This window comes from Paraburkholderia rhynchosiae (assembly GCF_002879865.1).
Classification (GTDB): domain Bacteria; phylum Pseudomonadota; class Gammaproteobacteria; order Burkholderiales; family Burkholderiaceae; genus Paraburkholderia; species Paraburkholderia rhynchosiae.
Genome location: NZ_PNXY01000006.1, coordinates 55618 through 111015, shown reverse-complemented (window position 1 = coordinate 111015; position 55398 = coordinate 55618). Strand labels below are relative to the sequence as shown.

The following is a 55398-nucleotide window of genomic DNA, read 5'->3' as shown; positions in this document are numbered from 1 at the left end:
GACAAGACCAGTGAATCGTGGCGAGTATGCGGCACTTTCAACGCGCTTGCCACTTCGTCGGCCGCGCCGCCGCCCACCACCAGACGTATGGACACCTGCCATTCATCCTGCAAGTCGCGCCATGTCCGCTCGACTAGACCGGCTTGCGCCAATGTGCAACCAGCGGATAGCGAACGGGGCGTGTCCGTCGCGAAGAATGGGCCGTGGCGGGCCGCGTCCTGCGTGCCAGCGGTGCCGAGAAGGCCCCGCGCGGCGTTGGCGTCGAGAGTGGGTAATTGCGCCGTATGCTCGCCGAGCGAGCGCATCATCAAGGTCCAGCCTGGCGCGATAAGTCCGCCGACAAAGCAGCCATCGGCGCGCAATGCCTCGAGCGTGGTCGCGGTCCCGAAAGTCGCAATCAGCAGATGCTCGCCGGGAAACGCGGCGTGCGCGCCGATCATGCCGGCCCAGCGATCGCTGCCGAGCGCATGTGGCGTCGTGTAGCTATTGGTCACGCCGCATTGCCGCTCGCGCGCGCGGATGGTGATGAGCGGCAGCTTTGGCCAATGCGCGTCGAGGAGCGCGGCGATCCGCGCCGCGACCGTATCGCCGGCGACATTCGATAACCAGGCGCCGCCCGGCGCCGGCAAGTTTGCCCACTGCGTCGCCCGCTGAGCCTGATCCGTGCCGCCGTGCGCAAGCGCGCCGGCTGCGATCTGCACACCGTTCGCCGTCACCATCGCCCACTTGATTCGGCTATTGCCCGCGTCGATCAGAAGTTGAGGCGCGCCGCTTGTCATGCAGCACCGTCGGCGAGACGCAGGGACACGTCGCCGGTCGCGATGCTCTGCCGGCCCGCAGCCGTATCGAGCAACAACTGGCCGCGCTCATCGGCGCCTGCAGCCACGCCGCGCGCGACTTCCTGCCCCTGTTCGAGCAGGACGACCTCGCGGCCCGCGTACGCATGCATTGCGTTCCAGCGCGGCTGGAACGGCGCGAAGCCTTCCGCGCCGAAGCGCTGCAACGCGGGCTCGAGCGCACTGAGTTCGGCCGAGAGCGTATCGGTGAGATTGGCGTTGGGCAGCGCGCGTTGCAACGCGGTCGGCACTGTGCCGCGCGCCTGCGGCGGCACGTCGGCGTTCAATGCACCGATCTTCGCGGCGAGTTCGTCGGCGCCCTTCACGTTGGTGCCGATGCCGATCACCACCGCGCTCGCGTCGTCGGTGCTCCACGCGGTTTCGATCAGGATGCCCGCGAGCTTGTCGCCTTCGAGCAAGATGTCGTTCGGCCACTTCAGCGCGATCTGGCCGGGCCCGCTAACAGGCAGCGAGCGCAGTCCGTCAACGAGCGCGACACCCACCGCGAGACTCAATCCCGCCAGTCCTTCGAGCGGACGCGGCAGCACGCAGGCCACCGAAAACAGCAGCGCATTGCCCGGCTCCGCGTACCACGGCCGGCCGCGGCGGCCGCGTCCGGCGGTTTGCAGGTAGGCAACCCGCACGATCGGCTGAGGCAGCGCGCCTGCCTTGCGCGGCAGTGCCTTCACGCGCGACATGAGGTCGGCGTTGGTCGAGCCGGTTTCCTCGACGATTTCGATCGGCCAGTCATGCGCATGCGCGCCGAAAAGAGCGACGGCGCGTTCACGGTCGATGCGCCAGTCAGCTGCGTTCGCGGCAGCGGCCGGGCCTTGGGGCGGAGTCCTGGAAGCGTTCATGTCGCATATTGTAGCGACAGCGAACCGCGTAAGTCCGCCAGCACGGTTGATCCGCCGCGCCTTCGTTACAATGGCCGCTAATCCGATAACCAGATTGCAGCGATCCTTGAACTACGACACTCCGCCCGGCCTTGAAGTCGCGGCCGGCAGCCAAGGCAAGATCGTCCGGCTCTCGGGCCAGTGGACGGCGCTCGCGCTCGCGCGCGACCGCGCAACCGGACACGTGATCCCGCAATTGCGCTCGCTGGAGGGCGCCGAAGGCATCGGCCGATGGGATCTTTCGCGCATCGACCGGATGGACCACGTCGGCGGCCAGGCGCTGTGGCGCGTGTGGGGGCACAGAATGCCGCCGGACACCGAACTCAACGACACACAGCGCGATATTTTCGAGCGCATCGCGTTGCTCGACACCGTCCGCGAGACGGCCGAGCCGGTGGTCAGATTCGATCCCTTCACGCGGCTCGGCCTCGGGCTCTTCTCGTTCTTCGAGCATCTGTACGGCGGCGTGGCGATGCTTGGGCGCGTGGTGCTGGATCTGCTGGCCATTGCGCGCAAGCCGGCCATCACGCCGTGGACCGAAATCTCCGCGAACGTCTACAACGCGGGCACCAGGGCGTTGCCGATCACCGCGCTGGTCGCGTTTCTGATCGGCATTGTGCTGAGCTATCTGTCCGCGCAGCAATTGCGGCTCTTCGGCGCGAATCAGTACATCGTCAATATTCTCGGGCTGTCGGTGATTCGCGAACTCGGACCGGTGCTCTCGGCGATTCTCGTGGCGGGCCGCTCCGGTTCGGCGATCACCGCGCAGATCGGCGTGATGCGCGTGACCGAGGAACTCGACGCCATGCGCGTGATGGGGATTCCGCACGGCTTGCGGCTGATCCTGCCACGCGTGATTGCGCTCGGCGTGGCGATGCCGCTGCTCGTGATGTGGACCAACATCATCGCGCTGAGCGGTGGAGCGCTCGCCGCCAAGATCGTGCTCGGCATCGACATGAGCTACTTTGCACGCGCGTTGCCCGGCGTGGTGCCGGCTGCGAATCTGTGGATCGGTCTTGGCAAGGGCGTTGTCTTTGGCATGCTGATCGCGATCGTCGGCTGTCACTTCGGGTTCCGTATCAAGGCGAATTCGCAGAGTCTCGGGGAAGGCACGACGACTTCGGTGGTCACGTCGATCACGATCGTGATTCTTGCCGACGCCGTGTTCGCCATCCTGTTCCAGAACGTGGGGCTCGGATGATCGCGCCGCTCACCCAGGCCGTGCGCGGCCAGCCGATGCCTTCGATTGCCGAGCCGGTGATCGAAGTGATCGACGTGACCAAGCGCTATGGCCGCAACATCGTGCATCAGCATGTGAATCTGGACGTGCGGCGCGGCGAGATCGTGTCGATCGTCGGCGGCTCCGGTTCCGGAAAGACCACGCTGGTGCGGCAGATTCTCGGGTTGGAGCGGCCGTCGTCGGGAACCATCAAGCTGTTCGGCGAGGATCTCGCGACCATTTCGCCGGAAACCGCGCTGCTGATGCGCAGCCGTTCCGGCATGCTCTTTCAGCGCGGCGCGCTATTCTCGTCGCTGTCGGTGTTCGACAACGTCGCGCAGCCGGTGCGTGAGCTCGGCAAGGTGCCCGAAGATCTCCTGCGCGACATCGTGATGCTGAAACTGGAGATGGTCGGCCTGCCGTGCAAGCACGCGTCGAAAATGCCGTCGGCGCTGTCGGGCGGGATGATCAAGCGCGTGGGCATTGCGCGCGCGATCGCGCTGGAACCCGAACTGCTGTTTCTCGACGAACCGACGGCCGGCCTCGATCCGCAGGCCTCCGATGAATTCGTGGAACTGATTTCGGCGCTGCATCGCGCGCTGGGTTTGACTGTGGTGATGGTCACGCACGATCTCGACACGATGGTCGCGCTCTCGACGCGCGTGGCCGTGCTGGCCGATCGCAAGGTGCTGGTCGCCGCGCCGGTCGAAGAGGCGGCGGCGGTCGATCATCCTTTTATCCGCGAGTATTTTCTCGGCTTGCGTGGGCGCCGCGCGTTGCAGGCGCTGCCGCCCGAGCGCCGCGCAAAGCTGCCGCGCGCGGCGCTCGAGCCGGCATCGTCCGAATTGCCGCTGTGAATCAGGGAAACTAGGGAACCTGGTAATGGAAAACAGATCACATGCGTTCTGGGCTGGACTCTTCACGGTCGTCCTGCTGGCTGCAATCGCCATGGCGGCTTTTTTGTTCAATGTCGACCGCGCCGTGCGCGTGCCGTACGATCTGATTGCGCGCACCAACGTAACGGGCCTTTTTACCGACGCCGCCGTGCGCTATCGCGGGCTCGACGTCGGCAAGGTGCAGTCGATCAAATTCGACCGCGATCATCCGGGGCAAATCCTGATCCGCATTCTCGTCGACACGCACGCGCCGATCACGCATTCCACGTTCGGCAGTCTCGGCTTCCAGGGCGTGACGGGCATTGCGTTCATCCAGCTCGATGACACGGGACGCGATCCGTCGCCGCTGCCTTCGTCGGCGAAACAGGTCGCGCAGTTGCCGATGCGTCCAGGCTTGCTCGATCAGTTGCAGCAACGCGGCGACGTGCTGCTGCGAAAACTCGAAAAGGTCACGGACGACGTCGACAATCTGTTGTCGCAGGAAATGGTCGACCAGTTGCAGGGCACGGCGGCCAGCATCGAGAAAGCCGCGGACGGCGTTGCGACGCTCACGCAACAGATGGCGCCGGTGGCCGGCAAGCTGCCCGCCACCATGGACAAGCTGGATAACACGCTCGCGTCGACCAATCAGTTGATCACGAGCCTGAACCGCGCGAACGGTCCGTTCGAGACCAATCTGAACAAGGTCGGCACGGCGGCGCAGCAAGCCGGCGACGCGCTCACCGCAATGAACGGTTCATTGCAGGAGCTATCGGCGCGAGTCGGTTACGACACGCTTCCGCGCGTCAATTCGCTCGCCGAAGACGTGCGCTCCGCCGCGCGCTCGGTGGACCGTGCCGCCGATACGTTCAGCACCAGTCCGCGCAGCGTGTTCTTTGGCGCGCCGGCCGCGGCGCCGGGGCCGGGCGAGACCGGTTTCACGTGGCCTGCCGCGCGCGCCGCAAAATGAACCTGAAGGTTTGAAGAAAGGAAGATTGTCATGTCACGCTCCATCCCCCGGTTGTTGTCCTCGCGAGTCACGCGCACGGGCGCGGCGTGCACGGCGCTGCTCGCGTTCGGTCTGCTGGCGGCGGGCTGCACCAGCACGCCGGCCGCGCTCGCGGACATCCGCTACGACTTCGGGCCGCCGACGCCCGCAGCGTCCGCGGGCACGCAAGCGGCTGTGAAAGTGCTCGATGTGAGCGCGCCCGAAGTGCTCCAGTCCGACAAGCTCGTGTACCGGCTCAGTTATGCCGACGCGCAGCAGATGGCCACATACGCGAACAGCCATTGGACGATGCCGCCTTCGCAGCTGCTCACTCAGCGTCTGCGCGGCGCGCTCAGTTCGCGCGGCACGGTCCTGACGGGCGCCGACGGTGTCGCCGCGCCGGTGCTGAAGGTCGATCTGAGCGAGTTCGAGCAGATCTTCGACAGTCAGGCGCAAAGCCATGCGGCGGTGACCGCGCGCGCCACGCTGACCCAGAACGGCAAGGTGATCGGCCAGCGCACCTTCATCTCGCGCGCGCCGTCGAGTTCCGCCGACGCCGCCGGCGGCGCGCAAGCGCTCGCCACCGCCAGCGACGACCTCGTCGCGCAAATCGGCGCCTGGCTCGGCGTGCAGGCGCTGGTCGCCGCGCAATGACGGGCGCGCAGCGCACGCAACGGAGCGCTGCATGAGCGAAAGATCGTGGCTGCGCCGTCCATCGGTGCTTTCGCGGCAAGCCCTGCTGCTGTACACCGCGCTGATCGTCTACGGTTCGTGGTATCCGTTTTCGGGCTGGCGCTCGCTCGGCCTGGGGCCATTCGCCTTTCTGTCCGATCCGATGCCGCAGTACCTGACGGCGTTCGACGTCGTCACCAATGTGCTCGGCTACATGCCGTTCGGCGCGCTGATGGTGCTCTCGCTTTATCCGCGCTGGCGTGGGCCGCTGGCGGTGGCGCTCGCTTTCGTGCTCGGCGGGCTGCTGTCGGGCGCAATGGAAGCGGTGCAAACGTACCTGCCGACGCGCGTCGCGTCCAATCTCGATCTCGCGGCCAATGCGCTCGGCGCGCTGCTCGGCGCGGCGATCATGTCGCCCGCCATCGGCGCGCTGCTCGACCGCGGTTTGCTGCGGCGCTTGCGGCTCATGTGGTTCGAGCGCGATAGCGGGGCGCTCGCGTGTCTCGTCGCGACCTGGCCGTTTGCGACGATGTATCCGTCGCCGCGTCTGTTCGGGCTCGGCAACTGGCCGCGCGCGTTATGGGCGCGTTTCGACTGGGCGACGCAAGATGCGCTGTTCGCGTGGACACCGCCCGCCTGGCACGTCGGCGCATGGTCCGCCTCGGTCGCCAACTGGCTGCCCGACGACGCCTGGGAAGCGCTGATCACCACGCTCAATCTGTTCGCGGCGCTGGCGCTGGCGTCGTTGTCGGTGCGCCGTCACGCGCCGCGTGTGCGGCTTTTGCTGCTGTTTATTGTCGTGGCCCTGAGCGTGAAGGCTGGCGCGACGTTCCTGCAATCGCAATCCGGCCTCGCATTCGACTGGGCGACGCCTGGCGCGCTCGCGGGTCTGGGATGCGGCGCTGCCCTCGGTTTGATTGCGCTGCCTCTGCGGCGCAGGTCGCGCGCGGCGCTGGCGGCGGGGGCGCTCGTCGTTACGCTGGTGTTCGTCAACCTGCTGCCGGTGAACCCGTATTTCGATGTCGTGCTGGCCGACTGGCGGCAAGGGCGCTATCTGCACTTCAACGGTCTCGCGCGCTGGCTCGCGTGGGTCTGGCCGTATGCGGCGCTCGTGTGGCTGGCGTTTGTCGTCGAACGGGTGTGGCTGAGGCGGCGCACCGGGCGCGCTTGAAGCTTTAATCCGAGGTGCGGCGATGAAAGAACGAAGCACGGCGGCCAACGCGCAGTAGACGCGCTTGCTGCGGCAGCGGCCCCGGTTGCCGCTCGCTATAATCGTCGGCTACTGGCCGCGCGCTATGGGCGCGTCGCTCTGGCTGTGTCAAATATTGGCGCGCCTCAACCGGCCGTCAGCTATCGCCCCGTGCGCCAAAGCCGCGCGCCGCTGCGCGTAAGCGCGTTCTGCTGCACTATTGCCCTTCTGACAGTCTCCCTTCCCGCACATCATGGACTCCTTCTACAAGTACCACGTCTTCTTCTGCCTCAATCAGCGTGACCCGGGCGCGGAGCGTCCAAGCTGCGCGAACTGCAACGCGCAGGCAATGCAGGAGCACGCGAAAAAGCGCGTCAAGAAGCTCGGCTTGGCCGGCCCCGGCCAGGTGCGTATCAACAAGGCGGGTTGTCTCGATCGCTGCGAGCTCGGTCCGGCGCTGGTCGTCTATCCGGAAGGCGTCTGGTACACGTATGTCGACGAGAGCGACATCGACGAAATCGTCGACTCGCATCTTATGAACGGCAAGGTTGTCGAGCGTCTGAAAATCGATCAATAAGCGCCGCCATGAACGTACATACGAAGAAGTATCTGATCGACGGCCCGGTCGGCAAGATCGAGGTCGCACTGGATCTGCCCGACGAAGCGCGCGAAAACGGCGCGGCGCCGCGCGGCATTGCGCTCGTCGCGCATCCGCATCCGCTCTTCGGCGGCTCCATGGACAACAAGGTCGCGCAGACGCTCGCGCGCACACTCGTGCAGTTGAACTACGTGACGTATCGCTCGAATTTTCGCGGCGTCGGCGAAACGCAAGGTGAGCATGACGCGGGCATCGGCGAGCGCGACGACTTGCGCGCGGTGCTCGATCATATGCGCGAGCAAGCAGGGCAGGGCGAGTTGCCGCTCGTGCTGGCAGGCTTTTCGTTCGGCACCTTTGTGCTGTCGCACGTGGCCGCGAAGCTGCGCGAAGAAGGTCAGGAGATCGAGCGAATGGTGTTCGTCGGCACGGCGGCGAGCCGTTGGGAAGTCGCGCCCGTGCCGGAAAACACGCTGGTGATTCACGGCGAGACCGACGACACCGTTCCCATTCAGTCTGTTTACGATTGGGCGCGGCCGCAGGAATTGCCGGTTGTCGTGATTCCGGGCGCCGAGCATTTCCTGCATCGCAAGCTGCACATTCTTAAGCGGATCATCATCGAAGCGTGGCGGTGATTTTTACCGCGGCGCGCGTTTTCCGGGGTACAGGTACGCGCAAACGCATCATTAATCGGCCGCCATTGCGCGAAGTTCCGGGAATTGCACGCGTATAATGGGCGCTCTTTTTTGGGCGCAGCACGGCCTGTCCGGCAGTTCGCGCGACGCGTAGTTTCTTTCACGCGCGCAGCGGTGCCGGCTACGAGTGTGCTGCGCAAACCGATCGCGTGGCCGGAGGTCCAATGGGCGCCGAAGCCGTTGTTACGCAAGCCGTTATTGCGGTTAGACGCTCGCCGACCGGCTCTTCCAAACTCTGCGCTCTGCGCGCGTTGTATTTTTCTGCACGAATCGACCCTATGCGTTTTTCCAACTCCGGCCGCACGTCTTCCCCTTGCGTTGCTTCCTTTGTTTCCCCCGCGCTGAGCCGCGCATTGACGCTTGGCGTCGTGTTGCCCGCCACGCTCGTGACCAGCACGGCGTTCGCGCAAGTGCCGCCTCCGGCGGTAAACGCGCGCTCGTGGGTGCTCGTCGACGCGACCAGCAATCAGGTCCTCGCCTCGGGCAATCCCGACGAACGCGTGGAACCGGCTTCGCTCACCAAGCTGATGACGGCATACCTCGTCTTCGAAGCCCTGCAGACGAAGAAGATCACGATGGACCAGACGGTCACGCCGGGCGAAGCGGTGCGCCGCGTGCGCACCGACGAATCGCGCATGTTCGTCGAGGCTAACAAGCCCGTGACGGTGCACGATCTGGTGTACGGCATGATCGTCCAGTCGGGCAACGACGCGGCAATCGCGCTGGCCGAACTGGTGGGCGGCAGCGAAGCGCAGTTCGTCAACATGATGAACACCGAAGCGCAGCGCCTCGGCATGAAGCACACGCATTTCGCCGACGTGAACGGCATGCCCGACCCGCAGCACTACACGACCGCGGGCGACCTCGCGGTGCTGTCGGCGCGTTTGATCCGTGACTTCCCCGACTACTACAACATCTTCTCGGTCAAGGACTTCACGTACAACAAGATCAAGCAGCCGAACCGCAACCGTCTGCTGTGGATCGACCCGACCGTCGACGGCCTCAAGACCGGTCATACCCAAGCCGCCGGCTACTGCCTGATCGCGAGCGCGAAGCGTTCGCTGCCGGGCACGCCGGAAGCATCGCGCCGCCTCGTCTCGGTGATGATGGGCGAGACCAAGGAACACGACCGCGTGCAGGACAGCCTGAAGATGCTGAACTACGGCTACTCCGCATACGACACGGTGCGTCTCTATAAGGCGAGCCAGGTGGTCGGCACGCCGCGCGTCTACAAGGGTGCGCAGGACACGGTGCAGATCGGCGTGAAGAGCGATCAGTACATCACCGTGCCGAAGGGCATGGCCGACAAGGTCAAGCCGCAGATCGAGCAGATCGATCCGCTGATCGCACCGATCGCGAACGGTCAGCAGGTCGGCACCGCGAAGCTGGTCGCAGATGGCAAGGTGCTGGCGCAATTCCCGGTGGTCGCGTTGCAGGCCGTGCCGCAAGCGGGCGTGGTCGGCCGCGTGTGGGATTCGCTGATGCTCATGTTCAACAAGAAAAAGTAACGACCTGATCGCGATGACCGCTCTTCCCGATGTTTCGCCGGAACCGATCGTTTATCTGAACGGCGAAGTGGTGCCTTTGTCCGAAGCGCGCGTGCCGGTTCTCGACCGCGGCTTTATTTTCGGCGACGGTATCTACGAAGTCGCGCCGCTGTACGCGCATGCGGGTGGCCGCACGGCTTTCCGCTTCGAACAGCACCTGGCGCGCCTCGCGCGCTCGCTCGCGAAAGTCGGCATCGCCAATCCGTTCGACAATGCCGGCTGGCGCGCGCTGATCGAGCGCGTGGTCGCGGCCAACGAGGCCGAGGCCGGACTCGCCGCAGGTCAGGACGCGATTGCGTACATCCAGGTCACGCGCGGCGTCGCGAAGCGCGGCCACGCGTTTCCGGCCGGCATCCAGCCGACCGTTTTCCTGATGGTCACGCCGCTCAATCTGCCCGACGCCGCGCTGCGTGCAGAGGGCGTGCGTTGCGTGAGTGCCGAGGATCGCCGCTGGCTCAATTGCGACATCAAGTCGGTCTCGCTGCTCGGTAATGTGCTGATGGCGCAATACGCGGCGGAAAACGACGCATTCGAGACGATCCAGTTTCGTGACGGCATGCTGACCGAAGGGTCGTCGTCGAATGTGTGGGTGGTGAAGGACGGCGTGTTGTCAGCACCGCCGCGCAGCCAGAAGATCCTCGAAGGCATTCGCTACGGGCTCATCGAAGAGCTGTCGGCCGAATGCGGCATCCGTTTCGAAGTGCGCGAGATGAACGAAGCCGAAGTGCGCGCGGCCGATGAGATCATTCTCAGTTCTGCCACCAAGGAAGTGCTGCCCGTCACGCAGCTCGACAGCCAGCCGGTCGGCGAGGGCAAGCCGGGCGCGGTGTTTGCGGCGCTGTATGACGCGTATCAGCGAGCCAAGGCAAACGAGGCGCAAGAGGCGCAGCAAGGAGCAAAGAATGACCCCCGCGAACGAATCACTGTTTGATTTTCCCTGCGATTTCCCGATCAAGATCATGGGCAAATCGCATCCGGAGTTCGCCGAGACGATCATCACGGTGGTCCGGCAGTTCGATAGCGAAGTCGATGCCTCGCGCGTCGAAACGCGCCCGTCCAGCGGCGGCAATTACACCGGCCTGACGGTGACGGTGCGCGCCACGAGCCGCGAACATCTCGACGATATTTATCGCGCGCTCACCGGGCACCCGATGGTCAAAGTGGTGCTGTAAGCGTCACGTCGCATCACGTCACATTACGGCGCGACGCGCAACGCGTCCGCCGCCCCAGCCGCGCTTGCGGCCGGCCCAGCCTCGCAAGCCCGGTCGAAAAGCAGCTTGAACCGTCCCACTTCCCCGAATACCCAGTCCCGGAACGCCTTCACCCGCGCTGTTTCCAGTGCCTGCGGCGGGCAGATGAAGTAGTACTGCCACGGGCTCGGGCCGTCCACATTGAATAGCCGCACGAGGCGCCCCGCGGCGATCTCGTGCATCGCGAGTGAGCGGCGTGTGAGCGCGATCCCCTGACCGTCGATGGCCGCCTGCAACAGGTTCGACGAATCCTGATACAGCACACCGCGCTTCGGCTCGGGCCAATCCGTGAGGCCGGCGGCGTCGAACCACGGGCGCCACAGTTCGTCGTCGGAACGCAGCAGCGGAAGTTTGGCCAGGTCGGCCGGCGTTGTCGGCAGCTTGCCGCCGTTGAAATTCGGCGCGCACGCCGGAAAAAAGATTTCTTCGAGCAGAAGCTCCGAGTGCAGGCCCGGATACTTGCCGAAGCCGAAACGGATTGCCACGTCCACGTCGTCGCGCGCGAAGTCCGTCAGCGCGTTGGTGGACAGCAATTCGAGGTCCCATTGCGGATGTGCCTCGATAAAGCTGCCGACGCGCGGCGTCACCCAGCGCGCCGCGAACGACGACAACATGGACACCACCAGCCGCCGCTCGCGGTCGCCGGCGCGGAGTTCGCGCGTGGCGTCGGAGAGCGCGGTCAGCGCGGAGCGCACGTGATTGGCGTAGCGCCGGCCGGTTTCTGTTAGCCGCACGCGCTTGCCGTCGCGGGCGAACAGCGACACGCCGAGTTCGGCCTCCAGCGCGCGGATCTGATGGCTGACGGCGCCATGAGTGACGAAGAGTTCGTCGGCGGCGCGCGAAAAGCTCTCGTGGCGTGCGGCGGCTTCGAAGGCCTTGATCGCATTCAACGGCGGGAGATGGCGCAGCTCCATCGTAGTATTTCTCACATAGAGGTGAAAATTGATCGTTTTGCGTAAACCCTTGTCACGCCTACGATTGTAGCCATCAAACGACTTTTGGCGAGGGCATTATGCGAGAAGTTTCCTCTAGCATCGCGTATGAAATCCGTAGTGGCGAAACGCTTCCCCTGAGAGTGGCGCGCAGCACCAAGCTGGTCGTGCGTGGCGGCGCGGTCTGGGTGACGCGTAGCGACGATACCGAAGACTACTGGCTGCAGCCGGGCCACACGCTGAGATTGCGGCGTGGCGAACGGCTCTGGATCAGCGCAGAGGGCACGCCGCACGCGACGGTCGCGTTTTCGGTGCCGACGCGTTGCGACGAGCGCGCGTTGAACTGGTTCGCGCGGGTCGGCGAGCGTTTTGCAGCGCGAGTGCGCGGCGGCTGGCGCACAGTTTAGAGGCGCGCCCGACGGCGCTTCGCCCGCAGCCACTTCCGGCGGGGATTCCCAGATTTCGGTAAACTGCCGGGATCATGTCCGCCCCTCCGGTTCCTTCATCCCCATTGCCCCCAACGGCGCCGCTCACGCTGCGCTGGCGCGGCAGCGAACTCTACGAAGCCAGTTTCGAAGCAATGCGCGCGTTCACCGACGCGCGCACCGCCGATACGCCCGACGAAATCTGGCTCGTCGAACATCCGCCCGTCTTTACGCTTGGCCAAGCCGGCGATCCGGCACATCTGCTGGCTGCCGATAGCGCCATTCCCTTGGTCAAGGTCGATCGCGGCGGGCAGATCACGTATCACGGCCCGGGGCAGGTGGTTGCATACCTGCTGCTCGACTTGAAGCGCCGCAAGCTGATGGTGCGCGAGCTGGTCACGCGGATCGAGCAGGCCGTGATCGACACCCTCGCGGCGTATAATCTCGCCGGAGAACGCAAGGCGGGCGCGCCCGGCATCTATGTCGCGCCCGGGCCTGGCGCCGGATCGCATGCCGGCGCGAAGATTGCCGCGCTGGGCCTCAAGATCCGTAACGGCTGCAGCTATCACGGCGTCAGCCTGAACGTGAAAATGGATTTACGGCCGTTTCTGGCCATTAACCCTTGCGGCTACGCCGGGCTTGAAACAGTCGACATGGCAACGCTCGGCGTTGTGGCCGGCTGGGACGATGTGGCCCGCGCCCTTGCAGAACGCCTGACCGCAAACCTCGACGGCAGTCCCGCGGCCGTCGCCCAACCACAGGCCGGTGCCCTCACCGCCTGACTGGACCGAACGAATGACTGACGTTACCGCGAACCTCGCAGCTTCTCCCGCGCCGGAAGGCGTGCCGGCATCCGCTGCTGCTTACGACGCCACGGCGAAGCAGAAGGCGCAAGCCAAAACCGCCCGTATTCCGATCAAGATCGTCCCGATTGAAAAGCTGAAGAAGCCGGACTGGATCCGCGTCAAAGCGGCGACCGGCAACTCGCGCTTCTACGAAATCAAGCAGATTCTGCGTGAGCACAATCTGCATACGGTTTGTGAAGAAGCGAGCTGCCCGAACATCGGCGAATGTTTCGGCAAGGGCACGGCGACCTTCATGATCATGGGCGACAAGTGCACGCGGCGCTGCCCGTTCTGCGACGTCGGCCACGGCCGCCCGGACCCGCTCGACGCGGATGAGCCGGCGAATCTCGCCCGCACCATTGCCGCGCTGAAGCTGAAGTACGTGGTGATTACGAGCGTGGACCGCGATGATCTGCGCGACGGCGGCGCGGCGCACTTCGTGGAATGTATCCGTCAGACGCGCGAGCTGTCGCCGGACACGCGCATCGAAATTTTGACGCCGGACTTCCGCGGCCGTCTGGATCGTGCGCTCGGCATTCTGAACGCCGCACCGCCCGACGTGATGAACCACAATCTCGAAACGGTGCCGCGTCTGTATAAGGAAGCGCGTCCTGGTTCAGACTACGCGCATTCGCTGAAACTGCTCAAGGACTTCAAGGCGCTGCATCCGGACGTCGCGACCAAGTCCGGTCTCATGGTGGGCCTCGGCGAAACGGAAGAAGAGATTCTGCAAGTCATGCGCGACCTGCGCGAGCACGACGTGGACATGTTGACGATCGGGCAGTATCTGCAGCCGTCGGAACACCATCTGCCGGTACGCTCGTACGTGCATCCCGACACGTTCAAGATGTACGAGGAAGAGGCCTACAAGATGGGCTTCACGCACGCCGCAGTGGGTGCAATGGTTCGTTCGAGCTATCACGCCGATTTGCAGGCGCACGGAGCCGGCGTGGTCTGAGTATCTGATCCGCCAGCTTGAAGGAAGCCCGCATTTGCGGGCTTTTTTATGTCACGGTGACCAAGCGCCTGAGCGTTAGCGCAGCGCGTTGGCGACGCGCTTACCCCGCTACCGGTAGTACCGTGCGAGCAGCATGCAGAGGGATGCAAGCGTTAATTAGATGCGGCGAACGAGGCGGCCACCATCGCAGTCGTGACCGCTGACGGCCACATCAGCATTCCTTCCCGTCGTCCGGCGAGCGCCAGTCCATCGGCAATCGGCCGAATGGCCAGCTTCTTCTACCCCGCGCCGCGCGTTACGCAAAAAGCTCGATGACCGGCCAGCCGCGCTCATTCGCTATCGCACGTAACCGCGCATCCGGATTTGTCGCGACCGGATGCGTGACGCGTTCGAGCAAGGGAACGTCGTTGATCGAATCGCTATAAAACCAGCTCTGCGGAAAGTCCTGCAAACGGTGACCAAGTGAGCTCAGCCAGGTCTCCGTGCGCGTGATCTTGCCTTCGCGGAACGTCGGAACACCCATCGACGTGCCCGTAAAACGCGCCAGCGGATCACCGCCTTCAGTGTCGAGTTCAATTCCAAGAAGATGCTCGAAGCCGAGCGCCCTGCCGATCGGCGCTGTCACGAACACGTTCGTGGCCGTGACAATGCAGCACAGGTCGCCCGCTTCGACGTGACGCTGCACGAGCTCACGCGCTGCTGGCAGGATTGCCGGCGCGATCACTTCCTGCATGAACTGCGCGTGCCATGCGTCGAGTTGCTCGCGTGAGTGACGCGCGAGCGGCGCCAGCGTGTAATCGAGGTAGGAGGCCATGTCGAGCGTGCCGGCCACGTATTGCCGGTAATACTCGTCGATGTCTTGCGCATGGCGCGCCGCGCCTTCTATGCCGAGGCCGGCGATAAAGTGAGCCCACGCCTGGTCGCTGTCGAGCGGCAGCAACGTGTGGTCCAGGTCGAACAGCGCGAGATTGCGGCTCATCCGTCGTCCTTGTGATCAGGTGGTCGAAACGCCCTATGACCGGCATAAACGGGCACGTGGCGATTCACATCGTTGCGCGAGCGTATATTTAAAAGCACAAAATTACAATAAGGCAAAAATGTGCAACACTACTGTCATATACGCCCCGGGTGTCGGACGCGCGGCATGCGGTTCGGGTCATGGCAGCAGAGAATAAATGAGCAGTGCCTTATGTTGATCCTCCTTAACCTTCTGGCCGGCGTGGCACTGCTCGTGTGGGGCTCGCATATCGTGCGCACCGGCATCCTCCGCGTGCTCGGCGCCGATCTGCGCAGCGTGCTCGGGCACAGCACCCGCAGCCGCGGGCGTGCGTTCCTGTCGGGAGTCGGCGTCACCAGTCTCGTGCAAAGCAGTAACGCCACCGCGGTGATCGTCACATCGTTCGCGGCGCAAGGGCTCCTGCCGCTTACCAGTGGTCTCGCGATCATGCTGGGTGCCGACGTCGGCACGGCGTTGATGGCGCGGGTTCTCACACTCGATCTGTCCTGGCTGTCGCCAATTCTTATTCTGTTCGGCGTGCCGCTCTTTCTGTCGCGCAAGCAAACGCGTCTCGGTCAGGTCGGGCGCACTTTGATCGGGCTCGGCCTGATCCTGCTCGCGCTTCATCTGATCGTCCAGGCCGCCCAGCCGATGATGCAAGGCGCCGGCGTGCGCGTGATGTTCGGCGCATTGACCGGCGACACGATGCTCGATGCACTGGTCGGCGCTGCCTTCGCAATGCTGTCGTATTCGAGCCTCGCAGCGGTGCTGCTGACGGCCACGCTTGCATCGTCGGGCGTGATTTCGTTGAAGGTGGCACTGTGTCTCGTGATCGGCGCAAATCTCGGCAGCGGCTTGCTGGCGCTGCTGGGCGCGGCCGCGCAGAATGGAGGGGCGCGACGGCTCGCGTTGGGCAGCTTCGCCTTCAAACTGGCCGGCGCATTGTTGATTCTGCCGTTCGCGCCCCTGCTCGCGCGGGGACTGCCAGTGCTGATCGCGAATCCGCGCGAAGCCACGGTTGGCTTTCACCTGATCTACAACACGCTGCGTTGCTGCGCGTGCCTGTCGCTGATCGATCCGGTGGCGCGCATCTGCGTGCGGGTGTTGCCGGACAGGCCCATGCCGAACGGCGAATTGCGGCCGCTGCATCTCGACGCCGCCGCGCTGTCAACGCCGACGCTCGCGCTTGCAAATGCCGCGCGCGAGGTGCTGCGGATCGGCGATATCGTGCGCGCCATGCTCGACAACGTCGCCGAGCTGATTCATCATAACCATCTGGACACGGCGCGCGAAACGGTCCGCATGGACGACGACATCGACGAGCTCTACGCCGCTGTCAAGAATTACCTCACGCTGATCTCGCGCGAGCAGCTCGACGAAGCAGATAGCCGCCGTTGGACCGACATTATTTCGCTGACCATCAACCTGGAACACGCGGGCGACATCATCGAGCGGATAGTTGGAGATATCGAGGAAAAGAAGATCGCTCACCGTCTCTCGTTTTCGGAAGAAGGGCTGGGCGAACTGGACGACCTGCAAACGCGGCTCGTCAGCAATCTGCAACTCGGCCTGTCCGTTTTCCTGAACAACGATCTGCGTTGCGCCGAACGCCTGCTCGCCGAGAAAGAGCGTTTCCGCGATCTTGAGCGGGCGTATTCGTACCGGCATCTGGACCGGCTCGCCGGGCAGACGCTGCGCAGCATCGAGACCAGCGCATTGCATCTGGATCTGATCAGCGACATGAAGCGGCTCAACTCGCTGTTCTGTTCGACGGCTTATCCGGTGCTCGATGCCGCCGGCGCGCTGCACGACACGCGCTTGCGCAAGCGGGCGCTCGACACGATGCATGTGAAGGAATGAGCGGCAGGCGCCAGACGTCGAGCACGACGCAGGAAGCCGAAAACCTGACGCTTCACGCCAGAACCACTTCTTCCAGCTTCTTTTTCAACGCGGCGAAATCGGCGGCGTCGACGGCCTTCTTGTTGGTCACGAGCACGTCGATCCGCTCGACCGGGCAGTAGGAAATCCGGCTGCGCTGGCCAATCTTGCTGTAGTCGGCGAGGATCACCACGCGGTCCGCATTCGCGACCATCGCGCGCGCCACTTCCGTTTCGGCGTGGTCGTAATTGGTCGCGCCATGCCGGTAGTCGATGCCGACCGGCGACAGCAGCGCCAGGTCCCCACGATAGCGCTGAATATCGAGCACGGTGGTCGCGCCGGTGGTTGCCATCGCGCGGTCGCTGATCGTGCCGCCGAGCAGAATGACTTCGTTGCCCGCGTCGGCTTGCTCGGTCGCGCCGCGCAACTTCAACGCGACGTCGATTGAATTCGTCACGATGGTCAGGTTCGCAAGTTTCGCCAACTCCTCGGCGAGCGCGGCGGTCGTGGTGCCCGCGTCGATAAACAGCGTTTGTCCGCTCGCGATCAAGCCGGTCGCTGCCTTCGCGATGGCCGTTTTCGATTTCACGCGCATGTGCGCGCGCTCGGCGATCGGTGCTTCGTCGGCGGGTTTTATCGCGCCGCCATGCACGCGCCGCAATTCACCGAGCGCTTCGAGGTCGAGCAGATCGCGCCGCACCGTTTCGCGCGACACGCCAAGGTCCGCCATGATCCGTTCGGTCGACACCCGATGCAACGTCGACAACAACGCGCGTATTCTCTGATGACGGTCTTCCTGCCACATGCATTTTCCCTTGATGCGAATGCGCTCGCAGAACGTGTAAGAAACGTGTATTAACGGACGATTAACCGACGACATCGTGGACACGAATGTGTGTCCAGCCGATGTCAAGCGTACTACTTTAGTCCGATTGTGTTGTATTTTTTTGGCAGCTTGCAACTTTGTGTATTTGACTTTAGCCTTCGCAAATTGAAGTACCGCGCCTGTTCCGAACATCGAATGTTCGAATGGAAAGTTTAATGTCCGCTTCCGCGCATTTGCGCGGCGTTTTCTGGCAAGACCGCATACGTCGGCGCATATCAACCTGCTCTATCTGAATGAAAGGTTACGAGACGTGGGAAACGGGATCGATCGCGCATCATCTGCAGAGTGGCCGTATCCGCCGCTCGTTGCGCACCGCTGCGGCGGCACGCTCGCGCCCGAGAACACGCTTGCCGGTTTCGATGCCTGCGTGCGCTACGGTTACCGCATGGTCGAGTTCGACGCCAAACTCTCCGCCGACAACCAACTCTTTCTGCTGCACGACGACACGCTGGAGCGCACCACCAACGGCTACGGCGCCGCGGCGATCTACTCGTGGGCGCAGCTTTCCGCGCTCGACGCTGGCGCCCGGTTCGCGCCGCAATTCGCCGGCACACGTCTGCCGACGCTAGCCGATGCGGCCGCGCGTTGCGCGCGCGACGGCATTGCGGCCAACATCGAAATCAAGCCCTGCGCCGGCCGCGACGAAGTCACCGGCCGCCTCGTCGCGAGCGGGGCGCTGACGTTGTGGCAAGGGCAAACGCCGCCGCTGTTGTCATCCTTTTCGTTCGATGCGCTTGCGGCCGCGCGCGACGCGGCGCCTTCATTGCGGCGCGGCATGCTGTTCGAAGAAGTGCCTGCTGACTGGCTGCGGATCGTGCGCGAGTTGGACTGCGTATCGCTGCATGCGAGCCATCGTTATCTGACCGAGCCGCTGGTCGCCGGGATTCGCGCGGCCGGGCTGCATGTGCTGGCCTACACGGTGAACGACCCGGCGCGTGCGCAACTGCTCGCGCAATGGGGCGTCGACATGATTTGTACAGATCGCATAGATAGACTGCAACACGACATGCTCTGAGCGCCGGATCCGGCGAAAGCATGGCGTGGGCGCGCAAGCATGGATGCAAGCACGGACGCAAACGCGGGATGCAAAAGCGGACGCAATTGCGGATGACTCGCGCACTTTGGCTCGAATTAGAAATTTTCCAAACGTAGCAATTTCGGCAGAGGATGGGGAAAACTATGAACCGCACCGTGTTAGCTCGCATACTTTCGATGTCGGCCGCCGCGGGCGTCGCCGCCGCTGGCGCGAGCAGCGCTTGCGCCGCGCCGCTCGACGCACTGGTCGCCGCCGCGAAGCAGGAAGGTCAGCTCACCGTGATCGCGTTGCCGCACGACTGGTGCAACTACGGGCAACTCGTCGCGGGCTTTCAGAAGAAATACGGCATCAAGATCAACGAGCTGAATCCGGACGCCGGTTCCGGTGACGAAGTGGAAGCCATCAAGGCGAATAAGGGCAACAAGGGTCCGCAAGCGCCCGACGTGATCGACGTGGGTCTGTCGTTCGGACCGACCGCGAAGGCGGAAGGGCTGTTGCAGCCTTACAAGGTCTCGACATGGAATTCGATTCCCAAGGAATCGAAGGATGCCGACGGCTACTGGTACGGCGACTACTACGGCGTGCTCGCGTTCGAAGTGAACGCTGACATGATCGACAAAGCGCCGTCCGACTGGAGCGACCTGCTCAAGTCCGACTATAAGAACGCGGTCTCGCTCGCAGGCGACCCGCGTTCGGCGAACCAGGCGATCCAGGCGGTCTATGCAGCCGGCCTGTCGCAGAGCAAGGGCGACGCCGCCAAGGCGGACAAAGCCGGCCTCAAATTCTTCGGCGACCTGAACAAGAGCGGCAACTTCGTGCCGGTGATCGGCAAGGCCGCTTCGCTCGCGCAAGGCACAACGCCGATCGTCGTCCGTTGGGATTACAACGCGCTCGCCGACCGCGATACGCTGAAAGGCAATCCGAAGGTTCAGGTGGTGATTCCGAAAACGGGCGTGGTGGCCGGCGTCTATGTTCAGGCGATCAGCGCTTACGCGCCGCATCCGAACGCCGCCAAGCTGTGGATGGAATATCTCTATTCCGACGAAGGCCAGATCGGCTGGTTGGCCGGCTATTGCCACCCGATGCGCTACAACGAACTCGTGGCCGGCAAGAAGGTGCCGCAAGCGCTACTCGACAAGCTGCCGCCGCCGTCGTCGTATAAGAACGTGGTGTTCCCGACGCTCTCGCAACAGGACGCGTACAAGGAAACCATCACGAAGCATTGGGACGAAGTGGTCGGCGCGAACGTCAAGTAAGCGCGACGGTAGTTCCTAGCGTGAAGTCATGCCGCCGCGTGCGTCGTTCAATACAGACTATGAACGGCCGCGCGCGGCGTTAGCCAGAATGCCCAAAGGGTGAGCTATGAGCGCTTCATCGGATGCCGGGTCGGTGCAGCCGGAATTGCTGGTTCCGCCTGTGCCCACTCCAACGCCTCGCGTCAACGGTCCGGGCCGCGCGTCGCAGATGCTGACCTGGATCGGCGTCGTGCCGTTCTTTACCTTCGCACTGCTGTTCCTGATTCTGCCGACCGGCTTTCTGATGATCGGCGCGTTTCAGGATTCGCAAGGCCACTTCACGCTCGCCAATCTGCGCGGCCTGTTCCAGCCGTCCGTGATGGACGCCTACTGGATCAGCTTCAAGGTGAGCGCGGCGTCGTCGCTCGGCGGCGCGCTGATCGGCTCGCTGCTCGCGTGGGCGGCGGTGCAGGGCAAACTTCCCGGCTGGATTCGTCCGACGTTGATGACGTTCTCCGGCGTCGCGTCGAACTTTGCCGGCGTGCCGCTCGCGTTCGCTTTCATCTGCACGCTCGGGCGCGTCGGGCTCGTTACCGTGTTGCTGAAAAAGTATCTCGGCTTCAATCTGTATTCGACAGGCTTCAGCATTCTCAGCTTCTCCGGGCTCACGCTGACCTACCTGTACTTCCAGATTCCATTGATGGTGTTGATCGTCACGCCCGCGCTCGACGGCCTGAAACGCGAGTGGCGCGAGGCATGCGATTGCCTCGGCGGCACCGCGTATCAGTACTGGCGCCACGTCGCGCTGCCGGTGCTATGGCCGAGCGTGCTCGGCGCGACGCTGCTGCTGTTCGCCAATGCGTTCGGCGCGGTGGCCACGGCTTACGCGCTGACCGGCAGCTCGTTGAACATCGTGCCCATCCTGCTGTTCGCGCAGATTCGCGGCGACGTCATGCACAACCAGAATCTCGGCTACGCGCTCGCGCTCGGCATGGTGCTCGTGACAGGTCTTTCGAATGGCGGCTACATCTGGCTGCGCTCACGTGCTGAAAGGGGACGTCGATGAAAAGCCAATCGCGTGTGGGAGCGTGGACCGCGATGGTGGTCGGTTCGCTGTACTTCCTGATCCCGTTGATCGCCACGGTCGAATTCAGTCTGCGGATGAAGCGCGGCACATACAGCTTCGAGGCTTACAGCGTCGTGCTGAGCGATCCGCGTTTTCAGGCCTCGTTCGGCTATTCGATTCTGATGGCGCTGTTGACGATCGTCGTGGGCGTGTTGCTGGTGGTGCCGACCGCTTACTGGGTGCAGTTGCGCTTGCCGAAGCTGCGGCCGGTCGTCGAATTCATCACACTGTTGCCGCTCGTCGTGCCGGCTATCGTGATCGTGTTCGGCTATCTGCGCATCTATAACAGCAGTTCGATTCTGCCGCTCACCGGCAACGAGCGCGCGACCGATCTGCTGCTGGTGTTCGGCTATGTAACACTCGCGCTGCCGTACATGTACCGCGCGGTGGACGCCGGTCTGCGCGCGGTCGACGTGCGCTCGCTCACCGAAGCCGCCGAATGTCTGGGCGCGAACTGGCCGACGATTCTCTTCAAGGTGATCTTCCCGAATATCCGCTCGGGCATTCTGTCCGGCGCGTTTCTCACGTTCGCGGTGGTGATCGGCGAGTTCACGCTGGCGAGCCTGCTCGATAGGCCCGCGTTCGGCCCATACCTGCAATTGATCGGCGCGAATCGCGCGTATGAGCCGTCGGCGCTTGCGATCATCGCGTTCATGATTACCTGGGCGTCGATGGGCTTGATCCAGGTGTTCGGCTCGGCGCGCGCGTTGAGCGGCCAGAAGGTTTGACCCGCTGAGCCCGACGCGCCGAGTCTGATGAACCAGATTTGACGTGCTGAATTTGACGTACCGAGTTTGACCCACTGAGGCAGCGAATCATGGCATTCCTTGAGATCGAAAATCTGCATAAGTCCTTCGGGGCGAACATCGCACTGCATCACTTCGATATGAAGATCGAGCGCGGCGAGTTCATCACGTTTCTCGGGCCGTCGGGCTGCGGCAAGACGACCGTGCTGCGGATGATTGCCGGCTTCGAAACGGCGACACGCGGCGTCATTCGGCTCGATAACAAGGACGTCACCCACCTTCGCACGCGGCAACGCAAAGTCGGCATGGTGTTTCAGTCGTATGCGCTGTTTCCGAACATGACGGTGGCCGAGAACATCGGCTTTGGGCTGAAGATCACGCATCGGCCACAAGCGGAGATCGACCAGCGCGTCGAAGAGATGCTGCACCTCATCAAGCTCCCGCAACTCGGTGGCCGTTATCCGTGGCAACTGTCCGGCGGTCAGCAGCAACGGGTCGCGCTGGCGCGCGCGTTGGCGGGCAAGCCGCAAGTATTGCTGCTCGACGAGCCGCTGTCTGCGCTCGACGCGAAGATCCGCATTTCGTTGCGGCAGGACATTCGAGCGTTGCAGCGCGAGCTGGGCATCACGTCGATTTTCGTCACACACGATCAGGAAGAGGCGCTGTCGATTTCCGACCGCATCGTCGTGATGAACGAAGGGCGGGTCGAACAGATCGGCTCGCCGTCGGAGATTTACAACTATCCGCGCACGCGCTTTGTCGCGTCGTTCGTCGGCACGCTGAACATTCTGGCGGGACATGTGATCGATCCCGCGACCGGCAAGATGATCGTGGACGGTCAGGAACTGATCACCACGCAGGAACTGCCGGCCGGCGATGCGGGCAAGAAGCGTCTGCTCGCGTTGCGCCCGGAAGCGATCGTGCTCGAACCCGCGGCGCCTGGCCGCAACACGCTGAGCGCGACCGTCGAAGACGTGAATTTTCTCGGCGCGGTGGTGCGGATCAGAACGCGCGTGAAAGACGCGGTGATTTCGCTCGACGTCTTCAACGATCCGAACCGCGGTTTACCCGAGCGAGGGCAGCCGGTGTCGCTCGGTTTCTCGCATGAAAATCTCCTGGTGCTCGAAGAAGGCGGCGCTTAAAAACTGGCAAAAGCCCGCCAGTCAAGGCTTCGGGTTTTCCCGGGGCGGCGGCGCCGGCGGATTCCGGTTTTCCCGACGCACGTCGTCCGGATTTCCGGAATGCCGGACGCCTCGCGCAATGCGTCGAGAAAAATAGCTTTGGAATCAATGACATGCGGTGGGCATCAAGCTGGCACCGACCTTGCAAATTAGATAACGCGGCCGCAACGGTCCGACAACTAAAGCAAGGAGACAACGATGTCTGATTTCCCTTCCCGGTATTTCTGAATTCGTCGTCTTGTCGCGGCCTAATGCCGTGCACAGGCGTGACGATCATTCGTTCGCATGATGCGCAGCGTGGCAGGCCATGGGCTCACCCACATCGCAGGAAACATCGTGAAGAAACCTATCCATAAAATGCTGTACGTCCAGGTGATCGTGGCGATCATCATCGGTATTGCGCTCGGACATTACTATCCGAACCTCGCCGTCGACATGAAACCCCTCGGCGACGGCTTCATCAAGCTGATCAAGATGGTGATCGGACCGATCATCTTCTGTACGGTCGTGACCGGCATCGCGGGCATGGAGGACATGAAGAAGGTCGGGCGCGTCGGCGGCAAGGCGCTGCTGTACTTTGAAATCGTCTCGACGTTTGCGCTGGTGCTCGGCCTGATCGCCACGCACGTGCTGAAGCCGGGCGTCGGCTTCAACATCGACCCGGCCACGCTGGACGGCAAGGCAGTCGCTTCGTACGCCGCCAAGGCGCACGGTCAGACGACGGTCGACTTCCTGATGCACCTCATCCCGGATACGCTCGTCTCCGCGTTTGCACAGGGCGAGATCCTGCAGATCCTGTTGATCGCGCTGCTGTTCGGTGCGGTGCTCGCGACGGCGGGTGAGAGGGGCAAGGTCGTCACGAACTTCATCGACGGACTCTCGCACGTGCTGTTCGGCATCGTGCGCATCATCACGAAGCTGGCGCCGATCGGCGCGTTCGGCGCGATGGCGTTCACCATCGGCAAGTACGGCATCGGCTCGCTGCTGCCGATGCTCAAGCTGATCGGCACGTTCTATCTGACGTCGATCGTGTTCGTGGTGGTCGTGCTGGGCATCATCGCGCGTGCGGTGGGCTTCAACATTCTGCGTTTTGTCGCGTATATCAAGGAAGAGATGCTGATCGTGCTCGGCACGAGCTCGTCGGAAGCCGCGCTGCCGCAACTGATGCTGAAGCTCGAAAAGCTCGGCTGCTCGCGCTCGGTGGTAGGCCTCGTCGTGCCGACCGGTTACTCGTTCAACCTCGACGGCACCAATATCTACATGACGATGGCCGTGCTGTTCATCGCCCAGGCGACGAACACCGACCTCACGTGGGCGCAGCAGCTCACGCTGCTGGCGGTGACGATGCTGACGTCGAAGGGCGCAAGCGGCGTGACGGGCGCGGGCTTCATCACGCTGGCCGCAACGCTGGCTGTGGTGCCGACCATTCCGCTGTCGGGCATGGTGCTGATTCTCGGCATCGACCGCTTCATGAGCGAATGCCGTGCGCTGACGAACATCGTCGGTAATGGCGTGGCGACTGTGGTCGTGTCGGCGTGGGAAAAGGAACTGGACCGCAACAAGCTGAACGCCGCGTTGCGCGGCGACGTGGCGGTCAAAGAGCCGGCCGGCGTCTGAGCCCCGCATCGTCTCGTATTGTCTGAAACGCGTGACGTTTGCGGCCGCGGACACCAGCACATGCAACCGGTGATCGCCCGCCCAACTGAAGCGCCGTCGGCCGAGGAAGCTCACGCCGACGGCGCTTCGCCTTATGCCACAATATCCGATCACAACCGACCGGATATTGCCAACGTGACGCGCCGCCTGCTGATCCTCTTCGCGCTCGTCGCCGGGCTCGTTGCGGCGTGCGGGCTCACCTATAGCATCGCGTGGCAAAGCGGAATCGACAGTTTGCGGCGCAATGCCGCGGGGCGCGTCGACCGCACTGCCAGTTCGCTCAAGAGCACGCTCGAGCGCTATGAATCGCTGCCATATCTGCTCGCGGAACATCCGATCGTGCAGGACGTGCTGGTCGATCCGTCGCCCGCCAATGTCGAGCGTGCCAATCTCTACCTCGAAGACCTGAACCGCCACGCGCGCGCGACGGTCACCTACATCATTCCGCTCGACGGCTATTGCGTAGCCGCAAGCAACTGGCACGGGCCGGGCAGCTTCATCGGCGCAGGCTATCAGTTCCGGCCGTATTTCGTCGATGCAATCAAAGGCGGCGTGGGCCGCTTCTTCGGCATCGGCACGATTTCGCAGGCGCCGGGCTACTACATCTCGCAGCCGGTGCGCCGCGAAGGCAAGATCGTCGGCGTGGCCGTCGTCAAACTCGATCTCGAATGGTTCCAGGGCGCTGATGCATACGAGCCGCTGCTCGTCACCGACGACCACGGCGTGATCTTTCTGTCTTCCGTGCCGGCGTGGAAATATCACACGATACGGCCGTTATCGGGCCAGGTCGCCGATTCCATCTATCAGGCGCGGCAATATGCGCAGCAGCCGATTGCGCCGCTGCCGGTGACGATCGAGCGCACGCTCGAAGGCAACGCGCAAATCGTGCGCATCGGCGGCGGGCGCTATGCGCCGCGCTATCTCGCATCGCGTCGCGGCATGGGCGAACCGGACTGGCATCTGATCACGATGGCGCCCGTCAGTCCCGTGGATGCCGACGCGCGCAACGCGACCATCGTCACGGGGTTCGGTTATGTGTCGCTCGTGTTGCTTGCGTTCTACTGGCGAATGCGCCGTGCGCGCGTGCGCGAGGTGATGCGCAGCCGGTCGCTACTGCAAAAGGCGTACGCTGAGCTGAACCAGCGCGTTGCGGAGCGCACCGCCGACCTGTCGCAAGCGAACGAGCAATTGCAGAAGGAAGTCGCCGAACGCACGCGCGCCGAGCAGGAATTGCGCGCCGCGCACGACGAGCTGATCCAGGCGAGCAAGCTCGCGGCGCTCGGTCAGATGGCGGCTGGCATCACGCATGAGTTGAATCAGCCGCTCGCCGCATTGCGGGGCTTTTCGGACAACACGCGCGTGTTGCTGGAGCGCGGTGACCAGGCATCGGCGCGAGAAAATCTCGAAGCGATTGCGGCGCTCACCGAGCGCATGGGCAAGATCACCAATCAACTAAAGCTGTTCGTCGGACGCGCGCGGCCGCGCAGCGCCCGTGCGCCCGTCGTGCGGGCGCTGCGCAATGCCGTCGCGCTGTTGCAAAAGCGTTTGCAGGGCGTCGAACTCGAACTCGCCGTGTTCGATGTGGACAGCGGCGTGCGCGAGCCGCTGGATCTCGCCGACGATCATCCCGAGCTGATCGCTCATTGCGACGACCTGCGCCTTGAACAGGTGCTGATCAACCTGCTCGGCAATGCGCTCGATGCGACTGCCGGCATGAGCCCGCCGCGCATTTCGGTGCAGATCGAGGTTGCCGCGGAGAGCCTGTCGTTCGCGGTCAGCGACAATGGTCCCGGCATTCCCGAAGACGTCTTGCCGCGCCTTTTCGAACCGTTCTTCACCACGAAGGAGATGGGTCAGGGGCTCGGTCTCGGGCTGGCGATTTCGTCGTCGATCGCGCGCGATTGCGGCGGCACGCTGGTGGCGCGGAACGTGTCGAACGGGCCGAACGGGACCGACTTGCCGGAAGGCGGTGCATTATTTGTGTTGACGCTGCGCCGCGCACGCGTGCAGACGAGTCACACTGCGGACCCGCTCACCACGGGCTCCTGAATCGATGAGAACAACATGCTGAACGACGGCTTGCAAGTGCTGTACATCGAAGACGACGAACTCGTGCGGCGCGCCAGCGTTCAGAGTTTGCAACTGGCCGGTTTTAACGTGATCGGCCATGCGTCGGCGGAATCCGCGGCGAAGTCGATCAGCGCGGACTTTTCCGGCGTCATCGTCAGCGATATCCGGCTGCCCGGCGCAAGCGGTCTCGATCTACTCGCGCAGTGCCACGAACGGGCGCCCGATGTGCCGGTGATTCTCGTCACCGGTCACGGCGATATTTCGATGGCGGTGCAGGCGATGCGCGACGGCGCATATGACTTCATCGAAAAGCCGTTTGCTTCGGAGCGTCTGATCGAAACCGTGCGGCGCGCATTGGAGCGGCGCAAGCTCGTGCTCGAAAACCTCGCGCTGCGCCGTGAGCTGGCTGGGCAAAACACGGTCGCGCCGCGGATCATCGGCCGCAGTCCGGCGATCGAACAGGTGCGGCGTCTCATTGCGAATGTCGCGCCGACCGACGCGTCCGTGCTGATCAACGGTGACACCGGCGCCGGCAAAGAATTGATCGCGCGCAGTCTGCATGAGTTGTCGCCGCGCCGTGACAAGCCGTTTATCGCGGTGAACTGCGGCGCGTTGCCCGAGCCGATGTTCGAGTCCGAGATGTTCGGCTACGAGCCGGGTGCGTTCACCGGCGCGGCCAAACGCCGGATCGGCAAGCTCGAGCACGCGTCGGGCGGCACGTTGTTTCTCGACGAAATCGAAAGCATGCCGCTCGCCTTGCAGGTCAAGCTTTTGCGTGTGCTGCAAGACGGCGTGCTCGAACGCCTCGGCTCGAATCAGCCGATTCGCGTGAATTGCCGCGTGGTCGCGGCGGCGAAAGGCGACATGGCGGAACATGTCGCGGACGGCTCGTTCCGTCGCGACCTGTTGTACCGGCTGAATGTGGTGACGATCGCGCTGCCGCCGCTCGGCGAGCGTCGTGAGGACATTGTGCCGCTCTTCGAACATTTTCTGCTGGACGCGGCGGTGCGTTATCAGCGCCCCGCGCCGATTCTCACCGACCGTCAGCGGGCGAGCCTGATGCAGCGCGATTGGCCGGGCAACGTGCGGGAACTGCGCAATGCGGCGGACCGTTTCGTGCTCGGCGTCGCCGAGGATCCCGTCATGTCTTTCGGCGACGAAGGCGCGCCGACGCAGCCGCTCAAGGAACGCGTCGAGCAATTCGAGCGGGCGGTGATCTCGGAGGCGTTGGAGCAAAGCGGCGGCGCGGTCGCCGTCGCAGCGGACAAGCTGCAACTCGGCAAGGCCACGCTTTACGAGAAGATCAAGCGATATGGCCTGGCCGCCAAAGGTGAAGGGGAGAAGTGAAACAAGAAACGCCGGCAATGCCGGCGCTTTCGATCGAGCTTTCGGCCCGTTTCGCTCGGGCTTGGTCGCGCGTGCGGTGCCGTTACGCTCAAGCGGCGTTTAGCGCCTTTTCCAGCAACTGGTCGAGTTCAGCGAACTGCGGCTCGCCGACATAGCGCTTCAGAATTTTGCCGTCCTTGTCGACCAGGAAGGTGGTCGGTGTGAGCTGGACGTTGCCGAACTGCTTCGCAGCCGAGCCGTCGTCCATCGCGACCTTGAACGGCAACTGGCGCGTTTGCGTGTAGTTGGTCACGTACATGGGTGCGTCGTAGCTCATTGCCACCGCGACGAATTCAAGCCCTTTGCCTTTGAAGCGGTTATAGGTCTGGACCATCTGCGGCATTTCCTTCATGCAGGTGTCGCAGCTCGTCGCCCAGAAGTTGACGAGATAGACCTTGCCTTTCAGATCGGCGGTGGTGACCTTCTGGCCGGAGAGCAGCGTGAACGTTGCGTCGGGCACGCGCTGCTGGCCGGCAAAAGCGAAATAGCCGGCGACGCCGATCGCAATCGCCACAGCGGCGATGATCAGGTAGCGAAGCGGGTTCGCGCGCGCGACAGCGGTGGACGTGGTGGTGCTCATGAACGGAACCTCGAGAGTCGCGCAACGGCGCGGAACAGTGCGTCGGCTCGGGCTGTGCGCCCGGCGCAGCTTGGCCTGCTTATTGTAGCCCTATTCCGGCGAGGCGGCAGCGAGCGTCCATCCGCGGGCAGTCCGTTGGCTGGCAGCGGATAATGGCGTTTTACCTTGACGTCATCCGGCGCCTCGTTGCCATGCTCCAGACAGTTTTTCGCGTTGTTCTACAGTTCACTCGACATCCCTCGTGTCTTTCCTTCGGTCTCTATTCACCTCGCAATTGCGCGGGCGACACTGCGTCCCGCCGGCGGCGCACGCGTTCAGCCATTCGCGCGGCGGCTTGTGCACTCGCTATTGGCGCCGCGCTGAGCGGCTGCTCGCCCACGTTTGACTGGCGCACCATCATGAACAACGACAATGGCTACACCGTCGATCTGCCGGCGAAGCCTCGCAACGACGAGCGGGCGGTTCAGATCGACGGCACGCCCATGCAGATGTCCATGCAGATGGCCGAAGCCGGCGACGCCGTGTTCGCGGTCGGTACGGTCGTGCTGCCGGACGAGAACGACGCCACGCAACGCAAGGCGCTCGACTTTCTGCGCAGCGGCCTTGCCCGGAACGTCGGCGCGGCCCCCGACGCGCACGCCGTGCAGATTCCGCTCGCAGCCGGCGGCAAGGTGTTGGGTCTGGAAATGAAACTGAGCGGACGAGCCGGGTCAGATCATGAGGCGCGCACTGTGTATGCGCGGCTAGTGGCGCGAGGGCGGCATGCGTATCAGGCGGCGATCATTGCTTCGAAGCCGCTACAGCAGGAACAGGTCGACCAGTTTTTTTCGTCGTTCCAGTTGTACTGAAAACGGTAGTTTTGGCCGGTTCCGGATCTGCGCGGAGCCGCACACGCAGTGAAAGTTCCTTCGTAGCTTCATGAGCTAATTCGCGGTTTACGTTGACGTTTTATGCTTGCGTCTGCTTCCTGTGGATAACTCTGTTGAGAACTGCGCGTTTTCTGGCGCAGATGCCCGTCCTGCGGGCATTCTGTCAGTCGGCGCTGGTGCTGGGGGGAATAAAAAAATGTTTTAAATCAAGGCCCTCACGATGCGCCTTACGGTTTGCCTTTCAGATGTTTCTAAATCTGTCTGGAACGCGCACGTGTGCATAAGTCAAGTCTTGACAGCATATTTTTCTCCTTACCGAGAGCCAAAAGCGCGCCGATACTGGATTGCCTCGCCGACCTGCGCGGCGCTCGGCATGCTGGCGCCCGCGAGGTCCGCGATGGTTCGTGCCACCTTCAGGACCCGGTAGTAGGCGCGTGCCGACCAGCCGAAGCGTTCACCCGCCTCGCGTAGCAGGGCTTCGCCCGCGGCGTCGGGACGGCAGACCTCGTCGACCTCTTTCCCGCTCAACTCCCGGTTGGTTTTGCCTTGCCGGGCCAATTGCCGCTCGCGCGCGGCATTCACGCGGGACGCGATGACCGCGCTCGTCTCGCCGGCAACCTTCGACCTCGCTGACAATTCCGCCGACGTGAGCGCCGGCACTTCAAGTTGAATGTCGATGCGATCGAGCAGCGGACCCGACAATTTGCGCAGATAGCGGGCCGCAATCTCCGGCGTGCAGCGGCAACGTCCGTTGGGATCGCCCCGCCATCCGCATGGACACGGGTTCATCGCCGCGATCAACTGGCAGGCAGCGGGAAAATCGGCTTGCAGCGCGGCGCGCGAGATCGTGATGCGGCCCGCTTCCAACGGCTCGCGCAGGGTCTCGAGCACGGCGCGGTCGAACTCGGGAAGCTCGTCGAGGAACAGTACGCCTAAGTGAGCCAGCGTGATCTCGCCCGGTTGCGGCGGATTGCGCCCGCCGACCAGCGCGGCCGCGCTCGACGAATGATGCGGCGCCCGAAATGGCCGCTGGCGCCATTGCGCCGGCGTGAAACCCGTCCGGCTCGCGGACAGCAACGCGGCCGAACTGAGCGCTTCGTCGTCGGTCATGGAAGGCAGCAGGCCTGGCAAACGGGCGGCCAGCATTGACTTGCCGGCGCCGGGCGGCCCGATCAGCAGGACATGGTGCCCGCCGGCCGCGGCGACTTCCAGTGCGCGACGAGCACCCCGTTGGCCGATGACATCGCCCATGTCGGGCACAGCGACGGGCGTGACGTCGGCGAGATCGGGCGCGGCGACTGGATAGAGGCGGGCGTCGGGCGCTTCGGCGAGATGCGCGCATAGCGACGGCAGATCGCTCGCGCCATACACATCCACACCGGGCACAAGCGCCGCTTCCGCTGCGCTCGCGGCGGGAAGGTAAAGCTGCGGATTGCGATGTGACGGCGGTTGCTCGGTCGCGCATTCCACGGGTGTCTCATACGCTGCCGCGCTGCGCGCCGTGCCGCAGGCCATCGCGAAAGCGCCGCGCATCGGACGCAGCGCGCCGGTCAGCGAAAGTTCGCCTGCGAATTCGCGATTGAGCAGGGACTCCGCTGGAATCTGGCCGCTCGACGCGAGAATGCCCAAGGCGATCGGCAGATCGAAGCGGCCGGATTCCTTCGGCAAATCGGCCGGAGCGAGATTGACAGTGATGCGCCGCACGGGAAAATCGAAGCCGCAGTTTTGCAGCGCCGCGCGTACGCGCTCGCGGCTTTCGCGGACTTCCAGATCAGGAAGCCCGACGATCGAAAAAGAGGGTAATCCGTTGGCGAGGTGAACCTCGACGGTTACTTCTGGCGCGCGGCCAGAGGCCGGCGCGCGACTGCGCACCACGGCAAGCGACATGTTTTCTCCCGTCGGACGGCGCGCCGGGGGCGCGCTCGAATCCCCTAATACGCTGATGACGTCACGGCTCGCTTGCCTGTGATGTGCAGCTCTACGCAGCTCCTGCTGCGAGCAGAAGCGTCAGGAGGTTTGGCTTGTGACGGGCAGCTTCTGCTCGAGCTCGGCGACGCGGCGCTCCAGCTCTTCCAGCCGGGCGCGAGTGCGCACCAGCACTTGCGTCTGGGTATCGAATTCCTCGCGCGTGACCAGATCGAGCCTTGAGAAGCCTTGCGACAGCATGGCTTTCATATTGCGTTCGACGTCTTTGGCCGGCGAGTTTTTGAACAGCTCGCTCATGCGGGCCTGAATGTCGTTAAAAACATCGTTCGGTTGTTTCATGGTGTTCCCCTTGGTGCACAAAAATTGTGCGCGTTTCGTTACGTCTGTGCCTGGCGTCGGGCGATGCGCCGTATTGGTGCGTACCGCGGGGCCGCCCTGCGCGGCATGAGCCCCTTTGGTGCGCGCCGCGGCGTTCACATCCTGCGGACACTCTAGCAACGATCCCTGCGCCACGCCACTGCGCGAGCCAACGTTGGCCATCCGGACAAGGGCGGTTGCGCTCTTCGCGAGGCCCGCCTGGACGCAGTCTGACACAACATGGCATGCGAGTTGCTGTTACTGCCCCGCGCGCACTGCCGGCGCCTTTTTCGGGCAGTGCAACGAGACCATGCGGAAGGGTTACAGGTACCAACCAGGTTGACGCAAACGGGTTACAAACGGGTTACGGATACGCAACGGGTTACGCAACTAAGCGAGGGATTTCATGAAACTCATCACCGCAATCATCAAGCCGTTCAAGCTCGATGAGGCGCGCGAAGCCTTGTCGGCGATCGGCGTCTCGGGCATCACGGTAACCGAGGTCAAGGGCTTCGGCCGTCAGAAGGGCCATACGGAGCTGTATCGCGGCGCTGAATACGTCGTCGATTTTCTGCCGAAGGTGAAGATCGAGGCGGCTGTCTCGGACGACATCGTCGACCAGGCGATCGAGGCGCTCGAACGCGCGGCGCGCACCGGCAAGATCGGCGACGGCAAGATTTTCGTCACGCCAATTGAGCAGGTGATCCGGATTCGCACCGGGGAAACCGGCGCGGACGCTCTGTAATACCAAAAGATAGCGACACAGATAGCGACAAGAGGAAACGAAAGATGCGCAAATTATTGATGTCCTTGCTGATGGCCGGTTCGCTGCTCGCGGGCGGTATCGGCGCCGCCCTCGCGGACGACGCTTCCGCCCCCGCAGCCGCCTCGGCCGCTGCTTCCGATACGGCCGCAAGCGCGCCGGCACCGGAGGCTTCGGCCGCCGCCCCAGCTTCGGCACCCGCCGCTGACGCATCGGCTGCACCCGCAGCGAGCGCCGCGGCAGCCGCACCGGCAGCATCGGAGGCCGCGCCGGCCGCACCGACCGCGCCGTTCTCGGTCGATTCATCGAAGATCAATTCGGGCGACACCGCCTGGATGCTGACCTCCACCGCGCTCGTGCTGTTCATGACGATCCCGGGTCTCGCGCTGTTCTACGGCGGCATGGTGCGCAAAAAGAACGTTCTCGCGACGCTGATGCAAAGCTTCGCGATCACCTGCCTCGTGACGATCATCTGGACGGTGGTGGGCTACAGCATCGCGTTCACGCCTGGCGGCTCGTTCATCGGCGGCTTCTCGCGCGTCTTCATGGCGGGCATGAACTACATCAAGGGCGACAAGGCCACGACGCTGACCGTCAGCCACCTGGCCCCGACGATCCCGGAAACGGTCTACTTCGTCTATCAGATGACGTTTGCGATCATCACGCCGGCGCTGATCACCGGCGCGTTTGCCGACCGTATGAAGTTCTCGGCAATGCTCGTGTTCATGACGCTCTGGTCGATCATCGTCTACTCGCCGATCGCGCACATGGTCTGGGAACCGACCGGCTGGCTGGCCAGCGCGGGCATTCTCGACTTCGCGGGCGGCACGGTGGTGCACATCAACGCCGGTATCGCGGGTCTGGTCTGCTGCCTGGTGCTCGGCAAGCGCGTCGGCTACGGCAAGGAAGTGATGGCTCCGCACAACCTGACGCTGACGCTGATCGGCGGCGCGATGCTGTGGGTGGGCTGGTTCGGCTTCAACGCGGGTTCGGCAGTTGCGGCAGACGGCCGTGCCGGCTTCGCGATGTTCGCAACACAAGTGGCAACGGCTGCCGCGGCACTCGCCTGGATGTTCGCCGAATGGGCGGCGAAGGGTAAGCCGTCCGTGCTCGGTATTGTGTCCGGCGCAGTGGCGGGTCTGGTGGCGATTACGCCGGCTTCGGGCTTCGTCGGTACGCTCGGCTCGCTGGTGATCGGTATCGTGGCCGGCGTGGTCTGCTTCTGGTCGGCAACGTGGCTCAAGCACAAGCTCGGTTACGACGACTCGCTCGACGCGTTCGGTGTGCATTGCGTCGGCGGCATCGTGGGTGCGCTTCTGACGGGCGTGTTCGCGGTCAAGGACATCGGCGGCTTCGACGGCAGCGTCCTGCTGCAAGCCAAGGGCGTGCTGACGACGCTAGTCTACAGCGGCGTGGTGAGCTTCATCCTGCTGAAGATCATCGACATGACGATGGGCATCCGCGTAACGGAAGAGGAAGAACGCGAAGGCCTGGACGTGAGCCTGCACGGCGAACACGTCGAATAAAGCAGGAAAACGTCTGGCGAGCCCGCGCTCCCGGGCTCGATCAGCACCAACAAGCACGAACACGCCCGAACACGCAACAACAAGCGCAGCGATTTGGCCCGCCTTTATGGCGGGCTTTTTTCTTGCTGGCCATCTTGTTAACAGTTCTTTTTCCTGCCTATCATGGCGATAGAGACAATGCATTCCGGCTAGCTTGCGAATGGAGAAAGCGTCCCCAAATGGGCAAAGCATTTGCTCTACAATCTTTTTTCTCCAGTCTGCGAGTGATCAATGGTTCCGCACCTAGTTACGGCGTTAAACGGCCCGCTGCTCGATCTTGAGCGGAAGATCCTCGACGCTACTCCCGCTATCGAACGCTGGTTCCGGCTCGAGTGGCAGGAGCACACGCCGCCTTTCTACTGTTCGGTCGACCTGCGCAACGCGGGTTTCAAGCTCGCGCCCGTCGACACCAATCTGTTTCCCGGCGCTTTCAACAATCTGCCGCAGGAAGTGCTGCCGCTTGCCGTGCAGGCCGCCATGGCGTCCATCGAAAAAATCTGCCCGGACGCGAAGAATCTGCTCGTGATTCCCGAGCGCCACACGCGCAACGCCTTCTACCTCGAAAATGTCGCCCGCTTGGCCGCGATCATGCGCCAGGCCGGCTTGAACGTGCGTTTCGGCACGCTCGACGAAAGCATCAACGGGCCCGTCACCATCGCGTTGTCCGACGGCCAGAAGCTCGTGCTCGAACCGCTCGAGCGTTCGCAACGGCGCCTTGGCCTGAAGAATTTCGATCCGTGCTCGATCTTGCTGAACAACGATCTGTCCGGTGGCATTCCGCCCGTGCTTGAAAATCTGCACGAGCAGTACCTGCTGCCGCCGCTGCATGCGGGCTGGGCCGTTCGCCGCAAATCGACGCACTTCTCGTGCTATGACGACGTCGCGAAGAAGTTCTCGAAGATGGTCGAGATCGATCCGTGGATGATCAACCCGTACTTCGCGCATGTGGAAGGCGTCGACTTCCAGGAGCGCACGGGCGAACAGGCGCTGGCCGACGCGATCGACGGCGTATTGAAGAAGATCGCCAGGAAGTACCGCGAGTACGGCATCTCCGAAAAACCGTATGTCGTCATCAAGTCGGACGCGGGTACGTACGGCATGGGCGTGATGACGGTGCACGACGCGTCGGAAGTGGCCGCGCTCACCAAGCGCGAGCGCACGAAAATGGCGGTCACGAAAGACGGTCTGGAAGTGCACGACGTCATTGTGCAGGAAGGCGTGTACACGTTCGAGCGCATCGGCGAAGAAGTGGCCGAGCCGGTCGTGTATATGATCGACCGCTACGTGGTGGGCGGTTTCTACCGGGTGCACGGCAGCCGCGAGCGCGATCAGAATCTGAACGCGCCGGGCATGCACTTCGTGCCGCTCGGCTTCGAGCATACGGCGCTGCCGGATGCACACGCGAAGCCCGGCGCGGCGCCGCCGAACCGCTTCTACATGTACGGTGTGGTGGCGCGGCTCGGGCTGCTGGCGGCATCGGTCGAACTGGAAAAGACCGACCCCGAAGCCATTCAGGTCTAATTGAGCTGAACCGCATCGAGCCACATCGGGCCGCGGGCGGCGCGCATGCCGCCCGCGCCATTTTCACCGACGACATTTACGATCAACGCCAGGCCCAGCAGGGCGCAACGGGACCTTCATGGACATTCTTTTCATCGCTGACCCGCTCACGCAGTTCAAGATCTACAAAGACTCCACTTACGCAATGATGGCCGAGGCCGCGCGCCGCGGCCATACGCTGTACACGTGTGAGCCGAAGCATCTGGCGTGGACGGGCGGCGACGTCGAAGCGAACGTGCGGCGCTTTGCGATTACCGGCGACGTGAGTGATCTGCAGCGCGACGTCTGGTACGCGGCTGAAGGCGCGGCGCCACGCGCGCTGAAAAGCTTTAGCGCGGTGGTGATGCGTAAAGACCCGCCATTCGACATGGAATACGTCACGTCCACGTGGCTGCTGGAATTGGCGGAGCGCGCCGGCGCACGCATCTTCAACAAGCCGCAGGCGATTCGCGACCATTCGGAAAAGCTCGCAATCGGCGAATTCGGGGAATTTGTCACGCCCACACTGGTTACGCGCGACCCGACCCGCTTGCGCGCATTCCACGAGCAGCACGGCGACGTGATTCTCAAGCCGCTCGACGGCATGGGCGGCATGGGCGTGTTTCGCGTAAAAGCGGACGGCATGAACCTCGGGTCGATCATCGAAATGCTGAGCCACGACGGCGCGCGTTCGGTGATGGCGCAAAAGTTCATCCCAGAGATCAAGGACGGCGACAAGCGCATTCTGCTGATCGGCGGTGAGGCCGTGCCGTATTCGCTCGCCCGCATTCCTCAAGGCAATGAGGTGCGCGGCAATCTCGCTGCGGGCGGCCTCGGCGTTGCGCGCCCGCTGACCGCGCATGATCGCAAGATCGCCGACACGCTTGCCCCGGTGCTGGCGGCACGCGGTCTGCTACTCGTCGGGCTAGATGCGATCGGCGATTGGCTCACCGAGGTCAACGTGACGAGCCCGACGTGCTTCCGCGAGATCATGGATCAGACGGGCTTCGACGTCGCGGCCATGTTCATCGACGCACTCGAGCGCGCGGCGGGCTGACCTGCTGTCCTTGAATGTGAGCCGCGACCCCCAAACTGAGTATCAGGCTAAGCAGCAGGCTAAGCAGCAGGTCCGCATGGAGCGAGAGGCCGCCTTTGGCGCGGAAATGGGCCTGCTACAATGCCCGCTCTCCGCGTCGATTTATACCGATGGGCTCCGCACGGAGCCATCAGCATGGATAGTCGACCCTTGAATGAGCGGGTGACGAGCGGTTTTTGCGGACGCCGGAACGGCGTCGTGCGCGCGCCGCCGCCCGCTTGTGAAATGGTGCATTCCCGGCTCTCATGGCCCACGGCCGGTCGAGGGCGCTGGTGAATCGGACTGGTTCCGATCCACGTTTGGGGCCGTTTTTTTGCAGCAAGGCTGACATGGCAGGCATTCTGATCATTGCGCACGCTCCGTTCGCCACCGCGTTGCGCGACTGTATTTCGCATATCTATGGTGGCTTGCCGGCTCGCATCGGCGTGATCGACGTATCGCCGGACTGCGATCCCGCCCAAATGGTTTCCTTCGCACAGTCGGAGATCGAGCGTCTGAAGGAAGAGAACGGCGCGCTCGTGCTCACCGACATGTTCGGCGCCACGCCGGCGAACATCGCGGGGCGGCTTGCCTCAGTGCCAAACGTGCGCGTGCTCTGCGGCGTTAATTTGCCCATGCTGGTACGCGCCGTCTGTTATCGCGCAACGCCGCTCGACACGCTGGTGGACAAAGCGCTCGCCGGCGCGACAAAGGGCGTGCACGCAATCGGACCGGCAACGCCCGCGCCCGTCGATGCCGCAACTGTCACCGGCGACTGTTTGCCCGCGTTGCCCGCCGACGCGGACCTCGCGCAGAAAACCGGGCCGGCGGGGCTGTAGTCGATCGCATTGCAATCGAATTTCAACTGGTTTGCAGTTTCATCTCTCACAACAACATTTACCCGCGCTTCGGACCATCACATGCTGCAACAGGAAACGACTATTGTGAACAAGCTGGGGCTGCACGCGCGCGCGTCGGCCAAGTTGACGCAACTCGCGGGCAACTACCAGGCGGAAATCTGGATGAGCCGAAATGGCCGCCGTATCAATGCCAAAAGCATCATGGGTGTGATGATGCTGGCAGCGGGTATCGGCAGCACGGTGCTGATTGAAACCGAAGGCACCGATGAAAAAGAAGCGATGGACGCATTGTTGAAACTGATTGCCGATAAATTCGGCGAGGGCCAGTAAGCTTGCGGATCGACATTGCGATGAATGAGAACGCCGCGGCTGTCCGCGGCGTTTTTTTTAGCGCGTGACAATGCGCGGACCTTGCTCGCGATGCATCGATGCCAAAGCGAGTAGCACGAGTTTGACGCGCATCGTCGCAGAGCTTTTACGATCCAGTCTTTCGTGCTGCGCTGCACATAGGATTGGCACACGTGCGAGAGCACATGGAATTTATAATGGCGACGACAGTCTGAGAGCATTGCAGCGGTTTGCCGCGGCATCACACAACTAGAGGAGGTGCGCGTGTCCTTCACGCTGCATGGAATTCCCGTGTCACGCGGTATTGCCATCGGGCGAGCCTATCTGATCGCCCCGGCTGCACTTGACGTAGACCACTATCTGATCGAACCCGCCCAGATCGAGGGCGAGGTCGAACGCTTTCGCACGGCCCAGCAACGTGTGCATCAGGAACTCGACGCATTGCGCGCCGACCTCGCCGCGGATGCGCCCAGTGAAATGGGCGCTTTTATCAACGTTCATTCAATGATCCTGAACGATGCGATGCTCGTTCAGGAAACCATCGACCTGATCCGCACGCGTCGCTATAACGTGGAGTGGGCGCTGACGGAACAGCTCGAACGGCTGTCGCGCCATTTCGACGATATCGAGGACGAATATCTGCGCGAACGCAAAGCCGACATCGAACAGGTGGTGGAGCGCGTTTTAAAGGCGCTGGCAGGTGCATCGGCCGCGCTGGTGGATGGCGTGCACGGCGCTTGTGACGAAATGATCGTGGTCGCTCACGACATCGCGCCGGCCGACATGATGCAGTTCAAAACGCAAACGTTTCAGGGTTTCGTCACGGATCTCGGCGGGCGCACGTCGCATACGGCTATCGTCGCGCGCAGCCTGGGCATTCCGGCGGCGGTCGGTGTGCAGCACGCTAGTGCGTTGATTCGCCAGGACGACCTGATCATTGTCGATGGCGATCATGGCATCGTGATCGTCGATCCCGCGCCGATCGTGCTGGAGGAATACTCCTATCGGCAGAGCGAAAAAGCGCTCGAGCAGCGCAAGCTGCAGCGCCTGAAATTTTCGCCGACGCAAACGCTGTGCGGCACGCGCATCGAACTGTGCGCGAACATCGAGTTGCCGGACGACGCACGCGCGGCGCTCGACGCTGGCGCGACCGGCGTTGGCCTGTTCCGCACCGAGTTCCTGTTCATGAATCACAAGCACCGCTTGCCCGAAGAGGAGGAACAGTTCGGAGCCTATCGGCGCGCGGTCGAGTTGATGAACGGTCTGCCGGTCACGATCCGTACGATCGACGTGGGCGCGGACAAACCGCTCGATTCGATGAGCGGTGGCGATGGTTATGAATCCGCGTCGAACCCGGCCTTGGGGCTCAGGGCGATTCGCTGGAGCCTGTCCGAGCCGCAGATGTTCCTGACGCAATTGCGCGCGATTCTTCGCGCATCGGCCTTCGGCAAGGTAAAGATTCTGGTGCCGATGCTCGCGCACGCGCAGGAGATCGATCAAACGCTCGATCTGATCCGCGAAGCCAAGCGTCAGCTGGACGACGCCGGAATGGCCTACGATTCGAACGTGCAGGTCGGCGCGATGATTGAGATTCCGGCTGCCGCGATTGCGTTGCCGCTCTTTCTCAAGCGGCTCGATTTTCTGTCGATCGGCACCAACGATCTGATCCAGTACACGCTGGCCATCGACCGCGCGGACAATTCGGTCGCGCATCTGTACGACCCGCTGCATCCGGCGGTGCTGCATCTGATCGCTTTCACGCTGCGCGAGGCGAAGCGGGCGGGCGTGCCTGTGTCGGTCTGCGGCGAGATGGCGGGCGATCCGACGTTGACGCGCTTATTGCTCGGCATGGGCCTCACCGAGTTTTCGATGCATCCGAGTCAATTGCTGCTGGTCAAGCAGGAAGTCTTGCGCTCGCACCTGAAGACGTTGGAGAAGCCGGTGGCCGATGTGCTGGCTTCGTTCGAACCGGAAGAAGTGCAGGCTGCGCTCAAACGGGTGGCTCAAGCCTGATCGACGGGATTTGCGTGGAAGGACAAACGCCGCACAATGTGCGGCGTTTGTCGTTATGGCTTCGTCTGCGCTCAGTCGTTGTGGCGTTGTCCACATACCGGGCAATCCGGCTGACGCGCAATGCGCATGGTGTTCCACTCCATTCGCAGCGAATCGAGCATGGTCAGGCGACCTGTCAGCGGCGTGCCGATTCCGCCGATCAGCTTCAGCGCTTCAGCCGCCTGCATCGAGCCGATGATGCCTACCGTCGGCGCGAACACGCCCATGGTCGAACACGCGACTTCCTCGAACGGCTGGTCTTCGGGAAACACGCACGCGTAGCACGGCGATGCTTCGTCGCGGAAATCGAACGTGCTGATCTGGCCGTCGAAGCGCAACGCCGCGCCCGACACGAGCGGTACGCTATGCGTCACGCACGCGCGATTGATCGCGTGGCGCGTGGCGAAATTGTCCGTGCAATCGAGCACGACTGTGGCGCCTGGCACTTCCCGGTCGAGCCACGTATCGTCAACGCGTTCGGCCACCGCATTCACGCTCACTTCGGGATTGATTTGCGCGAGCGTGTCGCGGCCGGACTCCACCTTCTTGCGTCCGACCGACGCACTCACATGCAGGATCTGCCGTTGCAGATTGGTGAGATCGACCGTATCGGCATCGACCAGCGTCAAGCGTCCGACGCCGGCCGCCGCGAGATACATCGCAGCGGGCGAACCCAGCCCACCCGCGCCGACGATGATCGCGTGGGCGTCGATAAAGCGCTGCTGCGCCTCGATGCCGATTTCGTCGACGAGAATGTGGCGGGAATAGCGAAGGAGTTGATCGTCATTCATGGCGGGGCCAGCCTGTCTTCGCTGTGAATCTTCGCTGCCAATGTTCGCTGCGTGCCTTCGCTGCGTGCCTTCGCGGCAGGCTTTCACCGCGAAGACACGTGTGCTCGTGCTGCTTACTTGCCCTGGGTAGCCGGAGCAGATGCCGGCGCAGGGCCCGACGCGCCCGGCACAGGTTGCGTCGGCTTCACCGCGACCGGCGCGGACGCCGACGTAGCCGGCTTGTTCTGCGCGAGACGCCGCTCGGTCACCGACTTCGATTCCTGCACCGGCTTGCCTTCGAGCTTGTTCAGAGCCTGTGCCAGCATGTAGTCGTCGGCGGAGCCGAACTCGACCGGCTTGCGCTCGCGATCCTTCTGGCGCTGTTCCGGCGTCTTCTTGTCGTTCTGCTCTTCGAGCTGGCGCAACTGATCCATGCGATCCTGCTCGCGCTTCTCGGCTTCCTTCTTCTCGTTCGGGTCTTGCGTGTTGGCAAGGTGATTCGAGTAGTCGACTTCGCGCGTGACGAGTGCGTCGTCCGGATCGCCTTCGGCGTATTGATCGATCGCGATGTCAGGACGGATGCCCTTGTTCTGGATCGAGCGGCCGCTCGGCGTGTAGTAATACGCCGTGGTCAGGCGCAGTGCGGTGTCGGCGGTCATGGGCCGCACGGTCTGCACCGAGCCCTTGCCGAAAGTGGTCTTGCCGACGATCAGCGCACGGTGCTGATCCTGCAGCGCGCCCGCGACGATCTCAGATGCCGACGCCGAATACGCGTTGGTCAGCACGACCATCGGCACCGTCTTGAAGATCGGCGCTTCGTCTTTCAGCGGATCGGTGTCGAAGGATTGCAGGCGGTAGTTGTCGTAAGTGTCGCGATAGACCTGCTTCGAATCGGGGATCTGCCCGTTGGTGGACACGACCACCGAGTTCGGCGGAAGGAACGCGCCGGCTACACCGACCGCGCTTTGCAGCAGACCGCCGCCGTTATTGCGCAGATCGAGCACGAGGCCCTTCAGATTCGGCTGCTGACGCGCGATGTCCTGCAACCTCGCGGCCAGATCGGGCGTGGTGCGCTCCTGGAAGCTCGTGATACGCACGTACGCGTAGCCCGGCGCGAGAATCTTCATCTTGACCGACTGTACCTTGATGACGGCTCGCGTAACTGTGAGCGGGAACGTGCGGTCGTCGGTCTTGCGGAAGATCGTGAGCGTGACCTTGGTGCCCGGCTCGCCGCGCATCTGCTTGACCGCCTGGTCGAGCGTCATGCCGCGCACGGGTTTGTCGTTGATGCGCGTGATCAGGTCGCCCGGACGAATGCCGGCGCGGAACGCGGGCGTGTCTTCGATCGGCGAAATCACCTTGATCAGGCCGTCTTCCGACGAGATTTCAATGCCGAGGCCCGCGAAGCGACCTTTGGTCTGCTCCTGCAGTTCCTCGTAATCGGTCTTGTCTAGGTAGGACGAATGCGGGTCGAGGCTCGACACCATGCCCTTGATCGCGGCGGTGAGGAGCTTTTTATCGTCGACGGGTTCGACGTATTCGTGCTTGATCTGCCCGAAGACTTCAGCAAAGAGCCTGAGCTGGTCCAGCGGCAACGGAGTGGCGGCGCTGGCGGGCTGCTGGGCCGAGGCCGAAAGTTGCAGAGTGGCAAATACACCGGTAGCAAGGCCCGCGGCGATCAGGCCGATATTTTTCAGGTTCTTTCGCATAGAGTCTGTTGCGGTCGGAAGCGCGTGGCAGCGTCGATAGAGATGGGGACGGACAAGTATAACTGCACACCCGCCCAGTCAGGGCGCGGCGCAGGCAATCGTGATTCGACAGCGCGAAGCGTGCCGGGTTCGGCGGAACATGCGTGCAGCGTGGAAGTAATGTGCCGTAACAGGCGGAGGGCGGCCGTAATGGCGTGCTTGGGAGAAACGGACGGCGCTAACCGGTATGTCTTGCCGGTCGGCGCGGTCCGTTGGCGTTGCGCCGCTGGGGTCGTGGCCACGTTCGCCGTCACCTTCTTTAACAATGAAGTGCGGGAACGCGGCGGAGAGCTACTGAACAAGCGAATGGACGAGCGAGCGGACAAGCGGGTGAACAAGCGAGTGAACAAGCGGCGGCAACCCGGCTCGGGCGAAATCAGCCCGCTTTGCCCTGCTTGGCGACGGCCGCTTGCGCCTTCGCGATCGCTTCCTGATCGCCCAGATAGTAGTGCGTGACAGGCTTCAGATTTTCGTCGAGTTCATAGACGAGCGGCACGCCGTTTGGAATATTGAGCCCGACGATGTCGTCGTCCGAAATGTTGTCGAGATACTTTACCAGCGCGCGGATCGAGTTGCCGTGCGCCGCGATCACCACCTTGCGGCCCGACTTGATTGCCGGCGCGATCGACTCGTTCCACAGCGGCAGCACGCGCGCGACCGTGTCTTTCAGGCACTCGGTGAGCGGCAACTGTTCTCGCGGCACTTTCGCGTAGCGCGGATCCGCGTAGGGCGCGCGTTCGTCCGTCGGCTCGAGTGCCGGCGGCGGCGTGTCGTAGCTGCGGCGCCAGACCAGCACCTGTTCGTCGCCGAATTTCGCTGCCGTTTCGGCCTTGTTCAGACCCGACAGCGCGCCGTAGTGGCGCTCGTTCAGACGCCACGAATGCACGACAGGGATATACATCTGATCCATCTGGTCCTGCACGTGCCACAACGTTCGGATCGCGCGCTTGAGCACGGACGTGTAGGCGATGTCGAACGTATAGCCGGATTCCTTCAGCAGCACGCCTGCCTGCTGCGCTTCCCGGTTGCCCTGTTCGGTGAGGTCGACGTCGACCCAGCCCGTGAAGCGGTTTTCCTTGTTCCACGTCGATTCGCCGTGGCGGATGAGAACGAGTTTGTACATAAGATTGCCGGTCGGTAGTAAGGAAGCGGTGAAGCGCTGCGAGGTGCTCGTGAGGAGCGCCGCCATCGCGTCAGGCGGTTATTTTATAATGGCTCGATTGCCCTTTCCGATTTCTCTCTTTTTCGGCGGATTTTCCGTGAAGTTTTTCACTGATTACACAAACCTTGTCCTGATCGCAATCGTCCTCATCTCCGGTGGGCTGCTGCTGTGGCCGACCCTTAGCAGGCGCGGCCGCGGAGGCCTGTCGGCCGCGGAGGCCACGCAACTGATCAACCGGCGCAATGCGGCCGTCATCGATCTGCGTCCGTCGGCCGACTTCGCCAAGGGACATCTGCCCGCGGCGCGGCATCTTGAGTTCGCCGAGTTGCAGGCAAAAGTCGCGCAACTCGTGAAGAATAAGAACAACCCTGTGCTGTTGGTCTGCCAGACCGGCCAGCAGTCGAACAAGGCAGCGCGTCTCGTGCAGGATGCGGGATATGCGGAAGTCCACGTTCTCGAAGGCGGCGTCGACGCCTGGCAGAAGGCCGGAATGCCGGTTGTGAAACAAGGAGTAGCCAAGTGAACAAAGTGATCATGTACAGCACGCAGGTGTGCCCGTATTGCCAGATGGCCGAACGTCTTTTAAAGTCGCGCGGCGTCGAGAATATCGAAAAAGTACTGATCGACAAAGACCCGGCCCGTCGCGAGGAAATGATGACCAGGACCGGTCGTCGTACGGTGCCGCAGGTGTACATCGGCGAGACGCATGTCGGCGGGTACGACGACCTTTCCGCGCTCGATCGCGCGGGCGGTCTGATGCCTCTGCTCGAAGCCGCCTGAATCGCGCGCCGTGGGCGCGCGAACTGGCGGGTGAAGGACAAAGCCGGCGCATCGTCGCCCTGACAGGGCAGGCGGCGCGCCGCAACTATCTGGCGGCCTGTGAGCTCATGGGCCGCCGCTACGCATACCTATCAGGGATCACTCAATCATGTCCGACGAGAATAACCAGCCGTTCTTCAACATCCAGCGCATTTACCTGAAGGACATGTCGCTCGAGCAGCCGAATTCGCCGGCCATTTTCCTCGAGCAGGATATGCCGTCGGTCGAAGTGGAAGTCGACGTGAAGGCCGAGCGCCTCGCCGACACCGTGTTCGAAATCCTCGTGACGGGCACCGTGACGGCCAAGGTATCGGACAAGGTTGCGTTCCTGATCGAAGCCAAGCAAGCCGGCATTTTCGACATCCGCAACATTCCGGCCGAACAGATCGATCCGCTCGTCGGCATTGCGTGCCCGACGATCCTGTTCCCGTATCTGCGCTCGAACATCGCCGACGCGATCACGCGCGCCGGCTTCCCGCCGATCCACCTCGCCGAAATCAACTTCCAGGCGCTGTACGAGCAACGTCTCGCGCAGATGGGTGGCCAGGACGGCGCGGCGCAAAACGGCGTCACGCATTAACGTGTCGCGAGCAGTGCCGGCTATGAAGGTTGCTGTCCTTGGAGCCGGCGCATGGGGCACAGCCCTCGCCGGCCATCTGGCCGTTCGGCACGACACGGTGTTGTGGGCGCGCGAGTCCGCGTTGATCGCCGATATTTCCACTTCGCACGAAAACGCCCGCTATCTGGCGGGCGTTGCTTTGCCGTCGGCGCTTCGCTATGAAGCCGACCTGAGCGCAGCGCTCGACCACGCTCTTGCCGACGATGCGTTATGCGTCGTGGCCACGCCCGTGGCCGGCCTGCGCGGTCTGTTCCGGTCGATGCGCGACGCCGGCAAGGTGCCGGCGCACGTCGTGTGGCTTTGCAAGGGCTTCGAGGCGGATTCGCAGTTATTGCCGCATCAAGTGGTCGCGGCCGAGTTGCCGGAGCACGGCAGCAATGGTGTGCTCTCAGGCCCGAGCTTCGCGCGCGAAGTCGGGCAGGGCTTGCCGGTCGCGCTCACCATCGCCAGTGTTTCGGCAGCGTGCCGCGAACGCACCGTTGCGGCCTTCCATCACGGCGCGATGCGCATCTATACCGGCGACGACATTGTCGGCGTCGAAGTGGGCGGCGCGGTGAAGAACGTGCTGGCGATTGCAACAGGCATTGCGGATGGCCTGGGTCTTGGCCTCAACGCGCGCGCGGCATTGATCACGCGCGGGCTCGCTGAAATGTCGCGCCTCGGCGTAACGCTCGGCGGACGCGCGGAGACGTTCACCGGTTTGACCGGCCTTGGCGATCTGATTCTGACCGCGACGGGCGATCTGTCGCGCAACCGCACGGTCGGCGTGCAACTCGCCGCGGGCCGTTCGCTCGACGATATTCTCGACGGCCTCGGCCACGTGGCCGAAGGCGTGCGTTGCGCGCAGGCGGTGCTTTCCATCGCGCGTGCTCATGCAATCGAAATGCCGATCACCCAAGCGGTCTGTGCCGTGCTGTTCGACGGCGTAGCGCCTCGCGATGCCGTCAGCGCCATGCTGCGGCGCGATTCCAAGGCTGAATAGCTTCTCTTAAGTCCCCGTCGCTCCTGTTCATCAGCCGTTCGGCGTGTAACAACGCTGAACGGCTGCCTGCACTTGCTGTCCACCGTCTATCGACGCTTCGGATCAGCGAGGTTCATATGCTCAGTATCGATCGTTGCACGTTGGAAGCGCGCGTGGCCGACATAACGACGCTTGATGTGGATGCGATCGTCAACGCAGCCAATACTTCGCTATTGGGCGGAGGTGGCGTGGACGGCGCGATTCATCGCGCGGCCGGCAAAGAGTTGCTGCACGACTGCGAAACGCTTGGCGGCTGCGCGACCGGCGACGCGAAGCTCACACGCGGCTACCGTTTGCCGGCGCGATATGTGATCCACGCAGTCGGCCCGGTCTGGCGAGGCGGCAGGCACGGCGAGGCCGACTTGCTGGCTTCGTGTTATCAGCGCTCGCTCGAAGTGGCGCGCGAGGCGAATTGCGCGAGCATTGCGTTTCCTGCGATCAGTTGCGGCATCTACCGTTTTCCCGCCGATGAGGCAGTGCTGATCGCAGTCGAAACCGTACTGGAAAATCTGCCGCGCATGCCGCAACTCGAACAGGTGATCTTCGCCTGTTTCGACGACGCCATGTTCCAGCGCTATGAAGCGGAGTTGAGGCGCCGTCAGGCGCCGCCTTCGAAACCCGTCTGACGCCACGCTTCGAAGACCACGATCGCGACGGTATTCGACAGGTTAAGGCTGCGGTTGCCCGGACGCATCGGCAGGCGCACGCGCTGTTCGTTGGCAAATTGCTCGAGCACGGCGTCGGGCAGGCCGCGTGTTTCCGCGCCGAACACGAACCAGTCGCCGGATTGAAACGCGTGGTCGTGAAAGCGGCCCGAGCCGCGCGTGGTGAACGCGAACATGCGCGCGGGGTCCGGCGATTCCTTCGCGATGAACTCAGCCCAGTTGGCATGCACGTTCATCTTCGCGTACTCGTGATAATCGAGGCCGGCGCGACGCAGCTTGGCGTCGTCGAGCGGAAAACCGAGCGGCTCTATCAGATGCAGACGCGCGCCCGTATTGGCGCACAGGCGGATAACGTTGCCGGTGTTCGGCGGAATTTCCGGTTCGACGAGAACGACATTGAACATAGAGTGGCCAGGTAGAAACTAGTTTTTCGGTGTGCGCAGCGCGACGAAGTTCGTGACCCGCCGCGCGCCGGCCGCCTTCAGCGTGCGAGCCAGCGCTTCCAGCGTTGCCCCGGTCGTCATCACATCGTCGACGATGCCGACGTGCAGCCCTTGCACGCTCCGCGCAAGCGCGAACGCGCGGCCGACGTTCATCCGGCGCGCGTCGAGATCGAGCCGCGACTGCGGCGCCGTATCGATCACCCGGCGCAGCAAAGTCGCGTCGGCCGGCACGTGCAACGCGCGAGCCAACGGTTTGGCGATCTGCCATGCCTGGTTATAACCACGCTCGACCAGACGCCGGTCCGCGAGCGGCACGGGGGCGATCAGGTCGGGACGGTCGGCCGCATCGTGCCAGGCATCTTGCGCAAGACGCGCGAGGCGCTGCGCAAATTCGCGCGCCAGCATCAACTGGGCGCGAAACTTCAGGCCCACGGCGAGCGTGTCCAGCGGCGCGCGGTAATCGGCGAGCGCGAAGCTTGCATCGAACGGCGGCTTTTCGGCGATGCAGTCCGCGCAGCGATAAGCCATGTCGCTCTGAGTTCGCGTGAACGGCAAAGGCACCGCGCACACGCCGCAACGCAGGGCGCCTTCATTCCAGTACGCTTCCTCGCAATAGGCGCACAGCGTGGCATGCGACAAATTGCCACACAGGGCGCACCCGTTCGGCAGCACGGCCTGCACCGCATGCGGCCACGCTGAACGCAGGTCGCGCGCGAATCGCGCGAACCGGTCGCCACAAGACGAAGAAAATGCCTGGAATGACATGCACGCACCGCCCGCAAAGGCCTTTCACTCTGAATCGAAGGAAGCGAACGAGTATACTTCGGGCTCCACGCCAGTACGACACTCATGCCCCCAACTCCCGCTCAATCAGGCCGTCCGGCCTATGATTCCCGGCGCCTCAGGCGGATTTTCGACCGCCGCGCGGCGACCTTCGACGACGTCGCCTTCCTTCCGCGCGAAATAGCGCAGCGCATGCGCGAGCGTCTCGAATACATCAAGGTTGCGCCGACGAGCGTGCTCGACGCCGGCTGTGGCGCGGGCGAAGACATTCCTGCGTTGCGTGAGCGCTTTCCCGAAGCGCCAGTATTCGGCTCTGATCTGTCGCGCGGCATGCTCACGCGCGCGCTGCGCCACGATTCCGGCGACACGAGCTGGCGGCGCTTCTTGCCGGCCACGCTCGGCAAGGCGCTTGGCGCACGCGGTCCGCGCTTCGCACAAGCCGACTTTGCCGCGCTGCCGTTCGCGGCGGGCGCCTTCGAATTCATCTGGTCGAATCTCGCGCTTCACTGGCACTCACGGCCCGATCTGGTGTTCCCCGAGTGGCAGCGGGTGTTGAAGGTGAACGGCCTGCTGATGTTCAGCACGCTCGGCCCCGACACGCTGAAGGAGCTGCGCGGTGCATACGCCGAAGTCGAAGCGGCGCATGGCGTCGGTTCGCGCAAGCATGTGATCGACTTCGTCGACATGCATGATCTTGGCGACATGCTGGTCGAAAGCGGGTTTGAAATTCCCGTGATGGACCAGGAAACGCTCACCATTACCTATAAGTCGCCCGAGTCGCTGCTCGCGGATGTGCGCCGTTGGGGCGCGTATCCGTTCGAGCGCGAGATGTCGTCGGGCGCGGCGGCACGCCGGTTGCACAAAGCCTTGCTGTCGGCACTCGAAGCCCGCCGGCGCGGCGACGGTACGATCGCGCTGACCTTCGAGGTGATCTACGGCCACGCATGGAAAGCAGTGCCGCGCACGACGGCGGAAGGGCATGGCATCGTGCGAATAGAGGACATTGGGCGAGGTTCGTCCAGGAATCGCTAAAGCGGTAAAGAGGACATCTGTTATGTCTGAAATTACCGTTTCGGAACACATGCGGAAGGTGCGGCAAAACGGCGCGGAGGCTTGTCGCGCCTGGCTTGTGGGGCAATCGGGGCTTGCTTGTGGATGCTTTGGATCGCGCCTATAATGCGTCAGTTTGTCGCCCGGAGTTCCCACATTTGGGGCGGCAGGCCCGAGGCACAGGGCTGCAAGATGAGTTGGCGCGGTGATGACCGGCGGCCGGAACGTCAGGCCGCGGTCAGGCATCGCAGGCGGTCGTTGTTGACGATCGGCAGGAGGCAGCGATGCAAGCATCAGATCTGCTGGCGGATTCAGAACCGGTCCTGAAAGACTGGACCATGAAACGCAACTGTTCGATGTCGCCGCGGCAGTTCGTATGTTTATACGTGTCGCTTGCGTTGTTCTCGTTGGCCATTGCTTTCATGCTGGTTCTGGTCGGCGCCTGGCTGGTGTTGCCGTTCACCGGTATTGAGTTGCTCGCGGTGGCCATCGCGTTTGCCATATATGCGCGTCATGCTGTCGATTACGAGCGCATCCGGTTGTTTCAGAACCGGCTCGTGATCGAACAGGTTAGCGCGGAGCAGATCACGCAGTTCGAGTTCAATCCGCGCTGGGTGCGGATCGAGGCTGGCGCAACGCCGCGTGATCAGATCAGGCTGGTCTCGCGCGGCGAGACGATCATGATCGGGCAGCATCTCGCGCAGCACCGGCGCGCGCAGTTCGCCGGCGAATTGCGTATGTGGCTCGCACGTTGTTAGACGTGTCGAGGCACGCGGCATTCACGGGGAGCGCGAGGCAGCCCGGTAGCGGGTGATCGGGGTCAGCGGGGTCGAGGGTTTGAATGGAAATTTTGGGTAAGGAAGCTATGAAAACAATCAAGCGAGCGCTCATGGGCGTGCTGGCGATGAGCGGACTGCTTTTCGCCGGTGCCGCCCTGGCAGTGGGCGATGTTCCGGGCGGCCCCGCCGTCAACGAGATCAATCTCCAGCCGCCTGCGACGAAAATCGCTGAGGAGCTCTACAGCCTCCACACGTTCATGCTGATTCTTTGCACGGTGATTTTCATCGGCGTGTTTGCTGTGATGTTCTATTCGATCTTCGCTCACCGCAGATCGAAAGGGCACAAGGCTTCGAATTTCCATGAAAGCACCACCGTCGAAATCATCTGGACGATCGTGCCGTTCGTCATTGTCGTGCTGATGGCGCTGCCGGCCACCAAGACGGTTGTCGCGATGAAAGACACGACGAACGCCGACGTCACCATCAAGGTTACGGGCTACCAGTGGAAGTGGGGCTACGACTACGTGAAGGGGCCGGGCGAGGGCATCAGCTTCCTTTCCACGCTGGCCACGCCGCGCTCGGAAACCGACGGCCGCCAGCCGATTTCCACTACGTATCTGCAGGAAGTCGACAATCCGCTCGTCGTGCCGGTCGGCAAGAAAATCCGCATCATCACTACCGCGAACGACGTGGTGCACTCCTGGTACGTGCCGGCTTTCGGCGTGAAGCAGGACGCAATTCCCGGCTTCGTGCGCGACACGTGGTTCAAGGCTGAGAAGGTCGGCACCTTCCGCGGCTTCTGTACCGAACTCTGCGGCAAGGAACACGCGTTCATGCCGGTCGTCGTCGAAGTGCTTTCCACCGACGACTACGCGAAGTGGGTCGACACGCAGAAGAAGAAAATGGCCGCAGGCCAGGACGATCCGAACAAGACCTACACGTTGGCCGAGCTGACGGAGCGCGGCGGCAAGGTGTACGCGGCGAACTGCGCGGTCTGCCATCAGCCGACCGGCAAGGGCGCAGGCGCATTTCCGGCGCTCGACGGCAGCAAGGTCGCCAACGGCGCGATTGCCCAGCACGTCAGCATCGTGCTGAAGGGCAAGAACGCAATGCCTGCCTGGGCGCCGACGCTGAACGACGTCGAGATCGCTTCGGTGGTCACGTTCGAACGCAACTCGTGGGGCAACCACACCGGCGACATTCTCCAGCCGAAGCAGGTCGCGGACGCCCGTAACGGCAAGATGCCGGAAGGCGGCAACCATCTGGCCGACGCAGGCGCGGCAGCGAGCGGCGCCGCGGCGGCATCGGAAGCATCGGGTGCGCAAGCAGCGGCGGCGGGTTCCGAAAGCGCGGCGGCATCGCAAGCCGCATTGCCGGCCAGCGTCTATTTCGACGCCGGCAAGAGCACGCTGCCGGCCGACGCGAAAGCGGCGGTCGAGGCAGCGGCGGCCTACGCGAAGGCGCATCCCGACGCGAAGTTCACGCTATCGGGCTTCACCGATGCAAGCGGTTCCGCCGACACCAACGCGAAGCTCGCGAAGAGCCGCGCCGAAGCCGTGCGCGACGCGTTGAAAGCAGCCGGCATCGCCGAAGACCATATCATTTTGAAGAAGCCGGAAACGATCACGGGCGGCAGCGACGCGAAAGAAGCCCGGCGTGTTCAGATCAGCCCGGCTGCCTGACGTGTCACGGTCAGCACCGCAGTATTCGCTTTAGGAGATTGTCATGTCTAGCATCGGACACGATGTAGTCGCGGGCCACGAGCACGTGCACGGCGACCATGCCCACGAAACGCCGCATGGCTGGCGTCGTTGGCTGTTCGCAACCAACCACAAGGACATCGGTACGCTGTACCTGATCTTCTCGTTCACCATGTTCCTCTCCGGAGGCGTGATGGCGCTGATGATCCGTGCCGAGCTGTTCGAGCCGGGCCTGCAGATCATGCGCCCCGAGTTCTTCAACCAGTTGACCACCATGCACGGCCTGATCATGGTGTTCGGCGCGATCATGCCGGCCTTCGTCGGCTTCGCGAACTGGATGGTGCCGCTGCAGATCGGCGCATCGGACATGGCTTTCGCCCGCATGAACAACTTCAGCTTCTGGCTTCTGCCGGTGGCGGCTGTTCTACTCGTCGGTTCGTTTTTCTCGCCGGGCGGCGCGACCGCCGCGGGCTGGACGCTTTACGCGCCGCTGTCCACGCAGATGGGCCCGGGCATGGACTTCGCGATTTTCGCCGTCCACCTGATGGGTGCTTCGTCGATCATGGGCGGGATCAACATCGTCGTGACGATCCTGAACATGCGCGCGCCGGGCCTCACGCTCATGAAGATGCCGATGTTCGTCTGGACGTGGCTGATCACCGCGTACCTGCTGATTGCCGTGATGCCGGTGCTGGCAGGCGCGATCACCATGGTGCTGTTCGACCGTCACTTCGGCACGTCGTTCTTCAACGCGGCAGGCGGCGGCGACCCGGTCATGTACCAGCACATCTTCTGGTTCTTCGGGCACCCCGAGGTCTACATCATGATCTTGCCGGCGTTCGGGATCGTGTCGCAGGTGATTCCGGCGTTCTCGCGCAAGCCGCTGTTCGGCTATAGCTCTATGGTGTACGCAACGTCGTCGATCGCGATTCTGTCGTTCATGGTTTGGGCGCACCACATGTTCGCAACCGGCATGCCGGTGACGGGCCAGCTGTTCTTCATGTACGCGACGATGCTGATCGCCGTGCCTACCGGCGTGAAGGTCTTTAACTGGGTCGCGACGATGTGGCGCGGTTCGCTCTCCTTCGAAACGCCGATGCTGTTCGCGGTCGGCTTCCTGCTGGTGTTCACGTTCGGCGGCCTGTCGGGCCTGATGCTCGCCATGGCGCCGCTCGACATCCAGTATCACGGCACTTACTTCGTGGTCGCGCACTTCCACTACGTGCTGGTGGCGGGCTCGTTGTTCGCGCTGTTCTCCGGCTGGTACTACTGGGCGCCGAAGTGGACCGGGTGGATGTACAACGAAACGCGCGGCAAGATCCACTTCTGGGCGTCGATGTTCTTCTTCAACCTCGCGTTCCTGCCCATGCACTTCGTGGGCCTCGCGGGCATGCCGCGCCGTTATGCTGATTACCCGGCGCAGTTCACCGACTGGAACCAGGTGATTTCCATCGGCGCGTTCGGCTTTGGTCTGGCTCAGGTCTACTTCCTGTTCGCGGTTGCGTTGCCTGCCTATCGTGGCGGTGGCGAGCACGAAAAGGCCGGCGACAAGCCGTGGGACGGCGCAACGGGCCTCGAATGGACCGTGCCGAGCCCGGCTCCGTTCCACACGTTTGAAAACCCGCCGACCGTCGAGTAATCGCCGTTTAGCGAGATGATCGGTTCTGGGGCGACATAAGATGTGGTCGCCGGAACCGGACAGCGGCGACAGTGCTGCAACGGCAGTGACAAAGTATCAAGAATCTCGAGCATGACGCGCAATCCACAGGAAAGACGTACACCGGAGCAGATTCGAGCGAGCAACAGGCGGATCGGCCTAGTACTGCTCGCGATCGCAGCGGTATTTTTCGCGAGCGTCATCATCAATCAGGGTTGGTTTTCCTGACGAAAGCGGGCGAACTCGGGTTTGCAGGTTTGTTGAGGATTGAGATGTCGACGCAACCGCCGGCTCAGGCCGATCGCTCTTTTAACCGTTCAATGTTGATCAAACTGTTCGTCGTCGCGTTGATGATGTTCGGTTTCGGTTTTGCGCTCGTGCCGATGTATCGGGCGATCTGTCAGATCACCGGCATCAATAACCTCGTGCAGCGTGATGCGACGGCGCGCGAGGCGAAGAACACGCAGGTCGACATGAGCCGCACGATTTCGATCGAGTTCGATGCGAACGCGCGTGGCCCGCTGGGTTTCAAACCGGAACAGCGCAGTGTGGACGTGCATCCGGGCGAAGTGACAACCGTCATGTACGAGGTGAGCAACGAACAGGCGCGCACGATTCAGGCGCAAGCCATTCCGAGCTACGCGCCGAAGCAGGCGACCGAGTACTTCAAGAAGATCGAATGTTTTTGCTTTACGCAGCAGACGTTGACAGCGAATCAGACGAAGCGGATGCCGGTGGTGTTCGTCGTCGATCCGAAGTTGCCGAAGGACGTGAAAACCATCACGTTGTCGTACACGTTCTTCGAGTTGAATACGCCGGCAACGGCGAAGGTCGGAAGCGCAGCGCTGCCGGCCGAGACGGCGGCAACCGCTGCGAATCCCACCTGACGGCTCGGGCCGCGGGCGAAGGAAGACAACAAATGAGCAACAATGAGCGATAACAGCGGCGGCCCGCGCAAAAGCAGTTTTGGCCAGTCGATGCGGGCGGTGTTCTGGTCGTTTTTCGGCGTGCGCAAGCGGCGCGATCTGGAAGCCGACGCCACGCAACTGAATCCGCTGCATGTGGTTATCGCGGCGCTGATCAGTGCAGCCATTTTCATCGGCGTGCTGATTCTGGTGGTGCGCGCGGTGGTTGGTTGACAGGCTGACGAGGCACGGGCATGCATGCGGTATCGGGCGAAGCAGCGCCCAGGAATTAGAGCGAAGCGGTGCGGTACACACGCGCCGCCGAAGATACAGCCGGAGCTTCCGGAACAACTGGACTGAAGTGGAGAATCAAGAATGAGCGGTCAAAACGAGAGCCCGTACTATTTCGTACCGCATCCGTCGCGGCATCCGATCAGCGCCGCCGTCGGGTTGCTGGTCATGCTCGGATCGCTGGCGGCGTGGATCAACGAACATGACTGGGCGCCGATCGGCGTTGTCGTCGGTTTGTTGTGGCTGCTTTTTACGTTGTGGCACTGGTTCGGCGACGCGATTGCCGAGTCCGAAGGCGGCATGTACGGCAAGAATGTCGACAAGTCGTACCGCTGGAGCATGAGCTGGTTCATCTTCTCCGAAGTGATGTTCTTCGGCGCTTTCTTCGGCGCACTGTTCTACGCACGCGCAATCGCACTGCATGAGCTTTCAAGCCTCGACTACAAGCTGATCTGGCCGGATTTCTCGTCGGTGTGGCCAAACAACGGTCCCGCGGCGCTGGTGTCCACCTTCAAGTCGATGACGCCGTGGCCGGTGCCGACCATCAACACGGCGTTGCTGCTTTCTTCCGGCGCCACGCTGACGGTTTCGCACCACGCACTGCGTGAAGATCATCGCAAGAAGGCGATTGTCTGGCTGGCGGCTACGCTCGTGCTCGGCGTCTGCTTCCTGTTCCTGCAGGGCTTTGAATATTTCCACGCATACAACGAACTGAATCTGACGCTGTCCTCCGGCGTGTACGGCTCGACGTTCTTCCTGCTGACCGGCTTCCACGGTTTCCACGTGTTCCTCGGTGGCACGATGCTGGCGGTGGTGCTGGCGCGGATGATCCGCGGCCACTTCACGGCGGAACACCATTTCGCGTTCGAAGGCGCGGCCTGGTACTGGCACTTCGTGGACGTGGTCTGGCTGGGGCTGTACGTCGTCGTCTAC

56 protein-coding genes (2 of these 56 cut by a window edge) are annotated in these 55398 nt (G+C 63.1%); 43 read left to right on the top strand and 13 right to left on the bottom strand.

Features of this window, described 5'->3' with window-relative positions:
• Both C0Z16_RS10585 and C0Z16_RS10580 read right to left on the bottom strand, forming a co-directional pair.
• On the bottom strand, positions 1-779 hold the 5' portion of the coding sequence (locus tag C0Z16_RS10585) for a type III pantothenate kinase (protein ID WP_102632097.1). 49 nt of this gene lie to the left of the window's left edge; the window shows 779 of its 828 coding nt (coding positions 1-779); the start codon lies at positions 777-779; its stop codon lies off the left edge, out of view.
• A complete protein-coding gene (locus C0Z16_RS10580; protein ID WP_102632096.1) occupies positions 776-1693 on the bottom strand; it encodes a biotin--[acetyl-CoA-carboxylase] ligase in 918 nt (305 codons plus the stop codon). Before C0Z16_RS10580 ends, C0Z16_RS10585 begins: the two co-directional genes overlap by 4 nt.
• 106 nt (positions 1694-1799) lie before the next feature.
• Between C0Z16_RS10580 and C0Z16_RS10575 the strand changes: the two genes are divergently transcribed.
• From C0Z16_RS10575 to C0Z16_RS10530, 10 genes are all read left to right on the top strand, one after another.
• Positions 1800-2933, top strand: a complete 1134-nt coding sequence (locus C0Z16_RS10575; RefSeq protein WP_102632095.1) for an MlaE family ABC transporter permease — start codon at positions 1800-1802, stop codon at positions 2931-2933.
• Positions 2930-3808, top strand: coding sequence for an ABC transporter ATP-binding protein (locus C0Z16_RS10570; RefSeq protein WP_102632094.1), 879 nt, complete (start codon positions 2930-2932; stop codon positions 3806-3808). The genes C0Z16_RS10575 and C0Z16_RS10570 overlap by 4 nt, the downstream gene beginning before the upstream one ends.
• Positions 3809-3833: 25 nt before the next feature.
• Positions 3834-4796, top strand: a complete 963-nt coding sequence (locus C0Z16_RS10565) for an MlaD family protein (RefSeq protein ID WP_102632093.1) — start codon at positions 3834-3836, stop codon at positions 4794-4796.
• A 30-nt stretch (positions 4797-4826) separates the two neighbouring features.
• Positions 4827-5468, top strand: coding sequence for an ABC-type transport auxiliary lipoprotein family protein (locus C0Z16_RS10560; RefSeq protein WP_102632092.1), 642 nt, complete (start codon positions 4827-4829; stop codon positions 5466-5468).
• A gap of 31 nt (positions 5469-5499) precedes the next feature.
• A complete protein-coding gene (locus C0Z16_RS10555; RefSeq protein ID WP_102632091.1) occupies positions 5500-6657 on the top strand; it encodes a VanZ family protein in 1158 nt (385 codons plus the stop codon).
• A gap of 271 nt (positions 6658-6928) precedes the next feature.
• Positions 6929-7252: a (2Fe-2S) ferredoxin domain-containing protein gene (locus C0Z16_RS10550; RefSeq protein ID WP_102632090.1), complete on the top strand. Its 324-nt coding sequence runs from the start codon at positions 6929-6931 to the stop codon at positions 7250-7252.
• Positions 7253-7260: 8 nt separating this feature from the next.
• Positions 7261-7905, top strand: coding sequence for an alpha/beta hydrolase (locus tag C0Z16_RS10545; RefSeq protein ID WP_102632089.1), 645 nt, complete (start codon positions 7261-7263; stop codon positions 7903-7905).
• A 338-nt stretch (positions 7906-8243) separates the two neighbouring features.
• Entirely contained in the window at positions 8244-9473 is a 1230-nt protein-coding gene (locus C0Z16_RS10540) for a D-alanyl-D-alanine carboxypeptidase family protein (RefSeq protein ID WP_102632292.1), read from the top strand.
• Positions 9474-9486: 13 nt separating this feature from the next.
• Positions 9487-10443, top strand: coding sequence for a D-amino acid aminotransferase (locus C0Z16_RS10535; RefSeq protein ID WP_102632088.1), 957 nt, complete (start codon positions 9487-9489; stop codon positions 10441-10443).
• Complete coding sequence (locus tag C0Z16_RS10530) at positions 10415-10684, top strand: DUF493 family protein (RefSeq protein WP_244201210.1); 270 nt, start codon at positions 10415-10417, stop codon at positions 10682-10684. The genes C0Z16_RS10535 and C0Z16_RS10530 overlap by 29 nt, the downstream gene beginning before the upstream one ends.
• A 23-nt stretch (positions 10685-10707) precedes the next feature.
• On the opposite strand, the gene C0Z16_RS10525 is transcribed toward C0Z16_RS10530, so the two are convergent.
• Complete coding sequence (locus C0Z16_RS10525; protein ID WP_102632086.1) at positions 10708-11676, bottom strand: transcriptional regulator GcvA; 969 nt, start codon at positions 11674-11676, stop codon at positions 10708-10710.
• A 98-nt stretch (positions 11677-11774) separates the two neighbouring features.
• On the opposite strand from C0Z16_RS10525, the gene C0Z16_RS10520 reads away from it, so the two are divergent.
• The 3 genes from C0Z16_RS10520 (at position 11775) to lipA (ending at position 13922) form a co-directional block, all read left to right on the top strand.
• Positions 11775-12101: a DUF2917 domain-containing protein gene (locus C0Z16_RS10520; protein ID WP_102632085.1), complete on the top strand. Its 327-nt coding sequence runs from the start codon at positions 11775-11777 to the stop codon at positions 12099-12101.
• 74 nt (positions 12102-12175) lie between these two features.
• On the top strand, positions 12176-12901 hold the full coding sequence (lipB, locus tag C0Z16_RS10515; RefSeq protein WP_102632084.1) for a lipoyl(octanoyl) transferase LipB: 726 nt from the start codon (positions 12176-12178) through the stop codon (positions 12899-12901).
• Between the two features lie 13 nt (positions 12902-12914).
• Positions 12915-13922: a lipoyl synthase gene (lipA, locus tag C0Z16_RS10510; RefSeq protein WP_029969641.1), complete on the top strand. Its 1008-nt coding sequence runs from the start codon at positions 12915-12917 to the stop codon at positions 13920-13922.
• Between the two features lie 295 nt (positions 13923-14217).
• Here lipA and C0Z16_RS10505 read toward each other — a convergent pair whose 3' ends face one another.
• Positions 14218-14901 carry a histidinol-phosphatase gene (locus tag C0Z16_RS10505; protein WP_102632083.1) on the bottom strand — a complete coding sequence of 228 codons (684 nt, stop codon included), beginning with the start codon at positions 14899-14901 and terminating at the stop codon, positions 14218-14220.
• Between the two features lie 210 nt (positions 14902-15111).
• On the opposite strand from C0Z16_RS10505, the gene C0Z16_RS10500 reads away from it, so the two are divergent.
• The gene (locus C0Z16_RS10500; protein ID WP_102632082.1) at positions 15112-16779 is read left to right on the top strand and encodes a Na/Pi cotransporter family protein; all 1668 of its coding nucleotides are present in this window, start codon (positions 15112-15114) and stop codon (positions 16777-16779) included.
• A 52-nt stretch (positions 16780-16831) separates the two neighbouring features.
• Here C0Z16_RS10500 and C0Z16_RS10495 read toward each other — a convergent pair whose 3' ends face one another.
• Complete coding sequence (locus C0Z16_RS10495; RefSeq protein WP_102632081.1) at positions 16832-17602, bottom strand: DeoR/GlpR family DNA-binding transcription regulator; 771 nt, start codon at positions 17600-17602, stop codon at positions 16832-16834.
• A 331-nt stretch (positions 17603-17933) separates the two neighbouring features.
• Between C0Z16_RS10495 and ugpQ the strand changes: the two genes are divergently transcribed.
• The 8 genes from ugpQ to C0Z16_RS10455 all read left to right on the top strand — a co-directional run bounded on the left by ugpQ (position 17934) and on the right by C0Z16_RS10455 (position 28080).
• Positions 17934-18698, top strand: coding sequence for a glycerophosphodiester phosphodiesterase (gene ugpQ, locus C0Z16_RS10490; RefSeq protein ID WP_102632080.1), 765 nt, complete (start codon positions 17934-17936; stop codon positions 18696-18698).
• A gap of 164 nt (positions 18699-18862) precedes the next feature.
• On the top strand, positions 18863-19975 hold the full coding sequence (locus tag C0Z16_RS10485; RefSeq protein WP_102632079.1) for an ABC transporter substrate-binding protein: 1113 nt from the start codon (positions 18863-18865) through the stop codon (positions 19973-19975).
• 106 nt (positions 19976-20081) lie between these two features.
• Entirely contained in the window at positions 20082-21020 is a 939-nt protein-coding gene (locus tag C0Z16_RS10480; RefSeq protein ID WP_102632078.1) for an ABC transporter permease, read from the top strand.
• Entirely contained in the window at positions 21017-21808 is a 792-nt protein-coding gene (locus tag C0Z16_RS10475) for an ABC transporter permease (RefSeq protein WP_102632077.1), read from the top strand. Before C0Z16_RS10480 ends, C0Z16_RS10475 begins: the two co-directional genes overlap by 4 nt.
• Positions 21809-21897: 89 nt before the next feature.
• Positions 21898-22968, top strand: a complete 1071-nt coding sequence (locus C0Z16_RS10470; RefSeq protein ID WP_102632076.1) for an ABC transporter ATP-binding protein — start codon at positions 21898-21900, stop codon at positions 22966-22968.
• 375 nt (positions 22969-23343) lie between these two features.
• Complete coding sequence (locus C0Z16_RS10465) at positions 23344-24624, top strand: dicarboxylate/amino acid:cation symporter (RefSeq protein WP_102632291.1); 1281 nt, start codon at positions 23344-23346, stop codon at positions 24622-24624.
• A 60-nt stretch (positions 24625-24684) separates the two neighbouring features.
• Positions 24685-26712, top strand: coding sequence for a sensor histidine kinase (locus C0Z16_RS10460; protein ID WP_102632075.1), 2028 nt, complete (start codon positions 24685-24687; stop codon positions 26710-26712).
• Positions 26713-26727: 15 nt separating this feature from the next.
• Positions 26728-28080, top strand: coding sequence for a sigma-54-dependent transcriptional regulator (locus C0Z16_RS10455; RefSeq protein ID WP_175130646.1), 1353 nt, complete (start codon positions 26728-26730; stop codon positions 28078-28080).
• An 88-nt stretch (positions 28081-28168) separates the two neighbouring features.
• Here C0Z16_RS10455 and C0Z16_RS10450 read toward each other — a convergent pair whose 3' ends face one another.
• The gene (locus tag C0Z16_RS10450) at positions 28169-28699 is read right to left on the bottom strand and encodes a TlpA disulfide reductase family protein (protein WP_102632074.1); all 531 of its coding nucleotides are present in this window, start codon (positions 28697-28699) and stop codon (positions 28169-28171) included.
• Positions 28700-28890: 191 nt separating this feature from the next.
• On the opposite strand from C0Z16_RS10450, the gene C0Z16_RS38130 reads away from it, so the two are divergent.
• A complete protein-coding gene (locus tag C0Z16_RS38130; protein WP_407070663.1) occupies positions 28891-29547 on the top strand; it encodes a hypothetical protein in 657 nt (218 codons plus the stop codon).
• 333 nt (positions 29548-29880) lie between these two features.
• Here C0Z16_RS38130 and C0Z16_RS10440 read toward each other — a convergent pair whose 3' ends face one another.
• Positions 29881-31455, bottom strand: a complete 1575-nt coding sequence (locus C0Z16_RS10440) for a YifB family Mg chelatase-like AAA ATPase (protein ID WP_102632073.1) — start codon at positions 31453-31455, stop codon at positions 29881-29883.
• Between the two features lie 120 nt (positions 31456-31575).
• Positions 31576-31833 carry an accessory factor UbiK family protein gene (locus tag C0Z16_RS10435; RefSeq protein WP_102632288.1) on the bottom strand — a complete coding sequence of 86 codons (258 nt, stop codon included), beginning with the start codon at positions 31831-31833 and terminating at the stop codon, positions 31576-31578.
• Positions 31834-32257: 424 nt separating this feature from the next.
• On the opposite strand from C0Z16_RS10435, the gene C0Z16_RS10430 reads away from it, so the two are divergent.
• From C0Z16_RS10430 to ptsP, 7 genes are all read left to right on the top strand, one after another.
• Positions 32258-32596, top strand: a complete 339-nt coding sequence (locus C0Z16_RS10430) for a P-II family nitrogen regulator (protein WP_006048089.1) — start codon at positions 32258-32260, stop codon at positions 32594-32596.
• 44 nt (positions 32597-32640) lie between these two features.
• Complete coding sequence (locus tag C0Z16_RS10425) at positions 32641-34140, top strand: ammonium transporter (RefSeq protein WP_102632072.1); 1500 nt, start codon at positions 32641-32643, stop codon at positions 34138-34140.
• Positions 34141-34410: 270 nt separating this feature from the next.
• Positions 34411-35700, top strand: coding sequence for a glutamate--cysteine ligase (gene gshA / locus C0Z16_RS10420; protein WP_102632071.1), 1290 nt, complete (start codon positions 34411-34413; stop codon positions 35698-35700).
• 118 nt (positions 35701-35818) lie between these two features.
• Complete coding sequence (gshB, locus tag C0Z16_RS10415) at positions 35819-36775, top strand: glutathione synthase (RefSeq protein WP_102632070.1); 957 nt, start codon at positions 35819-35821, stop codon at positions 36773-36775.
• Between the two features lie 368 nt (positions 36776-37143).
• Positions 37144-37632, top strand: a complete 489-nt coding sequence (locus C0Z16_RS10410; RefSeq protein ID WP_102632069.1) for a PTS sugar transporter subunit IIA — start codon at positions 37144-37146, stop codon at positions 37630-37632.
• An 81-nt stretch (positions 37633-37713) separates the two neighbouring features.
• Positions 37714-37983 carry an HPr family phosphocarrier protein gene (locus C0Z16_RS10405; protein ID WP_054035732.1) on the top strand — a complete coding sequence of 90 codons (270 nt, stop codon included), beginning with the start codon at positions 37714-37716 and terminating at the stop codon, positions 37981-37983.
• A gap of 282 nt (positions 37984-38265) precedes the next feature.
• Complete coding sequence (gene ptsP, locus C0Z16_RS10400; RefSeq protein ID WP_102632068.1) at positions 38266-40014, top strand: phosphoenolpyruvate--protein phosphotransferase; 1749 nt, start codon at positions 38266-38268, stop codon at positions 40012-40014.
• A 71-nt stretch (positions 40015-40085) separates the two neighbouring features.
• Here the strand turns inward: ptsP and C0Z16_RS10395 are convergent, their stop codons facing one another.
• From C0Z16_RS10395 to gpmA, 3 genes are all read right to left on the bottom strand, one after another.
• Positions 40086-40844, bottom strand: a complete 759-nt coding sequence (locus C0Z16_RS10395; protein WP_102632067.1) for a HesA/MoeB/ThiF family protein — start codon at positions 40842-40844, stop codon at positions 40086-40088.
• A gap of 113 nt (positions 40845-40957) precedes the next feature.
• Positions 40958-42532 (bottom strand): S41 family peptidase, encoded by a 1575-nt coding sequence (locus C0Z16_RS10390; protein ID WP_102632066.1) that lies wholly within the window; start codon positions 42530-42532, stop codon positions 40958-40960.
• A 415-nt stretch (positions 42533-42947) separates the two neighbouring features.
• On the bottom strand, positions 42948-43694 hold the full coding sequence (gpmA, locus tag C0Z16_RS10385) for a 2,3-diphosphoglycerate-dependent phosphoglycerate mutase (protein ID WP_102632287.1): 747 nt from the start codon (positions 43692-43694) through the stop codon (positions 42948-42950).
• Between the two features lie 136 nt (positions 43695-43830).
• On the opposite strand from gpmA, the gene C0Z16_RS10380 reads away from it, so the two are divergent.
• From C0Z16_RS10380 to C0Z16_RS10360, 5 genes are all read left to right on the top strand, one after another.
• Entirely contained in the window at positions 43831-44256 is a 426-nt protein-coding gene (locus C0Z16_RS10380) for a rhodanese-like domain-containing protein (protein ID WP_102632286.1), read from the top strand.
• Positions 44253-44513, top strand: coding sequence for a glutaredoxin 3 (gene grxC / locus C0Z16_RS10375; protein WP_102632065.1), 261 nt, complete (start codon positions 44253-44255; stop codon positions 44511-44513). The genes C0Z16_RS10380 and grxC overlap by 4 nt, the downstream gene beginning before the upstream one ends.
• 148 nt (positions 44514-44661) lie before the next feature.
• On the top strand, positions 44662-45132 hold the full coding sequence (gene secB, locus C0Z16_RS10370) for a protein-export chaperone SecB (protein ID WP_102632064.1): 471 nt from the start codon (positions 44662-44664) through the stop codon (positions 45130-45132).
• A 22-nt stretch (positions 45133-45154) separates the two neighbouring features.
• The gene (locus C0Z16_RS10365) at positions 45155-46153 is read left to right on the top strand and encodes an NAD(P)H-dependent glycerol-3-phosphate dehydrogenase (protein ID WP_102632063.1); all 999 of its coding nucleotides are present in this window, start codon (positions 45155-45157) and stop codon (positions 46151-46153) included.
• A 116-nt stretch (positions 46154-46269) separates the two neighbouring features.
• A complete protein-coding gene (locus C0Z16_RS10360) occupies positions 46270-46818 on the top strand; it encodes an O-acetyl-ADP-ribose deacetylase (RefSeq protein ID WP_102632062.1) in 549 nt (182 codons plus the stop codon).
• Here C0Z16_RS10360 and trmL read toward each other — a convergent pair.
• Entirely contained in the window at positions 46791-47261 is a 471-nt protein-coding gene (trmL, locus tag C0Z16_RS10355) for a tRNA (uridine(34)/cytosine(34)/5-carboxymethylaminomethyluridine(34)-2'-O)-methyltransferase TrmL (RefSeq protein ID WP_102632061.1), read from the bottom strand. The genes C0Z16_RS10360 and trmL overlap by 28 nt on opposite strands.
• An 18-nt stretch (positions 47262-47279) precedes the next feature.
• Positions 47280-48065 carry a ComF family protein gene (locus tag C0Z16_RS10350; RefSeq protein ID WP_102632060.1) on the bottom strand — a complete coding sequence of 262 codons (786 nt, stop codon included), beginning with the start codon at positions 48063-48065 and terminating at the stop codon, positions 47280-47282.
• Between the two features lie 84 nt (positions 48066-48149).
• Here C0Z16_RS10350 and C0Z16_RS10345 point away from each other — a divergent pair, with 84 nt between their 5' ends.
• From C0Z16_RS10345 to C0Z16_RS10315, 8 genes are all read left to right on the top strand, one after another.
• Positions 48150-49115, top strand: a complete 966-nt coding sequence (locus C0Z16_RS10345) for a methyltransferase domain-containing protein (protein ID WP_102632059.1) — start codon at positions 48150-48152, stop codon at positions 49113-49115.
• Positions 49116-49417: 302 nt separating this feature from the next.
• Complete coding sequence (locus C0Z16_RS10340) at positions 49418-49891, top strand: DUF2244 domain-containing protein (protein ID WP_102632058.1); 474 nt, start codon at positions 49418-49420, stop codon at positions 49889-49891.
• An 83-nt stretch (positions 49892-49974) separates the two neighbouring features.
• On the top strand, positions 49975-51594 hold the full coding sequence (gene coxB / locus C0Z16_RS10335; protein ID WP_102632057.1) for a cytochrome c oxidase subunit II: 1620 nt from the start codon (positions 49975-49977) through the stop codon (positions 51592-51594).
• A gap of 43 nt (positions 51595-51637) precedes the next feature.
• Positions 51638-53251, top strand: coding sequence for a cytochrome c oxidase subunit I (gene ctaD / locus C0Z16_RS10330; protein WP_102632056.1), 1614 nt, complete (start codon positions 51638-51640; stop codon positions 53249-53251).
• A 111-nt stretch (positions 53252-53362) separates the two neighbouring features.
• A complete protein-coding gene (locus C0Z16_RS38695; protein WP_217479630.1) occupies positions 53363-53497 on the top strand; it encodes a cytochrome oxidase small assembly protein in 135 nt (44 codons plus the stop codon).
• Positions 53498-53541: 44 nt separating this feature from the next.
• Complete coding sequence (locus C0Z16_RS10325; RefSeq protein WP_102632055.1) at positions 53542-54156, top strand: cytochrome c oxidase assembly protein; 615 nt, start codon at positions 53542-53544, stop codon at positions 54154-54156.
• 42 nt (positions 54157-54198) lie between these two features.
• Positions 54199-54408 (top strand): DUF2970 domain-containing protein, encoded by a 210-nt coding sequence (locus C0Z16_RS10320; protein ID WP_102632054.1) that lies wholly within the window; start codon positions 54199-54201, stop codon positions 54406-54408.
• Positions 54409-54549: 141 nt separating this feature from the next.
• On the top strand, positions 54550-55398 hold the 5' portion of the coding sequence (locus C0Z16_RS10315; RefSeq protein WP_102632053.1) for a cytochrome c oxidase subunit 3. 9 nt of this gene lie beyond the right edge of the window; only the first 849 of its 858 coding nucleotides appear in the window; it begins with the start codon at positions 54550-54552; the stop codon falls past the right edge of the window.

Coding starts and splice junctions, on each gene's coding strand:
- C0Z16_RS38130 (WP_407070663.1), top strand. CDS start 28,891: ATGCTCCAGACAGTTTTTCGCGTTGTTCTACAGTTCACTCGACATCCC.
- C0Z16_RS10500 (WP_102632082.1), top strand. CDS start 15,112: ATGTTGATCCTCCTTAACCTTCTGGCCGGCGTGGCACTGCTCGTGTGG.
- C0Z16_RS10545 (WP_102632089.1), top strand. CDS start 7,261: ATGAACGTACATACGAAGAAGTATCTGATCGACGGCCCGGTCGGCAAG.
- gpmA (WP_102632287.1), bottom strand. CDS start 43,694: ATGTACAAACTCGTTCTCATCCGCCACGGCGAATCGACGTGGAACAAG.
- C0Z16_RS10395 (WP_102632067.1), bottom strand. CDS start 40,844: ATGAATGACGATCAACTCCTTCGCTATTCCCGCCACATTCTCGTCGAC.
- C0Z16_RS10570 (WP_102632094.1), top strand. CDS start 2,930: ATGATCGCGCCGCTCACCCAGGCCGTGCGCGGCCAGCCGATGCCTTCG.
- C0Z16_RS10345 (WP_102632059.1), top strand. CDS start 48,150: ATGCCCCCAACTCCCGCTCAATCAGGCCGTCCGGCCTATGATTCCCGG.
- C0Z16_RS10450 (WP_102632074.1), bottom strand. CDS start 28,699: ATGAGCACCACCACGTCCACCGCTGTCGCGCGCGCGAACCCGCTTCGC.
- C0Z16_RS10480 (WP_102632078.1), top strand. CDS start 20,082: ATGAGCGCTTCATCGGATGCCGGGTCGGTGCAGCCGGAATTGCTGGTT.
- C0Z16_RS10475 (WP_102632077.1), top strand. CDS start 21,017: ATGAAAAGCCAATCGCGTGTGGGAGCGTGGACCGCGATGGTGGTCGGT.
- C0Z16_RS10325 (WP_102632055.1), top strand. CDS start 53,542: ATGTCGACGCAACCGCCGGCTCAGGCCGATCGCTCTTTTAACCGTTCA.
- C0Z16_RS10555 (WP_102632091.1), top strand. CDS start 5,500: ATGAGCGAAAGATCGTGGCTGCGCCGTCCATCGGTGCTTTCGCGGCAA.
- C0Z16_RS10535 (WP_102632088.1), top strand. CDS start 9,487: ATGACCGCTCTTCCCGATGTTTCGCCGGAACCGATCGTTTATCTGAAC.
- C0Z16_RS10455 (WP_175130646.1), top strand. CDS start 26,728: ATGCTGAACGACGGCTTGCAAGTGCTGTACATCGAAGACGACGAACTC.
- C0Z16_RS10485 (WP_102632079.1), top strand. CDS start 18,863: ATGAACCGCACCGTGTTAGCTCGCATACTTTCGATGTCGGCCGCCGCG.
- C0Z16_RS10360 (WP_102632062.1), top strand. CDS start 46,270: ATGCTCAGTATCGATCGTTGCACGTTGGAAGCGCGCGTGGCCGACATA.
- trmL (WP_102632061.1), bottom strand. CDS start 47,261: ATGTTCAATGTCGTTCTCGTCGAACCGGAAATTCCGCCGAACACCGGC.
- C0Z16_RS10410 (WP_102632069.1), top strand. CDS start 37,144: ATGGCAGGCATTCTGATCATTGCGCACGCTCCGTTCGCCACCGCGTTG.
- C0Z16_RS10320 (WP_102632054.1), top strand. CDS start 54,199: ATGAGCGATAACAGCGGCGGCCCGCGCAAAAGCAGTTTTGGCCAGTCG.
- C0Z16_RS10425 (WP_102632072.1), top strand. CDS start 32,641: ATGCGCAAATTATTGATGTCCTTGCTGATGGCCGGTTCGCTGCTCGCG.
- C0Z16_RS10460 (WP_102632075.1), top strand. CDS start 24,685: ATGCAACCGGTGATCGCCCGCCCAACTGAAGCGCCGTCGGCCGAGGAA.
- C0Z16_RS10350 (WP_102632060.1), bottom strand. CDS start 48,065: ATGTCATTCCAGGCATTTTCTTCGTCTTGTGGCGACCGGTTCGCGCGA.
- C0Z16_RS10525 (WP_102632086.1), bottom strand. CDS start 11,676: ATGGAGCTGCGCCATCTCCCGCCGTTGAATGCGATCAAGGCCTTCGAA.
- C0Z16_RS10520 (WP_102632085.1), top strand. CDS start 11,775: ATGCGAGAAGTTTCCTCTAGCATCGCGTATGAAATCCGTAGTGGCGAA.
- C0Z16_RS38695 (WP_217479630.1), top strand. CDS start 53,363: ATGACGCGCAATCCACAGGAAAGACGTACACCGGAGCAGATTCGAGCG.
- C0Z16_RS10390 (WP_102632066.1), bottom strand. CDS start 42,532: ATGCGAAAGAACCTGAAAAATATCGGCCTGATCGCCGCGGGCCTTGCT.
- C0Z16_RS10580 (WP_102632096.1), bottom strand. CDS start 1,693: ATGAACGCTTCCAGGACTCCGCCCCAAGGCCCGGCCGCTGCCGCGAAC.
- C0Z16_RS10365 (WP_102632063.1), top strand. CDS start 45,155: ATGAAGGTTGCTGTCCTTGGAGCCGGCGCATGGGGCACAGCCCTCGCC.
- C0Z16_RS10340 (WP_102632058.1), top strand. CDS start 49,418: ATGCAAGCATCAGATCTGCTGGCGGATTCAGAACCGGTCCTGAAAGAC.
- C0Z16_RS10550 (WP_102632090.1), top strand. CDS start 6,929: ATGGACTCCTTCTACAAGTACCACGTCTTCTTCTGCCTCAATCAGCGT.
- C0Z16_RS10505 (WP_102632083.1), bottom strand. CDS start 14,901: ATGAGCCGCAATCTCGCGCTGTTCGACCTGGACCACACGTTGCTGCCG.
- C0Z16_RS10495 (WP_102632081.1), bottom strand. CDS start 17,602: ATGTGGCAGGAAGACCGTCATCAGAGAATACGCGCGTTGTTGTCGACG.
- C0Z16_RS10430 (WP_006048089.1), top strand. CDS start 32,258: ATGAAACTCATCACCGCAATCATCAAGCCGTTCAAGCTCGATGAGGCG.
- C0Z16_RS10530 (WP_244201210.1), top strand. CDS start 10,415: ATGACCCCCGCGAACGAATCACTGTTTGATTTTCCCTGCGATTTCCCG.
- lipA (WP_029969641.1), top strand. CDS start 12,915: ATGACTGACGTTACCGCGAACCTCGCAGCTTCTCCCGCGCCGGAAGGC.
- lipB (WP_102632084.1), top strand. CDS start 12,176: ATGTCCGCCCCTCCGGTTCCTTCATCCCCATTGCCCCCAACGGCGCCG.
- coxB (WP_102632057.1), top strand. CDS start 49,975: ATGGAAATTTTGGGTAAGGAAGCTATGAAAACAATCAAGCGAGCGCTC.
- gshB (WP_102632070.1), top strand. CDS start 35,819: ATGGACATTCTTTTCATCGCTGACCCGCTCACGCAGTTCAAGATCTAC.
- C0Z16_RS10405 (WP_054035732.1), top strand. CDS start 37,714: ATGCTGCAACAGGAAACGACTATTGTGAACAAGCTGGGGCTGCACGCG.
- C0Z16_RS10560 (WP_102632092.1), top strand. CDS start 4,827: ATGTCACGCTCCATCCCCCGGTTGTTGTCCTCGCGAGTCACGCGCACG.
- ctaD (WP_102632056.1), top strand. CDS start 51,638: ATGTCTAGCATCGGACACGATGTAGTCGCGGGCCACGAGCACGTGCAC.
- C0Z16_RS10470 (WP_102632076.1), top strand. CDS start 21,898: ATGGCATTCCTTGAGATCGAAAATCTGCATAAGTCCTTCGGGGCGAAC.
- C0Z16_RS10565 (WP_102632093.1), top strand. CDS start 3,834: ATGGAAAACAGATCACATGCGTTCTGGGCTGGACTCTTCACGGTCGTC.
- secB (WP_102632064.1), top strand. CDS start 44,662: ATGTCCGACGAGAATAACCAGCCGTTCTTCAACATCCAGCGCATTTAC.
- C0Z16_RS10440 (WP_102632073.1), bottom strand. CDS start 31,455: ATGTCGCTTGCCGTGGTGCGCAGTCGCGCGCCGGCCTCTGGCCGCGCG.
- gshA (WP_102632071.1), top strand. CDS start 34,411: ATGGTTCCGCACCTAGTTACGGCGTTAAACGGCCCGCTGCTCGATCTT.
- C0Z16_RS10540 (WP_102632292.1), top strand. CDS start 8,244: ATGCGTTTTTCCAACTCCGGCCGCACGTCTTCCCCTTGCGTTGCTTCC.
- C0Z16_RS10435 (WP_102632288.1), bottom strand. CDS start 31,833: ATGAAACAACCGAACGATGTTTTTAACGACATTCAGGCCCGCATGAGC.